Annotated in this window: 60 protein-coding genes (1 of these 60 only partly in view); 52 read left to right on the forward strand and 8 right to left on the reverse strand. The window is 40.8% G+C overall.

What is annotated here, in order from left to right; all coding sequences use genetic code 11:
• Positions 1 to 472: the 5' portion of a peptidyl-prolyl cis-trans isomerase gene (locus ACDZ29_RS18275; RefSeq protein WP_289324300.1), read on the reverse strand. It extends 32 nt beyond the left edge of the window; the window shows 472 of its 504 coding nt (coding positions 1–472); the start codon lies at positions 470 to 472; the stop codon falls past the left edge of the window.
• Positions 473 to 692: 220 nt separating this feature from the next.
• Between ACDZ29_RS18275 and ACDZ29_RS18280 the strand changes: the two genes are divergently transcribed.
• Together ACDZ29_RS18280 and pyc are read left to right on the forward strand one after the other, a co-directional pair.
• The gene (locus ACDZ29_RS18280) at positions 693 to 974 is read left to right on the forward strand and encodes a YlaN family protein (RefSeq protein WP_034313996.1); all 282 of its coding nucleotides are present in this window, start codon (positions 693 to 695) and stop codon (positions 972 to 974) included.
• Positions 975 to 1,578: 604 nt separating this feature from the next.
• Positions 1,579 to 5,016 carry a pyruvate carboxylase gene (gene pyc / locus ACDZ29_RS18285; protein WP_375088319.1) on the forward strand — a complete coding sequence of 1,146 codons (3,438 nt, stop codon included), beginning with the start codon at positions 1,579 to 1,581 and terminating at the stop codon, positions 5,014 to 5,016.
• Positions 5,017 to 5,207: 191 nt separating this feature from the next.
• On the opposite strand, the gene ACDZ29_RS18290 is transcribed toward pyc, so the two are convergent.
• Entirely contained in the window at positions 5,208 to 6,194 is a 987-nt protein-coding gene (locus ACDZ29_RS18290) for a heme A synthase (protein ID WP_370014352.1), read from the reverse strand.
• Positions 6,195 to 6,801: 607 nt separating this feature from the next.
• Between ACDZ29_RS18290 and cyoE the strand changes: the two genes are divergently transcribed.
• From cyoE to ACDZ29_RS18325, 7 genes are all read left to right on the forward strand, one after another.
• On the forward strand, positions 6,802 to 7,740 hold the full coding sequence (cyoE, locus tag ACDZ29_RS18295) for a heme o synthase (protein ID WP_289324303.1): 939 nt from the start codon (positions 6,802 to 6,804) through the stop codon (positions 7,738 to 7,740).
• Positions 7,741 to 8,000: 260 nt separating this feature from the next.
• On the forward strand, positions 8,001 to 9,083 hold the full coding sequence (gene coxB, locus ACDZ29_RS18300; RefSeq protein WP_289324304.1) for a cytochrome c oxidase subunit II: 1,083 nt from the start codon (positions 8,001 to 8,003) through the stop codon (positions 9,081 to 9,083).
• Between the two features lie 24 nt (positions 9,084 to 9,107).
• A complete protein-coding gene (ctaD, locus tag ACDZ29_RS18305; protein ID WP_289324305.1) occupies positions 9,108 to 10,979 on the forward strand; it encodes a cytochrome c oxidase subunit I in 1,872 nt (623 codons plus the stop codon).
• Positions 10,979 to 11,608 (forward strand): cytochrome (ubi)quinol oxidase subunit III, encoded by a 630-nt coding sequence (locus ACDZ29_RS18310; RefSeq protein WP_289317258.1) that lies wholly within the window; start codon positions 10,979 to 10,981, stop codon positions 11,606 to 11,608. Before ctaD ends, ACDZ29_RS18310 begins: the two co-directional genes overlap by 1 nt.
• Before the next feature lie 3 nt (positions 11,609 to 11,611).
• On the forward strand, positions 11,612 to 11,947 hold the full coding sequence (ctaF, locus tag ACDZ29_RS18315; protein ID WP_289317257.1) for a cytochrome c oxidase subunit IVB: 336 nt from the start codon (positions 11,612 to 11,614) through the stop codon (positions 11,945 to 11,947).
• A 138-nt stretch (positions 11,948 to 12,085) separates the two neighbouring features.
• Positions 12,086 to 12,988 (forward strand): cytochrome c oxidase assembly factor CtaG, encoded by a 903-nt coding sequence (gene ctaG / locus ACDZ29_RS18320; protein WP_370014353.1) that lies wholly within the window; start codon positions 12,086 to 12,088, stop codon positions 12,986 to 12,988.
• A gap of 225 nt (positions 12,989 to 13,213) precedes the next feature.
• Positions 13,214 to 13,675 (forward strand): DUF420 domain-containing protein, encoded by a 462-nt coding sequence (locus ACDZ29_RS18325; protein WP_289317255.1) that lies wholly within the window; start codon positions 13,214 to 13,216, stop codon positions 13,673 to 13,675.
• A gap of 110 nt (positions 13,676 to 13,785) precedes the next feature.
• On the opposite strand, the gene ACDZ29_RS18330 is transcribed toward ACDZ29_RS18325, so the two are convergent.
• A complete protein-coding gene (locus ACDZ29_RS18330; protein ID WP_289317254.1) occupies positions 13,786 to 14,148 on the reverse strand; it encodes a YugN family protein in 363 nt (120 codons plus the stop codon).
• A gap of 345 nt (positions 14,149 to 14,493) precedes the next feature.
• On the opposite strand from ACDZ29_RS18330, the gene ACDZ29_RS18335 reads away from it, so the two are divergent.
• The 5 genes from ACDZ29_RS18335 to ACDZ29_RS18355 all read left to right on the forward strand — a co-directional run bounded on the left by ACDZ29_RS18335 (position 14,494) and on the right by ACDZ29_RS18355 (position 17,472).
• The gene (locus ACDZ29_RS18335; protein WP_289317253.1) at positions 14,494 to 15,528 is read left to right on the forward strand and encodes a CAP domain-containing protein; all 1,035 of its coding nucleotides are present in this window, start codon (positions 14,494 to 14,496) and stop codon (positions 15,526 to 15,528) included.
• 261 nt (positions 15,529 to 15,789) lie between these two features.
• Entirely contained in the window at positions 15,790 to 16,221 is a 432-nt protein-coding gene (locus ACDZ29_RS18340; RefSeq protein WP_289324307.1) for a YlbD family protein, read from the forward strand.
• Between the two features lie 12 nt (positions 16,222 to 16,233).
• Positions 16,234 to 16,476: a YlbE-like family protein gene (locus ACDZ29_RS18345; protein ID WP_370014355.1), complete on the forward strand. Its 243-nt coding sequence runs from the start codon at positions 16,234 to 16,236 to the stop codon at positions 16,474 to 16,476.
• Positions 16,477 to 16,536: 60 nt separating this feature from the next.
• Complete coding sequence (locus ACDZ29_RS18350; RefSeq protein WP_289324309.1) at positions 16,537 to 16,962, forward strand: hypothetical protein; 426 nt, start codon at positions 16,537 to 16,539, stop codon at positions 16,960 to 16,962.
• A 60-nt stretch (positions 16,963 to 17,022) separates the two neighbouring features.
• Positions 17,023 to 17,472, forward strand: coding sequence for a YlbF family regulator (locus tag ACDZ29_RS18355; protein ID WP_289318441.1), 450 nt, complete (start codon positions 17,023 to 17,025; stop codon positions 17,470 to 17,472).
• 206 nt (positions 17,473 to 17,678) lie between these two features.
• Here the strand turns inward: ACDZ29_RS18355 and ACDZ29_RS18360 are convergent, their stop codons facing one another.
• Positions 17,679 to 18,038 carry a hypothetical protein gene (locus ACDZ29_RS18360; RefSeq protein WP_289324310.1) on the reverse strand — a complete coding sequence of 120 codons (360 nt, stop codon included), beginning with the start codon at positions 18,036 to 18,038 and terminating at the stop codon, positions 17,679 to 17,681.
• A gap of 101 nt (positions 18,039 to 18,139) precedes the next feature.
• On the opposite strand from ACDZ29_RS18360, the gene ACDZ29_RS18365 reads away from it, so the two are divergent.
• A complete protein-coding gene (locus ACDZ29_RS18365) occupies positions 18,140 to 18,415 on the forward strand; it encodes a YlbG family protein (protein ID WP_048684554.1) in 276 nt (91 codons plus the stop codon).
• Between the two features lie 52 nt (positions 18,416 to 18,467).
• Here ACDZ29_RS18365 and ACDZ29_RS18370 read toward each other — a convergent pair whose 3' ends face one another.
• Positions 18,468 to 18,857 (reverse strand): methylthioribose kinase, encoded by a 390-nt coding sequence (locus ACDZ29_RS18370; protein ID WP_370014358.1) that lies wholly within the window; start codon positions 18,855 to 18,857, stop codon positions 18,468 to 18,470.
• A 457-nt stretch (positions 18,858 to 19,314) separates the two neighbouring features.
• On the opposite strand from ACDZ29_RS18370, the gene rsmD reads away from it, so the two are divergent.
• Both rsmD and coaD read left to right on the forward strand, forming a co-directional pair.
• Positions 19,315 to 19,890, forward strand: coding sequence for a 16S rRNA (guanine(966)-N(2))-methyltransferase RsmD (gene rsmD, locus ACDZ29_RS18375; RefSeq protein ID WP_289317247.1), 576 nt, complete (start codon positions 19,315 to 19,317; stop codon positions 19,888 to 19,890).
• Positions 19,891 to 20,382 (forward strand): pantetheine-phosphate adenylyltransferase, encoded by a 492-nt coding sequence (coaD, locus tag ACDZ29_RS18380; protein WP_289324312.1) that lies wholly within the window; start codon positions 19,891 to 19,893, stop codon positions 20,380 to 20,382.
• 42 nt (positions 20,383 to 20,424) lie between these two features.
• On the opposite strand, the gene ylbJ is transcribed toward coaD, so the two are convergent.
• Positions 20,425 to 21,642 (reverse strand): sporulation integral membrane protein YlbJ, encoded by a 1,218-nt coding sequence (ylbJ, locus tag ACDZ29_RS18385; protein ID WP_375088320.1) that lies wholly within the window; start codon positions 21,640 to 21,642, stop codon positions 20,425 to 20,427.
• A 311-nt stretch (positions 21,643 to 21,953) separates the two neighbouring features.
• Between ylbJ and ACDZ29_RS18390 the strand changes: the two genes are divergently transcribed.
• Complete coding sequence (locus ACDZ29_RS18390) at positions 21,954 to 22,751, forward strand: patatin-like phospholipase family protein (protein ID WP_137018809.1); 798 nt, start codon at positions 21,954 to 21,956, stop codon at positions 22,749 to 22,751.
• On the forward strand, positions 22,741 to 23,766 hold the full coding sequence (locus ACDZ29_RS18395; RefSeq protein ID WP_375088321.1) for a SepM family pheromone-processing serine protease: 1,026 nt from the start codon (positions 22,741 to 22,743) through the stop codon (positions 23,764 to 23,766). The genes ACDZ29_RS18390 and ACDZ29_RS18395 overlap by 11 nt, the downstream gene beginning before the upstream one ends.
• 91 nt (positions 23,767 to 23,857) lie before the next feature.
• Here ACDZ29_RS18395 and ACDZ29_RS18400 read toward each other — a convergent pair whose 3' ends face one another.
• Positions 23,858 to 25,063, reverse strand: a complete 1,206-nt coding sequence (locus ACDZ29_RS18400; RefSeq protein ID WP_375088322.1) for a nucleotidyltransferase — start codon at positions 25,061 to 25,063, stop codon at positions 23,858 to 23,860.
• 218 nt (positions 25,064 to 25,281) lie between these two features.
• Here ACDZ29_RS18400 and ACDZ29_RS18405 point away from each other — a divergent pair, with 218 nt between their 5' ends.
• From ACDZ29_RS18405 to ACDZ29_RS18420, 4 genes are all read left to right on the forward strand, one after another.
• A complete protein-coding gene (locus tag ACDZ29_RS18405; protein ID WP_375088323.1) occupies positions 25,282 to 25,803 on the forward strand; it encodes a DUF177 domain-containing protein in 522 nt (173 codons plus the stop codon).
• Between the two features lie 65 nt (positions 25,804 to 25,868).
• Entirely contained in the window at positions 25,869 to 26,042 is a 174-nt protein-coding gene (rpmF, locus tag ACDZ29_RS18410) for a 50S ribosomal protein L32 (RefSeq protein ID WP_034313929.1), read from the forward strand.
• A gap of 116 nt (positions 26,043 to 26,158) precedes the next feature.
• Positions 26,159 to 26,956: an enoyl-CoA hydratase/isomerase family protein gene (locus ACDZ29_RS18415; RefSeq protein ID WP_289324317.1), complete on the forward strand. Its 798-nt coding sequence runs from the start codon at positions 26,159 to 26,161 to the stop codon at positions 26,954 to 26,956.
• 78 nt (positions 26,957 to 27,034) lie between these two features.
• Positions 27,035 to 27,655, forward strand: coding sequence for an RsfA family transcriptional regulator (locus tag ACDZ29_RS18420; protein WP_375088324.1), 621 nt, complete (start codon positions 27,035 to 27,037; stop codon positions 27,653 to 27,655).
• Positions 27,656 to 27,697: 42 nt separating this feature from the next.
• Here ACDZ29_RS18420 and ACDZ29_RS18425 read toward each other — a convergent pair whose 3' ends face one another.
• A complete protein-coding gene (locus tag ACDZ29_RS18425; RefSeq protein ID WP_370014362.1) occupies positions 27,698 to 28,186 on the reverse strand; it encodes an N-acetyltransferase in 489 nt (162 codons plus the stop codon).
• Positions 28,187 to 28,644: 458 nt separating this feature from the next.
• On the opposite strand from ACDZ29_RS18425, the gene ACDZ29_RS18430 reads away from it, so the two are divergent.
• From ACDZ29_RS18430 to ACDZ29_RS18570, 29 genes are all read left to right on the forward strand, one after another.
• Positions 28,645 to 29,529 carry a 2-dehydropantoate 2-reductase gene (locus tag ACDZ29_RS18430; protein WP_375088325.1) on the forward strand — a complete coding sequence of 295 codons (885 nt, stop codon included), beginning with the start codon at positions 28,645 to 28,647 and terminating at the stop codon, positions 29,527 to 29,529.
• A gap of 4 nt (positions 29,530 to 29,533) precedes the next feature.
• Positions 29,534 to 29,926, forward strand: coding sequence for a DUF3397 domain-containing protein (locus ACDZ29_RS18435; protein WP_289324321.1), 393 nt, complete (start codon positions 29,534 to 29,536; stop codon positions 29,924 to 29,926).
• A gap of 110 nt (positions 29,927 to 30,036) precedes the next feature.
• The gene (gene bshC / locus ACDZ29_RS18440) at positions 30,037 to 31,665 is read left to right on the forward strand and encodes a bacillithiol biosynthesis cysteine-adding enzyme BshC (RefSeq protein WP_375088326.1); all 1,629 of its coding nucleotides are present in this window, start codon (positions 30,037 to 30,039) and stop codon (positions 31,663 to 31,665) included.
• 342 nt (positions 31,666 to 32,007) lie between these two features.
• Positions 32,008 to 32,439, forward strand: coding sequence for a division/cell wall cluster transcriptional repressor MraZ (gene mraZ / locus ACDZ29_RS18445; protein WP_053345229.1), 432 nt, complete (start codon positions 32,008 to 32,010; stop codon positions 32,437 to 32,439).
• Positions 32,440 to 32,491: 52 nt separating this feature from the next.
• On the forward strand, positions 32,492 to 33,424 hold the full coding sequence (gene rsmH / locus ACDZ29_RS18450) for a 16S rRNA (cytosine(1402)-N(4))-methyltransferase RsmH (protein ID WP_289324323.1): 933 nt from the start codon (positions 32,492 to 32,494) through the stop codon (positions 33,422 to 33,424).
• Between the two features lie 32 nt (positions 33,425 to 33,456).
• Positions 33,457 to 33,813 carry a cell division protein FtsL gene (gene ftsL, locus ACDZ29_RS18455; RefSeq protein ID WP_289324324.1) on the forward strand — a complete coding sequence of 119 codons (357 nt, stop codon included), beginning with the start codon at positions 33,457 to 33,459 and terminating at the stop codon, positions 33,811 to 33,813.
• 2 nt (positions 33,814 to 33,815) lie between these two features.
• Positions 33,816 to 35,972: a penicillin-binding protein gene (locus tag ACDZ29_RS18460; RefSeq protein ID WP_375088327.1), complete on the forward strand. Its 2,157-nt coding sequence runs from the start codon at positions 33,816 to 33,818 to the stop codon at positions 35,970 to 35,972.
• A gap of 115 nt (positions 35,973 to 36,087) precedes the next feature.
• Positions 36,088 to 38,010, forward strand: coding sequence for a stage V sporulation protein D (locus ACDZ29_RS18465; RefSeq protein WP_289324326.1), 1,923 nt, complete (start codon positions 36,088 to 36,090; stop codon positions 38,008 to 38,010).
• 158 nt (positions 38,011 to 38,168) lie between these two features.
• On the forward strand, positions 38,169 to 39,641 hold the full coding sequence (locus ACDZ29_RS18470) for a UDP-N-acetylmuramoyl-L-alanyl-D-glutamate--2,6-diaminopimelate ligase (protein WP_375088328.1): 1,473 nt from the start codon (positions 38,169 to 38,171) through the stop codon (positions 39,639 to 39,641).
• 93 nt (positions 39,642 to 39,734) lie between these two features.
• A complete protein-coding gene (gene mraY, locus ACDZ29_RS18475; RefSeq protein ID WP_289324328.1) occupies positions 39,735 to 40,712 on the forward strand; it encodes a phospho-N-acetylmuramoyl-pentapeptide-transferase in 978 nt (325 codons plus the stop codon).
• Positions 40,713 to 42,065 (forward strand): UDP-N-acetylmuramoyl-L-alanine--D-glutamate ligase, encoded by a 1,353-nt coding sequence (gene murD / locus ACDZ29_RS18480; RefSeq protein WP_289317230.1) that lies wholly within the window; start codon positions 40,713 to 40,715, stop codon positions 42,063 to 42,065.
• Between the two features lie 155 nt (positions 42,066 to 42,220).
• Positions 42,221 to 43,327, forward strand: coding sequence for a stage V sporulation protein E (gene spoVE / locus ACDZ29_RS18485; protein ID WP_034313896.1), 1,107 nt, complete (start codon positions 42,221 to 42,223; stop codon positions 43,325 to 43,327).
• A gap of 354 nt (positions 43,328 to 43,681) precedes the next feature.
• Entirely contained in the window at positions 43,682 to 44,590 is a 909-nt protein-coding gene (murB, locus tag ACDZ29_RS18490) for a UDP-N-acetylmuramate dehydrogenase (protein WP_289324330.1), read from the forward strand.
• Between the two features lie 138 nt (positions 44,591 to 44,728).
• Positions 44,729 to 45,511 carry a cell division protein FtsQ/DivIB gene (locus tag ACDZ29_RS18495; protein ID WP_289324331.1) on the forward strand — a complete coding sequence of 261 codons (783 nt, stop codon included), beginning with the start codon at positions 44,729 to 44,731 and terminating at the stop codon, positions 45,509 to 45,511.
• Positions 45,498 to 46,190, forward strand: a complete 693-nt coding sequence (locus tag ACDZ29_RS18500) for a DUF881 domain-containing protein (RefSeq protein WP_289324332.1) — start codon at positions 45,498 to 45,500, stop codon at positions 46,188 to 46,190. The genes ACDZ29_RS18495 and ACDZ29_RS18500 overlap by 14 nt, the downstream gene beginning before the upstream one ends.
• A gap of 42 nt (positions 46,191 to 46,232) precedes the next feature.
• The gene (locus tag ACDZ29_RS18505; protein ID WP_289324333.1) at positions 46,233 to 46,943 is read left to right on the forward strand and encodes a DUF881 domain-containing protein; all 711 of its coding nucleotides are present in this window, start codon (positions 46,233 to 46,235) and stop codon (positions 46,941 to 46,943) included.
• Positions 46,943 to 47,308 carry a small basic family protein gene (locus ACDZ29_RS18510; RefSeq protein ID WP_289317225.1) on the forward strand — a complete coding sequence of 122 codons (366 nt, stop codon included), beginning with the start codon at positions 46,943 to 46,945 and terminating at the stop codon, positions 47,306 to 47,308. The genes ACDZ29_RS18505 and ACDZ29_RS18510 overlap by 1 nt, the downstream gene beginning before the upstream one ends.
• A 252-nt stretch (positions 47,309 to 47,560) precedes the next feature.
• Positions 47,561 to 48,859 carry a cell division protein FtsA gene (gene ftsA / locus ACDZ29_RS18515; protein ID WP_289324334.1) on the forward strand — a complete coding sequence of 433 codons (1,299 nt, stop codon included), beginning with the start codon at positions 47,561 to 47,563 and terminating at the stop codon, positions 48,857 to 48,859.
• A 44-nt stretch (positions 48,860 to 48,903) separates the two neighbouring features.
• A complete protein-coding gene (ftsZ, locus tag ACDZ29_RS18520) occupies positions 48,904 to 50,061 on the forward strand; it encodes a cell division protein FtsZ (RefSeq protein WP_289317223.1) in 1,158 nt (385 codons plus the stop codon).
• A 524-nt stretch (positions 50,062 to 50,585) separates the two neighbouring features.
• Positions 50,586 to 51,512 (forward strand): sigma-E processing peptidase SpoIIGA, encoded by a 927-nt coding sequence (gene spoIIGA / locus ACDZ29_RS18525; protein WP_375088329.1) that lies wholly within the window; start codon positions 50,586 to 50,588, stop codon positions 51,510 to 51,512.
• A 58-nt stretch (positions 51,513 to 51,570) separates the two neighbouring features.
• Positions 51,571 to 52,290, forward strand: coding sequence for an RNA polymerase sporulation sigma factor SigE (gene sigE / locus ACDZ29_RS18530; RefSeq protein ID WP_053345247.1), 720 nt, complete (start codon positions 51,571 to 51,573; stop codon positions 52,288 to 52,290).
• Between the two features lie 150 nt (positions 52,291 to 52,440).
• A complete protein-coding gene (sigG, locus tag ACDZ29_RS18535) occupies positions 52,441 to 53,220 on the forward strand; it encodes an RNA polymerase sporulation sigma factor SigG (protein WP_034313871.1) in 780 nt (259 codons plus the stop codon).
• Positions 53,221 to 53,451: 231 nt separating this feature from the next.
• Positions 53,452 to 53,721 (forward strand): YlmC/YmxH family sporulation protein, encoded by a 270-nt coding sequence (locus tag ACDZ29_RS18540; protein WP_053345249.1) that lies wholly within the window; start codon positions 53,452 to 53,454, stop codon positions 53,719 to 53,721.
• Positions 53,722 to 53,776: 55 nt separating this feature from the next.
• Positions 53,777 to 54,604: a peptidoglycan editing factor PgeF gene (gene pgeF / locus ACDZ29_RS18545; RefSeq protein ID WP_289324336.1), complete on the forward strand. Its 828-nt coding sequence runs from the start codon at positions 53,777 to 53,779 to the stop codon at positions 54,602 to 54,604.
• Positions 54,605 to 55,276, forward strand: a complete 672-nt coding sequence (locus tag ACDZ29_RS18550) for a YggS family pyridoxal phosphate-dependent enzyme (RefSeq protein ID WP_289324337.1) — start codon at positions 54,605 to 54,607, stop codon at positions 55,274 to 55,276.
• A 21-nt stretch (positions 55,277 to 55,297) separates the two neighbouring features.
• Positions 55,298 to 55,762 carry a cell division protein SepF gene (locus tag ACDZ29_RS18555; RefSeq protein ID WP_375088330.1) on the forward strand — a complete coding sequence of 155 codons (465 nt, stop codon included), beginning with the start codon at positions 55,298 to 55,300 and terminating at the stop codon, positions 55,760 to 55,762.
• Positions 55,763 to 55,768: 6 nt separating this feature from the next.
• Positions 55,769 to 56,035, forward strand: a complete 267-nt coding sequence (locus tag ACDZ29_RS18560; RefSeq protein WP_289324339.1) for a YggT family protein — start codon at positions 55,769 to 55,771, stop codon at positions 56,033 to 56,035.
• A 138-nt stretch (positions 56,036 to 56,173) separates the two neighbouring features.
• Complete coding sequence (locus ACDZ29_RS18565; RefSeq protein WP_375088331.1) at positions 56,174 to 56,947, forward strand: RNA-binding protein; 774 nt, start codon at positions 56,174 to 56,176, stop codon at positions 56,945 to 56,947.
• Between the two features lie 85 nt (positions 56,948 to 57,032).
• A complete protein-coding gene (locus ACDZ29_RS18570) occupies positions 57,033 to 57,548 on the forward strand; it encodes a DivIVA domain-containing protein (protein WP_057913479.1) in 516 nt (171 codons plus the stop codon).
• The last annotated feature ends 123 nt before the right edge of the window (positions 57,549 to 57,671 follow it).

The raw sequence follows: 57,671 nt of genomic DNA on the forward strand, positions 1-57,671 counted from the left end.
TCGGATCATTGATGTTGGAAGCATCACCGAAGTAAATTTCCATGGGGCCGCCCTCGGATACTTTAAGCGGCTTTCCATCCTTGGAAAAGCCCAGGAAAAATTCAAGTGCCGCTTCCAACGGGAATGTAAGTTCCTTATCATCGGTTGTGACGATCACTTCCGTTACCCCGCTTTCAGGTTCGGCATTTCTTAAAAAAGGTTCAAAAGGAATGCCGAAAGTCCCTTCGAGCAATCTTTGCTTCTCGAACTTTCGTTCCGTTTTTAATGTGGGTGGCATGGTTGCGCCTTCCTGTATTTCTTTTTGCCAATGTTTGGAGGCGGCAATCGTATATTCTTCTAATTCATTGACTTGGACTCTTTCAGCGTGGAAATATGTATCGATTTCAACTTTACGGTCATCAAAAATCCATACTCCAGGATCTAGTGTAATTGGATATTTCACTTTTCCGTTAATAAATACGATGGGTTCCAAATATCTCATTCCTTTCTGTTGCTCTTTAATAATTATAATCAATTATAATTGAAATGTCACATCTTCAAGAAGGTGAACAATTTTAATGGCTGGTATAATCAGTAGAGAGGTGATTGTGTTATCTCAAGGGCAAATTGTTTGTCAATGTCCTTGCTTTTTCACAAAACAAAAGGTAGAATTTAAAGATAAGATTTAATCGCTCTGAGCGGGGGGATTTAACATGGCATCTGATATGCTTGTCAATCATCGAGAAAAAGCTTATGCTTTATTAAAAGCAGATGCTGACAAGATTCTAAAACTGATAAAAGTTCAAATGGAAAATCTCACTATGCCTCAATGTCCTTTATATGAAGAGGTACTTGATACACAAATGTTCGGCCTATCACGAGAAATTGATTTTGCCGTACGCTTGGGCTTGGTAGAGGAAACCGAGGGCAAATCCCTTTTGGAAACCCTTGAACAGGAATTGTCAGTTTTGCATGAAGCATCATTAAAAAAATAATAAATAAAACATACTAACTCAAACAAATCTCGATGATTGTTTGAGTTTTTTATTTATATAAATCATTTGTCAATAGTGTTATACTATATTCGAATGTGACATACTATTTGAACGTGCAGAAGCTCAATGGAGTTTTTTTATTTTCGAATTTTCAATGGAAAATCCCTTCAAATCTAGCATTTTAAGGACTGGTGGGAAATATGCCTTGCTGAATTAACATTGGATTCGTTAGGCAGAAAAAAGTGCGAATTCCTTGTTTTTACATGGGAATATACTTAATTTTTTATTTTTTTATTGTATTCAGTTTATTTTAGTATTATGGTTATATTAAATGTATGTTAAATCCAACTGTTTACTTTTTGATAATATATTATAATAACTAAATTTTCTTTTGCTAATGGTAAGGATTCTTTTTTTGTATTTATGGTAGGTAAAAAACGAAAACATGAAAATATATCGAAATAATTACATCAGCAATAAAAAGAGCCTTATCAGGTCGGTCTCCTTATTCTGGGGAAATAAACTTATGAATAAAAAGTGGTGAATCTATCACGCTTTTTTTCTATATATTCAATAAAAATACATATTGATTAGGGTGGTAGCAATGGGGAAACGTATAGAAAAAGTACTTGCGGCAAATCGTGGAGAAATAGCGATACGGATTTTTCGGGCATGCACGGAATTAGATATTCATACAGTTGCAATCTATTCAAAGGAAGATTATGGTTCTTATCACCGATATAAAGCGGATGAGGCATATTTGGTCGGGGAAGGCAAAAAACCGATTGATGCATACCTGGATATTGAAGGCATAATAGCGATTGCCAAAATGAGCGGAGTCGATGCGATTCATCCCGGTTATGGTTTCCTTTCTGAAAATATTGATTTTGCGAAACGTTGTGAGGAAGAAGGAATCATCTTCATCGGACCAGAATCCAGACACCTAGATATGTTTGGTGACAAAGTGAAAGCTAGAACCCAAGCTGAACTAGCTAATATCCCGGTCATCCCTGGTAGCGAGGGACCGGTGACCAGTGTTGAAGAAGTCAGGGAATTTGGTGAAAAATACGGTTTTCCAATTATTATAAAAGCATCTTTAGGCGGCGGCGGCCGTGGAATGCGAATTGTCGGAAAAACCGAAGAAGTTGAAGAGGCTTATGATCGCGCAAAATCAGAAGCTAAAGCGGCTTTTGGCAATGATGAAGTATATGTGGAGAGATTCATACAAAATCCAAAGCATATCGAAGTTCAGATATTGGCTGATACTCATGGGAATATCGTCCATCTATACGAACGTGACTGTTCCGTTCAGAGACGGCATCAAAAAGTTGTGGAAGTGGCACCTTCCGTTTCCCTTTCAGAAGATTTAAGGGAAAGAATTTGTGAGGCAGCAGTCAAGTTGGCGAAAAATATTGATTATGTAAATGCTGGAACGGTCGAGTTCCTGGTGGCAAATGGAGAATTTTACTTTATTGAAGTCAATCCACGGGTGCAGGTTGAGCATACCATTACTGAAATGATTACAGGCATTGATATCGTTCAATCTCAAATCATGATAGCCGAAGGGCATGAGCTACATGGCAAAAAGATCGGGATTCCCGAACAAGCAGGAATTAAGACGCATGGATATGCGATTCAATCACGGGTGACGACTGAGGACCCATTGAATAATTTCATGCCTGATACCGGGAAAATGATGGTATACCGTTCCGGTGGAGGATTTGGTGTCCGTCTGGACGCTGGGAATGGGTTCCAAGGTGCGGTTATCACACCGTATTATGATTCCCTTCTCGTTAAACTTTCTACTCATGCGCTTTCATTTGAGCAGGCAGCTTCTAAAATGGTTCGTAACCTTAAGGAATTCAGGATTCGAGGAATTAAAACAAATATCCCCTTCCTTGAAAATGTTGTTAAACATGAGAATTTCATAAATGGGGAATACGATACATCATTCATTGATTCAACACCGGAATTATTTAGCTTCCCAATCAGAAAAGACCGTGGGACAAAAATGCTTTCATATATCGGAAATGTAACCGTGAATGGTTTCCCGGGAGTCGAGAAAAAGAAAAAACCTGTTTTCGATCCAGCTCCAATTCCTAAAGTTGGTGGCCTGCCGCTTATCTCGGGTACAAAAAATATACTTGAACAGCAAGGTGCAGAAGGACTGGTCAATTGGATTAAAGAACAGAAAGAAGTATTGATCACAGATACGACTTTCCGTGATGCACATCAATCTTTACTTGCGACGAGAATTAGATCGAAAGATATCCTTGATATCGCTGAACCTACAGCAAAACTCCTTCCTGATTTATTTTCAATGGAAATGTGGGGCGGGGCAACTTTCGATGTGGCTTATCGTTTCTTGAAAGAAGATCCATGGGACAGGCTGTTAAGTTTCAGGAAAAAAGCACCGAATGTCCTTTTACAAATGCTATTAAGGGCTTCAAATGCAGTTGGTTATAAAAATTACCCTGATAATGTCATTCGTGAATTCGTAGAAAAATCAGCGGATGCCGGCATTGATGTTTTCCGGATCTTCGATAGTTTAAACTGGGTTAAAGGGATGGAAGTGGCTATAGATTCAGTCCGTCAATCCGGGAAAATTGCGGAAGCGGCCATTTGTTATACCGGGGATTTGAATGATCCGTCACGCAGCAAATATAATATCGAATACTATAAAAAAATGGCGGTGGAATTAGAACATGCCGGTGCCCATATTTTAGCGATCAAGGATATGGCTGGCCTCTTGAAACCGGATGCTGCTTACCGTCTTGTGTCAGAACTGAAAGCAACGACGTCCCTTCCGATCCATCTCCATACTCATGATACAAGTGGAAATGGGATTTACATGTATTCAAAAGCGATTGAAGCTGGTGTGGATATCGTTGATACGGCGATTGGGTCTTTAGCTGGCCTGACTTCACAGCCAAGTGTACAAACACTTCATTATGCACTGGAGGGGTCAAGCAGACAACCTAAATTGGAAGTCGATTCACTAGAGCGTTTAGGAGAATACTGGGGAGAGGTCAGGAAATTCTATCATGACTTCGAAAGTGGCATGAATGCTCCTCATACCGAAGTTTACAAACACGAGATGCCTGGCGGTCAATATAGTAATCTACAGCAGCAAGCTAAAGCTGTGGGGCTGGGAGACCGCTGGCATGAAGTGAAAGAAATGTACCAGCGCGTCAATGCGATGTTCGGTGATATCGTAAAAGTGACGCCTTCATCCAAAGTCGTTGGGGACATGGCTTTATTCATGGTGCAAAATAACCTGTCTGAAGAAGATGTCCTGACAAAAGGAAAAACCATCGATTTTCCTGATTCAGTCATAGAGTTATTCGAAGGCTATCTGGGTCAGCCAGTTGGTGGATTCCCGAAAGAGCTTCAGGAAGTTATTCTGAAAGGGAAAAAACCTATAACGGTAAGACCGGGTGAATTATTGGAAGAAGTGGACTTTGCTGCTCTTAAAGAAGAATTATTCAAGGAATTGGGACGGCCTGTCACTGATTTCGATGTGCTTGCATATGCCCTATATCCAAAAGTATTCTTGGATTACAATAAAACAATTGAGCTGTTTGGAGATGTTTCCAACCTTGATACCGCGACTTTCTTATATGGCATGAGGCTAGGTGAAGAAATCGAAGTTGAAATTGAAAAGGGAAAAACGCTCATCGTTAAACTAGTTTCAATCGGCCAACCTTTGGCTGATGGAACACGGGTTGTGTATTTTGAGTTGAATGGTCAATCACGTGAAGTGATCATCAAGGATGAAAACATTAAATCTTCCGTTATATCAAAAATGAAAGCTGATCCTAAAAATAAAGAACAAATCGGTGCGACAATGCCAGGTACGGTTATTCGTGTAGTCGTCGAGAAAGGCGATCAGGTCAAACAGGGTGATCACCTGATCATAACGGAAGCGATGAAAATGGAAACTACCGTACAAGCGCCATTCTCCGGGACCATTAAAGACATCTATGTAAATGATGGAGAAGCGATCAGTACTGGTGATTTATTGATTGAAATAACTAAGTAATATCGCTGACTGTGGCCTTGTGAACGATTTGGGGTATGTTGGGTATGCTTGAGGTTTCAAGCTGCCCTGTAGCCTCTTTTAGGCGATGTACGGTCATTGAATTTCTCCTTAAGGTAAAACAAAAACCACCATTCTCCAGAATGGTGGTTTTTGTTTTACCTTATTATCTTATTTGCTTGAACAATCAGACATTAACGGGCGGGTATCGTTGGTGTTATATCATGTTCATCCTGTCCTTTGACTGTGTGGGCAGAGTTCCCTTTTTGCTTGGCTAGGGCATTTTTTTTACTTCTTGATGTCAGTAGCATCAAATAACTCAGTACACCAAAAAAGCAGGCAATGAATAAAGCGTGTGCCAATGCGATATACAAGTTCTGCCTAGAGAAAATTATAAAGGCTCCAGCGATAACCTGTAAAAAAACGAGAATGAATGCAGCAATCCAACCGCCATATAACACTTTTTGATTCTTGTAATATTTTTTTGCAATATAAGCAACGTATGATACCCAAATGAAAATAGCGCCAGCCATTGCACGGTGCCCCATCTGCACCCATTCATAAAGGTTGGAGGGAAGCGCAAGGCTATCATTTACACATAAAGGCCAATCCTTACAGATTAGACTGGATTCTGTATGCCTTACAAGAGCACCCGTATATACGACTACCAGACAAAAAATCAATACGCCAATAATATGGAATTTCATTCGTTTGTCAACTATGAGTTTCTCGGCTTCGAACTTCTTGTCGACTTCAAAAATCAATAGTGTCAGTAAAAAGACGGAAGCAAAGGAAATGAGTGATATCCCAAAATGAAGGGCCAGGACGAAATCGGATTGTGACCAAAGAACGGCAGCGGCTCCAATCAACCCCTGTAGTAACAGAAAACCAAAAGAAAGGACGGATAAGAAACGTGCTTCACGGATATGGCCGATTTTTCGCCAAGACATATACGATAAAATTAAAACCAAGAATCCTCCAGCACCTGAAACGAGTCGATGGGAAAGCTCAATGACCAATTCAAACGTGATTTTGTCCGGAATCAATTGGCCGTTGCATAATGGCCAGGACCTTCCGCATCCCATGCCGGAATCCGTCTTCGTGACTAAAGCTCCACCCAGTAAGATGAAAAGCATTACAATCGTAGTTAAAACAGCAAACCATTTAAGAGACGATTTCACTAGTAGTCCCACCTTTTTCTCTGTAGCAAATTAGGGTTGTTCCATAAAATTAATAATAGCATAGGATTTTTCATAAATATTTGTCGAACTTCCTCGATATTACACAAAATAGAATGATTTTACAAGTTCAGTTAATATTATAGCTATTAATTAAAATGCCTGAAATAGTTGAAAGTTACAAGAGACTTTGATAGAAATAAAGGGAGTGTAAACCTTCAAGTAGGAGCAAAATAGAGATAGAGCCTGGGGGATGATGATAAAAGCTTACTATTCATGTTCTTGATGGACATCCATCTTACAACTGCAGTGAAATTTTTGAGACACAAATTGGTCAAAAATATCCGAAAAATTTTCACAAAAGCTTCCAAAAATGTGTTTTAATATATTGAAGAAATGATTTTACTAAATTTTACTGTTATTAAGCATGATATTAAGAATGATAGCTCTTTATGGATTCCATTGGCCACGGTCATTGGTAAATAATTTACTTTTTGTTTACGCTTCCTTGGTTACAAATATCAAAAAGTATGAAATAATGTTCTATAGCATTTGTAAGTATTTTTTCTGCATTTGCGTCTGTGCTGAATGATTTAAAGGAGGAAAACAAATGTCAGAAACAAGGGGTTTGTCAGAAGCTGTCATGAAGGACAGTAAAGCCGCCCTTCAATCAGATATACCGGAAACAACAGCTTGGAAGGATTTTCTCGCACTTATAAAAGTGGGGATTGTCAATTCAAATATAATTACAGCTTTTACCGGCGTATGGTTAGCCCTTCATTTTTCGGGGCTTAGCTTCTTAAGTAATCTTGATGTAGTGTTTTATACACTTGCAGGTTCGGCGCTCATCATGGCGGGATCTTGCAGTTTCAATAATTATTATGATCGTGACATCGATCATTTAATGGAAAGAACGAAAAATCGTCCAACGGTAACTGGGAAAGTACAGCCTTCAAAGGTATTGGCGTTAAGTTTTGGCTTAATTGCTGCAGGGCTGATTTTACTTGCGTTGACTAATATGACAACGGCCATACTTGGTGCATTTGGCGTCTTCGCCTATGTTGTTTTATATACCATGGTTTTTAAACGGAGATTTGTCTCGAATACGATTATAGGCAGTATATCCGGAGCGGTACCTCCACTTATCGGGTGGGCTGCCGTCGACCCGGGCCTAGATAAGATTGCTTGGGTCCTGTTCGCGATCATGTTCTTATGGCAGCCTCCTCATTTTTATGCACTTGCAATGAGGCGTGTCGAAGAATATCGTGCAGCGGGTGTACCCATGCTTCCGGTTGTAAAAGGGTTCAAGGCTGCAAAAAGATCGATTATGTTATGGATCGTCTGTTTAATGTTCGTTCCTTTCTTTTTAACTCCATTAGGAACTCCGCTGGTTATTCTTGCTGCATTATTGAGCACAGGTTGGCTTATTTTAGGAATAAATGGGTATAAAAAGAAAGATGATGTTAAATGGGCAACATCCATGTTTGTATATTCTTTAAATTATATGACCATTTTATTTGTAGCGATGGTTATTGTCACACTCATCTAGTTTTGGTTAATATAAGCTGGCGGCCTGTTCGTTTTACAGGCTCCAGCTTACAAATAAATAATGCACTGACCGCCATTCATACATATTAACGGAAAACTCCTCAACAGGGTCATTCATAAGAGCGGTTACATGAATCATCTTAATAATTCCTTAGATTAGGGATTCTTTCTTTTTAGAAATTGACATAGAGAGAATATTCGCAATTGCGCCCATTTTTATTTTTGTGAGAAAATTTTGACGAAAGAGGGGTTTCTGAAGCTATGAAAAAAAGGCTGCACAAATGGCGCCTAATTGCTCTGCTGGGTATTGTAGGACTTGTCCTTTCGGGCTGCGGCGAACCATTTCTATCCGCGCTGAAGCCAGCTGGCGATGTTGCGCAATCTCAGTATGACTTACTGATATTGAGTACACTGATCATGGTACTGGTTATTATTGTTGTGATTATTTTGTTCGTTGTAGTTTTACTACGCTTCCGTCGGAAGAAAGGCGACGAAACAATACCGAAACAAATTGAAGGAAGTCATAAACTCGAAATTATCTGGACTGTTATTCCTATCCTTCTTTTAATTGTTCTGGCTGTTCCAACCGTCGTCACGACTTTCGACTTAGCTGACACAAAGGCAATGGATAAGAAAGATAAGGATGGAAAAACGAAGGATGCACTTGTCGTGAATGTTAGGGCGAACCTTTATTGGTGGGAGTTTGAATATCCGGACCTTGGCGTTGTCACAAGTCAGGATTTGGTTGTGCCGACCGATCAAAAAGTGTATTTCAATCTAACTGCTTCAGATGTTAAGCATTCATTCTGGATACCGTCTGCCGGTGGAAAGATGGATACAAATACAGAAGGGGTCAATCAGTTTTTCTTAGAATTCGACAGTGAAAAGGCGGAAGATTCGAACAACTTATTCTACGGGAAATGTGCTGAACTTTGCGGTCCTTCCCATGCCTTGATGGATTTTAAGGTCGTAACGAAGTCTAAAAGCGACTTTGAAGCTTGGACTAAAGATATGAAAGCGGCGAAAGAACCTGTCGTGGAAGGTGATCTAGCCAAACAGGGTGAAGATGTCTTTAATCAAAGTTGTATAGGTTGTCATGCGGTGACACCAAATGACAGCAGGCCTGAGGCTGCTCGTCAGGCACCGAATCTGGCTACATTCGGTGAACGTCAAAAAATAGCTGGCGTTTTGGAACATACGGAAGAAAATGTGAAAAATTGGATCAAGGATCCTGAGAAGTATAAACCGGGTAACACGATGACCGGTACTTACGGAGAACTTTCAGATTCAGATATTAATGCACTGGCAGCTTATCTTTTAGAGCTTAAGGTGGAAGAAAAATAGAACATTGATTAAGGAGGTTAAATCGTGAGTACGTACGCTAATAAAAAAGGATTTGGCGCTACGATTTGGGATTATCTGACGACGGTAGACCATAAGAAAATCGCCATTTTATATCTTATCTCTGGCGGGTTATTCTTTGTAATCGGCGGTTTGGAAGCGATGTTTATCCGTATCCAGCTTGCAATCCCAAATAATGACTTCGTAAGTGCCGGATTTTATAATGAAATTTTGACCATGCACGGTACGACAATGATATTTCTGGCCGCCATGCCATTAGTATTTGCTGTAATGAATGCTGTTGTACCCTTACAGATAGGGGCTCGTGATGTTGCGTTCCCATTTTTGAACTCGTTAGGTTTTTGGTTATTTTTCTTTGGAGGAATCTTTTTGAATCTTTCATGGTTTTTAGGGGGGGCTCCCGATGCAGGCTGGACATCATATGCATCACTTTCCCTTCACTCCGAAGGCCATGGCATTGATTTTTACGTCCTCGGACTACAGATATCAGGTTTGGGAACATTAATTGCAGGGATCAATTTCCTTGTAACGATTATTAATATGCGTACGCCTGGAATGACTTATATGCGTATGCCGCTGTTTACATGGTCAACTTTCGTTGTTTCCGCATTGATATTATTCGCTTTTCCTCCGCTTACCGTGGGATTGGTGTTAATGATGTTCGATCGGATGTTTGGCTCGAATTTCTTTGATGTAGCAGCTGGGGGGAATACGATTATTTGGGAGCATTTATTCTGGATATTCGGTCACCCGGAAGTTTATATCCTGATTCTTCCTGCATTCGGTATTTTTTCGGAAATTTTCGCTACATTTTCCAGAAAAAGATTATTTGGTTATTCATCGATGGTATTTGCAACCGTTTTAATCGGGTTCTTGGGTTTCATGGTTTGGGCCCATCATATGTTTACCACTGGCCTGGGGCCAATCGCAAATGCAATCTTTGCTGTGGCTACCATGGCAATCGCAGTACCAACAGGTATTAAGATATTCAACTGGATTTTTACGATGTGGGGAGGAAGCGTCAAGTTCACGGTTCCGATGCTTTATGCAGTTGCCTTCATACCTACATTTACCATGGGGGGCGTAACAGGTATCATGCTCGCATCAGCACCTGCTGATTATCAATACCATGATAGTTATTTCGTTGTTGCCCATTTCCACTATGTAATTGTCGGTGGGGTTGTATTAGGTTTACTGGCTGGAATCAATTTCTATTGGCCGAAGATGTTTGGAACTATGTTAAGTGAAAAATTGGGACAAATCACATTTTGGACGTTCCTTATTGGTTTCCATTTAACATTTTTCATTCAACATTTCTTAGGGTTAATGGGGATGCCTCGTCGCGTATTTACATTCTTGGACGATCAAGGACTCAATACAGGTAATATGATTAGTACAGTTGGAGCCTTCTTAATGGCATTTGGGGTCTTGGTTATGGTCATCAATATAATCATTACATCCGTGAAAAATGAAAAAGTCGGCAATGATCCATGGGGAGATGGACGTACGCTGGAATGGGCCATTCCATCACCACCGCCGTTTTATAATTTCAAACAACTTCCGCTTGTCCGTGGATTAGATCCTTACTGGGTTGAAAAAATGGAAGGGAAAACGGAAATGACTCCTGCAGAACCACTAGGGGATATCCATATGCCAAATTCATCTATACTTCCTTTAACGATTGCTCTCGGTTTATTTGTAGCCGCATTCGGTGCTTTATATAATATGGATGATAAGACATGGACCCTGCCTATAATAATTGTTGGACTTTTGATAACGTTCGGTTCAATGTTTATCCGTTCCGTCAAAGACGATCATGGATTCCATATTCATAAAGAAGACCTTATGGACGATAAAGACAAGGGAGGTAAGGCATAATGCAATCAGATGAAAGATTCACGGATGCCACTTGGCCTGCTTCTCCCGAGAAAGCGACTTTAGAAGGTAAGAATAAGTATTTGGGATTCTGGTTGTTTCTTGGTGGAGAGACGGTATTATTCGCCTCACTATTTGCAACATACCTTGCATTGAAGGATAAGGTTCCAAATGGTGATGCAGCCCTGGCAAAAGATTTATTCGAATTACCACTTACTTTTGTAGCAACCATGCTGTTATTGACCAGTTCATTGACTAGTGTGTATGCAATGTATCATATGAAAAATAACCACTTTAAACAAATGCAGGCTTGGCTTGTGATTACGGTGGCACTTGGTTTTGCTTTTCTAGGTCTCGAGATTTATGAATTTAATCACTATGTTCATGAATTCCACCATACATTTACGAGTAGTGCCTTCGGCTCCGCATTTTATACCTTAGTTGGTTTTCACGGAGGGCACGTTGCTTTCGGTTTGGTTTGGATCATATCTCTTATGGTTCGTAATGCAAGAAGGGGCTTGAATTTATATAACGCTCCTAAATTTTATGTCGCGAGTCTTTATTGGCATTTCATTGACGTAGTCTGGGTGTTTATCTTTACAGTCGTATACTTAATGGGAATGGTGGGATAACTGATGGCGAATGAACAATCAAATTCAGCGAACCCGAATGTCGATTTAAAATATCGCCGCAAGAAGAATGCTGAAGAGATGAAACATCAAGTGATAACATTTACGCTTATGATTTTCTTTACATTGCTTGCTTTTGCTGCAGTAGGAATTGAAGGGTTTTCACATTGGTTCATTAAACCAGTCATTTTGCTACTGGCTGTTATACAAGTAATTTTCCAATTGTATTATTTTATGCATATGAAGCACAAAGGGCATGGTACCATTGCATTGTTTTTATTTTCTGGCCTTGCAGTCGGCTTAATAACTGTCCTTGTTTTCACAACGATCGTTTGGTTATAAACCATAAAGAAAATCGGCTATTGAATGATAGCCGGTTTTCTTTATGTGCTAGAAAAAGAATCCAGGTTTATCTATATTTGTTACCATGTTTCATTTTAGGTATAATGAAAGTAAAAAGTTCATGAACGAGGTGATTTTTTGTCTATTGATATTTTCGGATTTCGCGCCTTATGGAGTCCTTATTATTTTGCCGCCCTCGTACTTATAACCCTTGGATATTTTTGGCTGGTGACAAAAAAAAGGGAGAAGTTTTCCGGCAGTTCATCGCTTTCCGTTAAACAGATAACTTATTTTTTAATAGCCATGATCCTTCTTTATGTGGTAAAAGGATCGCCGCTGGATTTACTGAGCCATATCATGTTCAGTGCCCACATGTTTCAAATGGCATTGCTCTATCTTGTGATTCCGCCTTTATTCATCATTGCGATTCCAGATTGGCTTTTGAGAACGTTCATTAATTCAAAGGGAGTGAAGGCGTTATTTCAATTTTTCACGAGACCTCTTGTCGCCCTTTTACTATTTAATGTTCTTTTCTCGTTGTACCATATTCCGTTAGTGTTCGACTTTATCAAAACGGGGATGTGGATTCATGCCGGATACACGGTCCTTTTGTTTGCGACTGCAGTATTGATGTGGTTCCCACTTGTAAATCGACTGCCTGAACGTGAAAGTCTATCAGGTGTAAAAAAAGTAGCTTATATTTTCGGCAGTGGCATTTTAATGACTCCAGCTTGTGCTTTAATCATTTTTGCTAATGATCCGATGTATGATACGTTTACCAATGCGGAATCTTGGGCAAGTGCCATGGAACTTTGCGTTCCGGCTTCAGCACTGTCGAGTTTAACTCTCAGTGGTCCAGAAATGTTCAATGGGCTGCCATTGCTGGAAGATCAACAGCTTGGTGGGGTTTTGATGAAGGTGATTCAAGAAATCGTATTAGGCTATGTATTAGGTGTCATTTTCTTTGCTTGGTTCAAAAAGGAGAATGGCGGGCAAAATGATATCGATCCGATACCTTCGGATTTTCAGACTGTAGAATAGTTGTACGAAAAGACTTGTCTAGGGGCGGACAAGTCTTTTATATGTCATAGCCTGATAGCTGCCAGGTTCATGGTTAACGGATTTCCGACCAAATAGCTAGTGATTTGACTTGGCTATTCCATAAAAGTGAGCATTCTGTTAATAAAACTTGATTTTATTGAATTTTATGAGTGCCTCTTATAAAATGGTAGTTGATTAATAAATATAGAGAGGACTACAATACATATGTCTTTACCAATCCTTCCAACAATAAGTACTGCCTTCATTGTATTAAGTGCCATCACTGTTGCAATAGGCTGGTATCAAATTAAACAACGCAAAATCGAGACCCATAAAAAAACCATGATGGTAGCTGCGGTTTTTGCGGTAATCTTTTTCACTATATATCTTTCTCGGACGGTCTTCATTGGGAGTACGTCATTTGGCGGACCCGATGACATTAAAATTTATTATACGATTTTTTTGATCTTCCATATAACACTTGCCACAACTGGTGCGGTTTTGGGGATCATCATGCTTACCACTGGGTTTAAAGGCAAATTCGCCATTCATAAAAAAATCGGCCCTGCGACAAGCATCATTTGGTTTTTCACTGGGATAACTGGAGTAGCCGTTTACATCCTGCTTTATGTCATTTATCATGGCGGCGAGACAACATCTTTAATAAAGGCGATCCTAGGATTTTAAAATAATGAAAAAGCCTGATGCAAAAAAAGCATCAGGCTTTTGTAATGGATAAAAAAAGAGAGCATCAGTTATGATCCTCTCTCTTTTACCGAACTTTTTACTAACGGCTTTTATAGACCGTTGAATTCTGAAAGCTCTTCTTTGATCTGAGCGAGGATTTTTTCACATTGTTTAACAAGTGATGCAGGGAAGTCCTCCCCTTCGCCATATTCAACTCCGTGTGGATAATAGTGTTTTCCTAATAGGGGAACCATTAGTTTGATGACGGCCCTGTGAGCGCCTACATCGCCTTCTGTAGCATAGCCTAGTATTCGCAGGTAAAACGTGCCTTCTTTTACTTCGAACTTACGATCATAACTGACTCTTTCGTAATCCCATTGTTCTGCACGTATTAAACCATATTGCGGCATTAGGTCATCTAATCGGTTTAAGTCGGCTGTGATGTTTTCAATTCCAAAGCTTTCAAATTTCACGAGTACTACCTCCTATGTTTACTATTGAGAATTAAAATGACATACCGGGAAAATATTATGTACATGAATATATTAAAAATCTCCAAGTATGTTTATAATATACCATTTTATCCTATATTTTATAATAGTACGAAATGGTGGAAGTTGCAATGAACTCAACTAGGGTATTTTGATCATTCATAAAAGTTCCGCTTTTAAATAAATTTAATGAAGGGGCAGTCTATCGTAAATTAGAAAATTATGATTGAACAGTGATATAATCAGGAAAGAAAGTTTTTTTGCATTGGATACATAAATTAGATAGAGAGAGGGAGTGTTCCTCTGCGAAGTTTTGGTAAGGTGTTGGTGTTAATCATTATTTTTTTCGTAATCGGTATTTATCTTAATATCGGCGATGAAGATGAAGGAAACCCTCTTATTGATGGTAACAAAGGTGTTAACCCCAATGGACATATAAATGAAAAAAGTACTTCTTCCGAAAAAGAAGGGGTTACTAAAGTGACTGAAGGTTTGGCAGTAACAATTGGGAAAAATGCAAAAGAGATAGAAAAGGAATACGGTAAGCCAGATCGAATTGATATGTCCGCATATGGATATGATTGGTGGGTTTATAAAAAGGACTATAACGATTATTTCCAATTAGCCGTTGAAAATGAAAAAGTGGTATCTGCTTATGGAATCGGTGATGATGTCAATGTCGCCCCTTTTAAAATAGGACAATCGATTGATGCCATCTATTCAAGCTTATATGTAGAACCTACTGTTGATATTGAGGTTGGCGACAGTTCCTATCGTTTTGAATTGTCGGAGGAAGATATGAACATGAGGCCATTGATTGAACTAGGGAACATACATGTTCAGCTTTATTTGGATAAATTCACAGGGACTGTTTCAAGCATCCGATTTTTGAATGATTCCGCGCTTTTAAAGCAAAAGCCATATGAGTTGACCTATAATGGTAAACTTGTGACCGTTAAGGACCTTTCTAAAGAAGAATTGGAGAAAGTGGAAGATGGCAATGAGCAGCAAATTTTTGATATTACGAATATAATGCGCAGCAGGTTTGATTTGAAGCCTTTAGAATGGGATGGTCCGACTGCGGAGGTTGCTTACCTTCATAGCCGGGAAATGAGGGACACTCCTGAAGGAACCCATGTTTCTGAAACAAAAGGGGACTTGGAAAAACGTCTCGATGCTGGTCATGTTAAATACAGGGCAGCAGGTGAAAATATTGCGGCTCATTATGTGGACGCAGCTGCAGTCATGGAAGGCTGGTTGAATAGTAAAGGGCATCGGGATGCGATGCTGAACGAGGAATTTACAGGTCTGGGTGTTGGGGTTTATAAAAAGTATTACACTCAGAATTTCATAAAAAAATAAAAAGACGGATCCGATTTGGGTCCGTTTTTTTGTTCTGGATTATTTTTTTATAATAAAAAAGTTCCCTGTCGATATAGGGCAAAGTTCCCCATCATCAGGGTGGACCTTCCCCTCGATGATGATCGTTTGTCTATGTATTAATTCGCACGTTAATCGATCGCCATGGGAAATCCAATTGCATTTGAAAAGGAATGGTATGCACTTTTTATTTACCTTTAGCATATGGTGCAATAGGCGATGTCTAAGTGTGAGGTGAGAGTAATGGCAAAAAGAAAGCGGCCCTCCGTGGATGGATTTCGGGAGTTTGTCAAGAAACATCCTTATTTAGTGAATGAAGTGAGAAACAAGCAAGCAACATGGCAGGAACTTTTTGAAGAATGGTATTTACTCGGAGAAGATCATCCACGCTGGCAGGCTGACGGCGGGGTTGATGAGTCCAAAGTAAATGCAGAATCCACATCACGGCCGGTAGAAAAGGGCGACCAAAGTACAGAGTTAATCGGTTCGTTAATGAGTGCAGTTAAAAATATGGATATGGGCCAGATACAACAATATATTACAAATGCCAATCAGGCCATCGGTGCAATCCAAGGAGTGCTATCTGTTTTCCAAGGGAATAAATCAGGTGATACCAGTCCTCCCCCAAAAGAAAAAGAGCAGAGAGCTAACCCTTTTTTATTCACCAAAGATTAAGGAGGGTTTTTCATGCGTCAGAATATATATGAATTCATTCAAACAAACGAAGATATGCGAAATTACTTGAGGGTTAACCCTGCATGGTACAAAAGGTTAATGCGTAATCCCCATGAAGTGGATGTATTTGAAACCGAAGCGAAATTTTATTTTGAGAAGTCGATTCCACATCGGGTTTCTAAATTTTCGGAAAGCGTTCAAGTGGCTTCCATGATGCTTCATATGTTTCAAGCAATGAATGCTCCAAGTGAATGAAGAAAATAAGAGTAAATTACTCCTTTTGGCGAACAATAAAGGCAAAAGGGGGACGATGGCATGAGAAAGTTGATTTTGGTTTTAACAGTGTTGATGGCAGCGTCGGGGTGTGGAAAGAAAATACCGGAACCTGAAAATTCAGAAGTAGCCATACAAGATGTAACTGCCCATAAAGCTGCCACCACTGTATCGAGCATCCGAAATTCAGATGAGGACTTTCGGGTAAAAACTTTTGTGAAAGGCAACTCTGTTTATGTAGAGTGCTACTTGAAAAACTATGGTTTTTCTGAAGCGAATTCTGAACAATTGGCAACTGTGTCCGTATTTATTGATAATCAGAAGAAAGTCGATAAGAGGACGGCGGCATTTATCTTAAAGGATGTCCCGAATGGCATGCATAAAATTAAGCTGGAGATTTTGAATGGTTCAGGTGAAAAAACAGGGCTGCAAAAAGAGTTTGAGGTACATATCACTTCCTCGATTTAATCAAACCATTAGCTTCTGAAAGGGAGAAATGGTAAAATGGTTGTGGAGGTGAGCTTGTTAATGCTTGCTACTATGGAAATCATCGACATTTTACAACAGGCTGATGGATTGGCAGAAATGATCCTTCATTCTGAAATAGGGGAAGACTATCTCCTTAGTTTATATAAATTACAGAGCGACAAAGAGGCTCAGAGGAAAATTTCCAAGTTTACTTCATTAAAGGATCTATTTGAAGATGTTCAAAGGTTCGGTAAATATCATCCGGATTATAAACGCATCAATTTGGAAACCAGGGAAGCTAAACGAGACATGGATATGCATCCAACGGTTGCGGAGTTTAAGCGGGCGGAGACTGAATTGCAATCGGTTCTTGATGAAATAAGCGGAAGAATAGGCCGTGCTGTTTCTGAACAGGTCAAAACCCCAGCGGGAAATCCATTTTTTGTATCATCTGGGGGATGTTCAACGGGAAGTTGCGGAACCGGCGGAAGTTGTGGATGCTCTGCTTAATGAAATAGCCGGATCATAGCAATTGATTGTTTGGCCGGCATTTCAATAAGCCATCGAAATTCGATATAACTTCGGAGTTCGGTGGCTGTGTCATGTATGGAACCATCGTCCTGGATAGTGAGGGATAATGAATCAATGCAAGTATTAAATATCCTTCCTGAACCTCATTTCATTTTTTCGTACTTCTGGATAAGTTCCAAATGCGATTAACTGCGATATAGGATACAATCTGGACAAAGGTTGCCGCAGCAAAACATCTTTTGCTGCGGCACATAAAAACGATGACGGAATACATATAAATGATCTTCCTGCCGTACAAAAATGGTTTCACAATGAAGCTGCTTGCCACGCATTGAAAGGCTAGCAGCTTTTTTTATTATGAAGGAAAGCTTACTATTATCATTTTGTGCCGGATGAAAATGGATATATATAAATGGTATACCTGTGAATTTTTTTATTGATGCTTGGGTAATTTCATCATTATCCAATAGATGATCTATAAATTGATCCCAAATTTGGTTTAAATCCATCGTTGTTTCTGCTCCCTTCACAGTATGTATATTCATAATAGTAAGAGAATTTCGTTTATAATCTTTTTTCTTGGTTGAAAGTAAAGATTCTGCTATGCTACACTTAGTTAAAACCTTTATAAAAGGGAGTTATTGATATGCTTGGAGCGAGACAGGGAATCATCGTCTATTTACATACATTAAAACAAGCCAAAATGCTTAGGAAGTTTGGAAATATCCATTATGTTTCAAAAAAGTTGAAATATGTAGTCCTTTATACGAATATGGATGAAGTGGAACCACTGGTGGAAAAACTGAATAATTATTCGTTCGTAAAAAAAGTGGACCTTTCTTACAAGCCTTTTTTGAAGGTGGAATTCGAAAACTCCAAACCGGATAAAGCGAAAGAATATGATTATAAAATGGGAATTTGAAAAAAGCTGACTCATGCGGAGTCAGCCTTTTTCAATTCAGGCATCAAATCTTTTAGCCTAATGGGGGCAGATATCTATTCATTCGCAAAATGCCGATTAAGTGTTGGTAGTACAACTCGATTTCTGCAAAAAGCGCCGAAGATTTCACATCGATTTCAATAATGGGTTTATCCAGTTCCTCCGCCAAGCTCTCAAAAAGCTCATAGCGTTTGTTTTTGGTGGCATGAGGGTTAGGTATGCCTTCACGGCAAATATAAAGCGGCTGGAATTTCCCTGGATCTGTAGGCTGCATGACAATGACCAATGACGTTACCTTTTTATCATTTATTGTAGTATGCAGGGACAAAAGCCTTGCAACCCGATGTTTCTGATTGCGTCCTACTTCCAGTAACTCATATATATCGGAATACCCTTGTCCAAGTTCAATAAAACGTTGAATCACTTAAACCTCTCCTAACTAACTTATTATTCATTACTTTATCATTATCACTCATAAAAGAGAAGGACAACTTCAATGACGAATCATGATAAAGAAACTTTGATATCATAAAAAAAAGCCCTGCAAAAATTTGCAGGGTCCTTCTATGTCTAACTAAGGACCAGAAGGCAAAGGGAGAGGAGAAACCGGAGGAAGAACTTATGGGGAAACGTAAGCCTTCTCCGCGGTTGGCAACAACACCTAAAAAGGAATGTTGTTATTCACATTATTGCCAAAAACCACTTTATTATTCAAAATGTAAAAGATTTATAAAAAGAATGGATATATCCATCCCGATACGAAGTGATAAGTTGATTTCCTTTTAGGAAATGCAGGAAATGGCTTTTATTATTGGCTAGCTTTTTCTAATATGTTAGGATAGGAAAGTAACAGAAATTTGTCATAAAATGTGGTGAGAATGATGAGGGTCGTTTCCGGAACTTGTAAAGGAAGACCACTTAAGGCTGTACCGGGTACAGGAACCCGGCCGACTACTGATAAAGTCAAGGAATCCATTTTCAATATGATTGGTCCCTATTTCGAAGGAGGGCTGGTCCTTGACTTGTTCGCCGGGAGCGGTGGACTGGGAATTGAAGCGTTAAGCAGAGGCATGGATAAAGCCATATTTGTAGACCGGGATTTTAAAGCAAATCAAACGGTTAAGGCCAATTTGGAACTATGTAAGTTTTCAGAGCGTGCAGAAGTTTATAAAAATGATTCAGAGCGTGCATTGAAAGCTTTGGTGAAAAGGGAAATGATTTTTGAATTAATTTTTCTTGATCCACCTTATAAGAAACAAAAGCTAGTTGAGATTCTTGAAGAAATACATAAATACCGATTGCTGAGCGATATGGGATACATTGTTTGTGAGCATGGTCATGATGTTACATTGCCAGAAAGAGTTGGTGACTTTACCGTTAAGAGAAAAGAGGTTTATGGTGTCATTGCCGTTACGATTTATCAATGGGGAAACGTACACGAACAGGGGGAACTATGAATGTCCAAAATAGCGATTTGTCCAGGGAGTTTTGATCCAATAACATTTGGTCATCTTGATATCATTCAAAGGGGAGCTAATGTTTTTGATGAGGTATATGTGGTCATCGTGAACAATTCAGCCAAAAATTCACTGTTTACAGTGGAGGAGCGACTGGAATTGATTACTGAAGCGACTGCCCATATGCCAAATGTTAAAGTGGATTTCTATCAAGGATTGACGGTCGACTATGCTGAAAGCGTTTCCGCAAATGCCATTATCAGGGGATTGAGGGCGACCTCCGACTTTGAATATGAAATGCAGGGAACTTCAATGAACCGATTCCTTAACAGTAACATAGAGTCATTCTTTATCATGACGAAAAATCAATATTCTTTCTTGAGCTCAAGTATCGTAAAAGAGGTTGCGAAGTATGGCGGGGATATCTCTGAACTAGTGCCACCCGTTGTCCAGAAAGCTCTGGCCAAAAAATACGAGGAACAGAAAGAATAGAAAAAAGAGCATTGCCAATGCGCAATGCTCTTTTTTTTCGGTTTAAGAAAGGCCTTTGAATAGCCTTTTGGTATATATGATGATGTATAGGATCAAAAAGGCGAGGGTCAGAATTGGTCCGAAATCAAGCATATTTTGATAAAGGGAACTTGCATGTTCTCCTGATCCACTGACCGGGAAGGAGGGTATCGGGCTGCCACTGAACCTATTGCCTTTATAGAATGGTTCCCAAAGCAGGACTGTAATTGTGGATGCCAGAAGGCCATGTGCTATCCTAGCCAGAAAAAAGGGAGCAAAACGAATGTCTGTTGTGGCTATGATGCTGGCAACTTGCGCCTGAATGCTGAACCCGTTGAAAGCTAAGATGAAACTTGTCATAACAGTTTGCTGAAAGAGACTCGCATTTTCGACCGTACTGGTTAATTTTGAACCAAGAGTCATTTCAAACATGCCTGATATGAACGGTAGGCTTAAGGAATCCGGGAAATTAAAAATATGTAAAATCCCACTGACCCACGATGCGAGCAATCCGGTAATGTTCATATGAAATAAAAGCTTATTGACCACCGAAAAGAGAATGATGAACCCTCCGATCATCAATAAAGTTTGAATAGATGAGAGTACCGCATCTCCAAGCAAACTGCCAAAGGGTCTTGTTTCTTTTATTCTGGTTCGATGCATCTGGCCAAAGGCTTGTCTAATGGAGGGGAGCTTGGTCATTACTTTTGTATGGGATTGTTCTTCTTTCCAACGGTAAAAACGCATGATGATGCCTACACAAAAATTTCCTAGGTAGTGGGAAAGTGCAAGGATGATCCCTAAATGAGGATTGTGGAAAAACCCAACGGCAACTGCAACGAACAGGAACAATGGATTGGAAGAATTGGTGAAACAAACGAGTCTTTCAGCTTCAATGCGTGTTAATTGTCCTTCCTGACGAAGCCTTACAGTGTATTTCGCCCCAGCCGGAAACCCTGATGCAAGTCCCATCGCCCAAACAAACCCGCCCACTCCCGGTACACGGAATAAGGGACGCATAAATGGTTCGAGCATGACGCCGATGAACCTGACAACCCCAAAACTGATTAATAACTCCGAGAAAATCAAGAAAGGTAGTAGCGAAGGGAAAACAATTTTCCACCACATATTCAGCCCGCCTTTGGAAGCTTCAAATGATTCTTGGGGGAAGATGATCAAGCCAACTGCCATCATCGTGACGGAGGTAGCTAGCAGTACTGTTTTAGATTTTGATTTTAGCAAAATTCAGCCTCCTCTTGAAGGTTACTAAATAAGGGCAGTTCGTTTCGTATATAATAAAATATGAACATCCTTTTCGCGAAAAAGTAAGGTGCATGAATAATGTGGATTGTACCGACATGTATAAATGAGGATAATCCGCACAATGGAAAATTCAATGTAGCCTTTCATTTACATGGCTGCATAGTTTTTTTCTGCCATGCTTGTTTCACTGTCAATATAAATAATATGCTTCTATAAATCCGTTTAAGACCATAACTTTGAATGAGTGTTATTTCAATATTTTGAACTAGTAATAGGCGGGGGGGGTATCTTTGTCGAAACCAAAGGTCGGGCTTGCACTTGGGTCGGGAGGAGCTAGGGGTTTTGCACATATTGGCGTGATAAAGGTATTACAGCAAGAAGGCATTCCAATAGATATGATTGCTGGAAGCAGCATGGGAGCCATGGTTGCTGCCTTTTATGGAGCGGGTTCAGATATCGAGAGGCTGTATAAGTTGTCCCGTGCATTTAAGCGAAAGTATTATTTGGACTTCACCATACCTAAAATGGGCTTCATTTCAGGTAAACGGACAAAGGATTTAATCAGGGTATTTACATATGGTAAGAAATTTGAAGAACTCGATATTCCTGTGGCAGTGGTCGCCACTGATATAAAAACGGGGGAAAAGGTCATTTTTCAGGAAGGTCCCATCGCTCCAGCTGTTAGGGCAAGCATTTCCATCCCTGGCATTTTCATTCCCGAAAAAATTGGAAATCGACTGCTTGTTGATGGAGGTGTTGTTGACAGGGTTCCTGTTTCAGTCGTGAAGGATATGGGAGCGGACATCATAATTGGAGTTGATGTAGCCCACGTGAAACAGGATATGGAGATAAACTCCATCTATGATGTAATCATGCAAAGCCTCGATATCCTGCAAATGGAGCTGGTTAAAAGCAGGGAGTTTGCTTCAGACGTGATGATACGCCCCAGGGTTGAGAAATACAGCTCGAAATCATTTACAAACGTACAGGAAATAATTAGTATTGGAGAAGAAGCTGCAAGAGGAAAGATAGATCAAATTAAGCAAAGCATTGTTACTTGGAAGGAGTCCTTTGAAGATGAGCCGTAAAATGTATGTACGCACTTTCCTGGTGGTGGCTATACTTCTCATAGCATCAGCCCTTTATTCCCTACCTTTTTATGTATCAAAACCAGGAATGGCTAAAGAATTAGAGCCGATCATAGAGGTTTCCGGAGGAGATGAAGCGAAAGGCAGCTTTATGTTAACCACTGTAAGGATGGGCCGGGCGAATATATATTCCTATATGCTGGCGAAGTGGAGCAAATATCAGGAGCTTTATCCAGAGACCTCCATTCGGAGTGAAGATGAAACAGATGAAGAATATAATGTTAGGCAGCTGCACTTAATGGATGGTTCTAAAAATAATGCCATTCAGATAGCATATGAAAAAGCAGGGAAAGAAGTCGATTACGAGTACCTGGGTGTATATGTTTTGGACGTGCTTAAAGGAATGCCGGCAGCTAAAGAACTGAAAGCGGGCGATCAAATCATTCAGGTCGATGATGTTAAATTCAATTCTGCACAGGAATTCATGGACTACATTAACGGAAAAAAAGCTGGAGATGAGGTTAAAATAGTGTATAAGCGGGAGGAAACGGAGAAAACGGCCTTTCTTTCATTGCAGCCTTTTAAAGATGACCCAAATAGGGTTGGAATAGGCATTTCGCTTGATGATAACCGAAAAGTGATCACAAAACCAGCTATAGCCATAGATTCAGAACAAATAGGCGGTCCGTCTGCTGGTTTAATGTTTTCTTTGGAAATTTATAATCAATTAACAAAGGGCGATCTTACAAATGGATATGATATAGCGGGGACAGGAACGATGTCGGATGATGGGACAGTCGGTCCAATCGGCGGGATTCAACAGAAAATAGTGGCAGCCGATAAATCTGGAGCCGAAATATTCTTTGCCCCAAATGAAAACGGGGTAGCAGGTTCGAATTATGAAGATGCACTCATTGCAGCAAAGGACATAGACACGGAGATGAAGATCGTGCCGGTTGACAACTTTGAGGATGCAATAGCCTATTTAACGAAACTAAAAGGAAAAGAAAAATGAAAAAAAGCGCAGGCAGTCATCTACTGTTTGCGCTTTTTTGATGATTAGATTTTTACTCTTAAGGATGGACGGGCCAGGCTTAAACCATTCTTTATTTGAAAATGATGGGGGATTCATATTCCCTTTTCATCAAGGCAGCCTGATGCGGTTCGGACAAGCCCAGTGCATACACCTGTGCCGCTCGCAAATCCGTATCGATGTCCTGCTTCTGATAGGACGAAAGTTTAGAGATGAGCGGGAGCGGTAAGCCTTTTTTTACAGTGCGAAGATATTCTTGTCCCCGGCCATTCATGCCAAGAAGTCTGATATAGGCTGGTTGGTCATTGTGAATCACCTGTTCCTTTAATGTATGGGTCAATATATGGACACACATCCGCTGTAGTCGTGTCCATGTGTAGCGTTTTGTCTTCAGAGCGGCCATGAATTCAGAAAACCTCGAAGATTGTTTGGCCATTTCTTTTATTCGGTGTTCTATGCCTTCCTCAATTTCGTAAATCCCGGCCAATTCGGTTAAAGTTGAAGACAGGATTCTGTATTTTAACATGGGCCAATACATTTCCCAGTCATGTAAGGCATGGTAGTGCAATAAATATTGCTCAAGACCTCTCATTGTCGGTTGAGGAATATAACTGGATACAGGATCCAATTTCTGGTGTTCATGGATGGCTTTACGTATCCCCGTTGCGCTGGCAATAGGGTCTTGGGACAACTTTGTTTCATGGTATCCGGCAGCAACCCTTTGAATCGTATAAGGGCGAATGGAGTAGCCGTTTGAAAGGGCAGCACTTACATATTCCTTTCCAAGAATATTATTTGGCATCGTCAAATCCAATGCAGCATCACCATTGATGATCGATCGATAAGCCTGGGCAGCACTGGCCGGATAACTATTACCGGCATCCATAGCAGATTTAATGGCAGCATCGAATGCAGCGGAATTATCCGAAAGGATTCTGTGGGCGGTGATGAATGGTTCAATTCTGCCATCCTCGCTTCCGAAGCAAAAGGAGTCACAGCCAAGGGATTCCAAAAGAGAGATAGATCCTTTTGCAAATATCTCCGCCTTCTGTGTCGCGAAAGCATAGGGAAGTTCGATGACAAGATCTATGCCGCCATTCAAAGCCATTTCGGCACGTGTCCACTTGCTGACGATAGCAGGCTCGCCACGCTGTAAAAAGGGCCCGCTCATAACTGCCACCACAACATCTGCCCCTGTTTTTTCTCTACTTTCTCTTGCATGTAAAACATGTCCATTGTGAAAAGGGTTATATTCGACAACTAAACCGCAAGCTTTCATTCGTTCACCTCAGAGAAAAACTTTGTATTTTTTAAACTTAGTGCTAAAATAGTATTTCAAGTAAAATTACTATAAGTAATCGTCTTGATTTTTTGTTTGAAATGATTCTTAAACTTGGACAATCAGTTAGGATGACTACATTATAGTGTAAAGAAAAAATATTGACAAACTTATAATTGAAAGCTATAATTATTTTTGTTGCCTTGAGGTGATTTCATTTGAAATGGACGATTAGTCAACTTCAAAAAATTCGGGACAAAGATTTACGGTTTGATGAACTGGTGGATGTCTTAGACATTAGAGAAAGAGACCCGCAAATTCGCGATGTCTCTCCGATTAGAGTAGCAGGAAGAGCTGATATCAGCTCGACCGAGATTACTTTTCACTTGCATCTTTCAGGTGAATTAACATTACCTTGCTCCCGAACACTGGTAGACGTTAAATATCCGATTGATATTGATACAAAAGAAACCTTTCTTTTAAAGGCAGATGACACTGATTTCTACGGAGATGATGTCACTGTTGTGGAAGGTGACGTTGTAGACCTAATACCGGTAATTAAAGAAAATTTATTGCTAGAAATTCCGATGCAGGTTTTTTGTGAGGATGTCGATTCGAACGAAGCTGCTCCTCAATCTGGGAAAGACTGGGCTGTTATTTCTCAAGAAGAAAATGAGCATAAGGTTGATCCGAGATTTGCAAAGCTTGCCGACTTTTTTGACAACAATAAAGAATCTTGATTGGAACGAAAAATCGTTAATCCGATTTTTCCAGCTTTTTTATATTTTTTAAGGAGGTGGGAATAATGGCTGTACCTTTTAGAAGAACGTCGAAAACTGTAAAAAGAAAACGTCGTACGCACTTCAAGCTTCAAGTACCTGGTATGGTAGAATGCCCGAGCTGTGGTGGAATGACTCTTTCACATCACGTTTGTAAAGAATGTGGAACATATAAAGGAAAAGAAGTTGTCGCAAAATAATTTCTTGACCTACTTGAGAGCTTTGCTTTCTTGATGCAACACGCTAATCAAAGCGCAGAGATTTTTCTCTGTGCTTTTTTTACAAATATATTTGGCAGAATATTTGGAATTCATCGATGTTTGATGATAATTTTGGAGAAGGTGTTTACGTGAATCAGGTGATTAAGGTTGAAAAGGATAAACGCGGTTTCATGAAGGTCCTATTTAATAGACCGGAGAAAAGGAATGCCGTGAATTATCAATTTATGAACGAACTTGAGTCGATATTGTCAGAAGCGGCACACGATGACGAAATTAAGTTGCTGGTCCTTACAGGGGTGGGCTCTGAGGCTTTCTGTTCAGGTGGGGATCTAAGTGAATTCCAAGATTTGCATACAGAAGCAGAAGCCTTTACTATGTTATCGAAAATGGGTGAAATTCTTTATAAACTAGCAGTATTCCCAAAACCAACATTAGCGCTCATCAATGGAAGTGCTGTCGGCGGGGGATGCGAAATAGCGACAGCATGTGATTTTAGATTGGCAAAGAGCGGAGTCAAGCTCGGGTTTGTACAGGGAACTCTAGGAATCACGACAGGATGGGGCGGAGCTTCACTTTTACTTGAAAAAATACCAGAGCAAAAAGCGCTAAAGCTATTATTGGATGCAAAAATACATAAAGCTGAGGAAGCGAAGGAATTTGGTTTCGTAGATGAGATAGTCGGAGAAAGTATGGATGGATGGGAAAGTTTCGCAGAAGATTTTCTTCGCCATGAAACTGGGGTATTGATGGCTTATAAAAGATTGTTGGTCCATAAATGGCAAGGTAGTGGACTTAAAGGAAGAATGGATGCGGAAATCCGGGAATGTTCTAAACTGTGGGCGAGTGATGAGCACCATGCTGCAGTCGATCGTTTTTTAAAAAAGAAAAAATAAATATTACACGCTCTATATATCTTCTATCTTTCCTAGCATGTGCATATTATGAATTAAAACTTGCTGGGAGGTAGAGAGATGTCGATTGCGAGACAAGATGCATGGACTCACGATGAGGATCTTTTGTTGGCTGAAGTGGTGCTAAGGCATATACGAGAAGGCAGTACACAATTAAAGGCGTTTGAAGAAGTGGGGAAACAGTTATCGAGGACATCGGCTGCATGTGGATTCCGTTGGAATTCATTTGTAAGGAAGCAATATAAGTCAGGGATAGAGCTGGCGAAGAAACAAAGGAAAGAACAGGTAGTCATTGATCCTGATGTGGAAAGGGCTTCCAGTGCAGTGGTGGAAAATAACACTATTGAACAAAAGACGCCACAGCAGGAAGAAAATGAATCTATTACCCTCCAGGAAGTTATATTATATTTAACCAAAATGGATGAATTCTTTCAGCTTGATAATAAGGAAAAAGAACGGATTTCTGAGCGGTCCCTATTCCTTGAACGGGAAAATGTCCGATTAAAGGAAGAAAATGCCCTGCTTAAAGATAACCTGAAAGCGGTAGAGGAAGATTATCGTGCCTTGATGCAGATAATGGAGCGTGCAAGAAAGCTAAGTGTACAAGAGGACGAAAAGACGAATCCTAAGGTGAGTTTTCAAATGGATAAAAATGGTAATTTAGAGAGGGTCAATAAATAAAAAATGCGGGTGGGAAAATCCGCCCGCATTTTCTTCATTTCCTTATTCTTGTGTATCCATTTCTTTATTTTCTTGTTCTGTAAATGGGCTCCAAATCAGCGGGTTTTCTCCAAGGTCCCTGTCCATATCATAGGAAACTGCAGAAAAGCCCATCTTTTTCCAAAAGTCCTGTGAATGAACTCGTGGGTTGGTTTTGATAGGCATGTTCAGGCTTTTGGCGAATTCGACTAAAGCTCTTCCATATCCTTTTTTCTGATAGTTAGGCAGGACTTCAAGTTTCCAAAGAACAAGGAAGTCCCTTGAATTGTCAAAATACTGGTCAAATTTAGCACTTCTTTTATACAGGCTCATCCGGGCTACAAGTTTGTCGCCATAAAAGATTCCGTAAAAAGGTGATTGGCTGTCATTTTCAATGATGTTACCCTCTAAATCATCTAGCATTGACAGTTCCTGTATCCCGTATTCTTTGAATTTTTTGAATTCCTCAAGCGTTTTAAAATTTACAAGTAATCGTTCCACCTTGTATTCCATAAAAAAGCTCCCCCTTAATTCTGATAAACCTCTTCCGATAATACCCATTGAAAGTCATCCCACTGATCTTTACCCTGTGGAATTCCAGCTTAGGCTAAATCTAGAATGTCATCGACCGATTTATCCTTGCTGACTAAATGCTTACAGCCTTTTATCCCCCGCCCTATTCCCTTCGATTTCTCGTCGGTTGAGATTGGAGGTATCTTTTGTTCCTATAAAGTCTAAAGATTGGCTAAGCTTTTCGTATCTAATATACCATTAAATTACCGCTTTAAGAAGAAAATATATCTTCATTGGCGCATTAATGGGATTTTATTGCGAGCGTGTTGATGGGCAGGCTAGATCATTCAATCTGATTACCGGCGTTTTCTATAGTTATTGATGTGAAAATTGATGCAAGATAAAAAAGATAATGTGATAAAATAGTAAATATATTTAAAAAAGTAAGGAAGGGTATTATGAGAATTGGAATCGTTGGTGGAGGGGCTATCGGGCTTCTGTTTGCGTCTCATTTGAGTGAAAAACATAGAGTGACTCTCTATACCCATACTGAGGAACAGGCCTCGATCATCAATCGTGATGGTATCCGTCTTATTGAGGGTGGTGAAAGCCGGCTGCTGACAGGCATCATTTCGAAGGGCTTGGATGAGGGGATATACGATGAGGATCTACTTATAGTGGCCGTCAAGCAATATCACCTGCCGCAAATACTGCCTAGGATCAATGGTATTCAGGTTCCCTTGCTATTCTTGCAGAATGGCTATGGGCATATTTCTTATTTAAAGAGGCTTCAATCCCCAGCCATCTATTTGGGGGTAGTTGAGCATGGGGCAATGAAACATGATGGGAACACCGTGGAGCATACAGGGCTCGGCATTACAAGGATCGCTTCCTTTAAAGGGGAACTTGAACAACTCTCCTTAGTGAATGGAAGGATCGATCATTTTCCCTTTAAAAAGAGTGAGGACTATCACTCGATGCTGATGGATAAGCTTGTCGTCAATGCGGTGATAAATCCATTAACAGCGATACTTGAAGTTGAAAATGGTGGTTTGATCACAAATGCTTTTTACTATCAATTGTTTCAAGACCTTTTTGAAGAAATTTCCGATATTTTGGAAGTGCGAAATAAAACAGAGTCATTTGAACATGTGAAATCGGTTTGTATGGCGACAGCGGAAAATCGATCATCGATGCTAAAAGATTTAGAAAATGGCCGTAGAACGGAAATTGATGCTATTTTGGGTCATGTCCTCTCGGAGGCAAAGAGTAAAGGGAAAAGTGATTGCCTGACGTCTTCTCTATATAGGATGGTCAAAGGAAAAGAGTCTCAGGGGGGATGAGGGTGTGCCGAACGTAGTTTCGAGCCTTGCCGCGATATTTATTACCCTGCCATTCGTAGGGTATATACTTTTTTTTATAAGTGCCAAACAATTCACTGGTAACCATAGGCGCTCCGTTCAATTTGCAATGGACATGAGTACGTTGCTGTTCGTAATATCCGTCCATTATTTGATCATTACAATTTGGGATAAGCAAATTCTTTGGGTGATCATGCTCATCATGCTCATCAACGCATTCGCGGTGGTCCTTGTCCATTACAAGGTGAAAGAAGAAATCATCTTCCATAAGGTATTAAAGGGTTTTTGGAGAGTGAATTTCGCCTTCTTTTTCTTGGCGTACCTTCTATTATTTTCCATTGGTGTTATTACAAGTATTACTAAGATATTGACTACATAACATAGTACAACGCATCAATTTTCTGCTGCTGGGCAACTTCTTTTGTTTTCTTAAACGGGAATGTTATACTCTAAAAAGAATTGTAGTTGGCAGAGAAAGGGAGAACAGAAATGGAGATGAAAGATCTCGCGTTACCATCTTTAAACCGTTTTGCATCGGACTATTTACAAAACCGTCTTGAAACAGAGGATTATTTTCACTATGACTTGTCTAAGCCTGACATTTATCGCAATAGATATGATGAATTGATGAACCGCTCTTTTTTACGTGATGAATTGTCGGATTACATAAAACAATACATGTCTCGTTTTTCATGCAATGATGCCGTTAAGGGAAATATTGAAAGGTTGCGCAGGGGTGATTCCGTGGTTGTGATTGGAGGGCAGCAGGCTGGGTTATTATCCGGTCCGCTGTATACCATTCATAAAGTGATTTCGATCATTAAGCTTGCGGAAGAACAGGAAAAAGAACTGGGGCAGCCGGTCATTCCAGTTTTTTGGATAGCTGGAGAAGATCATGATTTGGCTGAAGTCAATCATGTTCATGTTATGAAAAACGGAAAACCCTACAAAAAAACCTATCCTTCCTATCAGCCGTATAAAACAATGGTTTCTGATGTGGAACTGGAAACGGAAAAGGCAGAGAAGTGGTTCGAAGAAATCATTGAAACATATGGTGAAACTTCCTTTACGAATAAACTCCTGTTTGATATGAAGGAAACCATTAGGCAATCGAAGACCTTCGTCGACTTCTTCGCCAGGTTGATACATGAGTGGTTCAAAGAATATGGCCTTTTACTAGTTGATGCTGGAGATCCGGAATTAAGGCAAATCGAGAAGGACTACTTTGAATCGATGGTTAATAAAAGTGAACGGATTGCTAAATTGGTCGAGGAACAACAATCATTCATGCATGCAAAAGGGTATGCAAAAATGATAGAAATGGATAGACAGGCAGCGAACTTATTTTATTATGATCCAGAAAAAAAAGATCGATGTTTACTCGAACGTGTGGACGGCGGCTTCAGCGGGAAAAATGGTGAGGTATCATTTACCGGGCAGGAACTTCTGCAGATAGCCAAAAATCATCCAGAACGATTAAGCAACAATGTCATTACACGTCCGCTTATGCAAGAAATGCTTTTCCCTGTATTGGCTTTCGTTTCTGGTCCAGGGGAAATAGCCTATTGGGCAGAATTAAAACAGGCATTTGAGTTGTTTTCCATGAAGATGCCACCAATCATTCCTAGGTTAAACATCACGCTTGTAGAGCGTAGTGTCCATACGGATCTTGAGGAAATGGGACTCAGTTTGGAAACTGTTCTGACAGAAGGAACCGCTAATGCTGTAAAAAGTTACCTCGATTCCGTGAAAGATGAGACGATTGACAGCCTGTTCGGGACGCTGAAATCACAGCTTGAAGAGAACCATGAAAAGCTTTTTGTCCACGCTGTCTCTTTAGATAGAGGACTTGAACCGATGTTGAACAAAAACATTGAATTTATCCAAAAGCAATTGGATTTCATGTATGGGAAAATCGGTGACCGAACAAAGGAACGTCATTCGGTGATATTGAAGAAATATGAACGGATAGCAAATTCGCTGTATCCCCTTGGATCACCCCAGGAGAGGATTTGGAATGTTTTTTATTACCTGAATCAATATGGGCCAGAGTTCATTCAGGATATCATGAAACTGGAATACCGGTTCAATAATCAGCATAAATTGATTTTCATGTAGAAAAACCATCCGTTTGGGGAAAAGTGGTGGACCAAACATATTGAATAAGGGTTCCCACTTTCCTATCCTGACGGAGGGGTTGAAAAGTGGAAAAAAGACAGGTGCTAAAGCCTGTCTTTTTTTCTGGTTACAGGCATTTGACAGGTAGTGCTTCGACAGTAATAGTGGGACTGCGTCGTAGTCTGAGTCCATTCGAGCGAAATGCAGATTTCTTTAAATAAATTGGCTAAATAAACTTAAGTAGAAAAGAAGGGAATTTTTACTTGGAAGGAGAAAGTAAAAACAAGTGGAGAAAGGTGGGGGATTGTGGTACATTGAGATTAGAATGTGGGGGTAATGGGTATGTTCATGGGAGAGTACCATCATAACATCGATATAAAGGGCCGTTTGATAGTCCCAGTGAAATTCAGGGACAATCTAGGGGAGCAATTTGTTCTTACCCGCGGACTCGATCAATGTTTATTTGGTTACCCTATGGAAGAGTGGAAGCTGCTTGAAGAAAAGCTGAAAGCCCTGCCTTTAACAAAAAAAGATGCCCGAGCCTTTACCCGTTTTTTCTTTTCTGCAGCTACAGAATGCGAAATTGATAAACAAGGGCGAATTAATATCCCCACGCCGCTTACTTCATATGGCCAATTGGAAAAAGAATGTGTAATTCTTGGTGTTACCAATCGTATTGAGATTTGGAGCAAATCCCTTTGGGAAAACTATTTTTCAGCTTCGGAGGATTCTTTCGCTGAGATAGCAGAAAATATGATTGGCTTTGATATTTAAGGCTGCCCTCAGAAATAGAGTCACTCAATAACCGATTGGAAGGATGTCTAGCATGTTTCAACATACAACAGTGTTATTAAAAGAGACGGTTGATGGATTGAACATCAAACCTGATGGAATTTATGTGGATTGTACTTTAGGAGGAGCCGGTCACAGCGAATACTTACTTTCACAGCTCTCTGACAAGGGCAGGCTTTATGCTTTTGATCAGGACGAAACGGCGATTCGGAATGCTAAGGAAAAATTGGAAAGCTATGGCGATCGTATTGTTCTTGTTCCTAATAATTTTAAATACTTAAAAGAAGAGTTGAATGCCCGGGGAATCGAAAAAGTGGACGGGATTCTTTATGATTTAGGTGTATCATCCCCGCAATTGGACACACCGGAGCGCGGTTTCAGTTATAACCATGATGCCCCTTTGGATATGAGGATGGACCAAAGTGCTGCAATTTCTGCCTATGATGTCGTGAATAACTGGTCATTCCATGATTTGCTGAGAATTTTCTTTCAATATGGAGAAGAAAAGTTTTCGAAGCAAATCGCCAGGAAAATTGAAGCGGCACGTGAAATAAAACCGATTGAAACGACGTTTGAGCTTGTTGAGTTGATTAAGGATGGGATACCTGCCCCGGCAAGACGTAAAGGCGGACATCCTGCGAAAAGAGTATTCCAAGCAATAAGAATCGCTGTGAATGATGAACTTGGTGTCTTTGAAGATTCGTTAGAGCAAGCTATATCGCTATTGGATAAAGAAGGAAGAATATCTGTCATTACATTCCATTCGCTTGAAGATAGAATTTGTAAAACGGTATTTAAAAAAGCGAGTGCCCTTCCAGACCTTCCGCCTGGACTTCCAATTATCCCGGATGAATTCAAACCAACCATGAAAATAATAACGAGAAAACCGATATTACCTTCAGAAGAAGAATTGGAAGGGAATAATCGTTCCCGATCGGCTAAACTAAGAATCGCCGAAAAGCAATAATTACAGAAAAAAATCAGTAAGGGGGAACATGAATGAGTTCCATAGCCAAAAAAATGCAAGAACAGCAATATGAAGACCAACAACAGCAACAGACACATCAAACAGTGGTCATCCGTAAAGCGAAGATATCCATTGGTGAAGTTTTCTTACTATGTGCCCTTGCTATAATGGTTACCTTTATGGGAGTGAAAATAGTCTCTAATCAAGCGGCAATTTATGAAACGAATAAAGAAATCCAGCTAGTGGAAACTTCAATTGAAGAACAGGGTAAAGTGAATGATGATTTGAAAGTGCAGGTTGCTGAACTTAGTACATACGAAAGAATTTGGAAAAAAGCTGCAGCGCTAGGGTTCAAGTTAAATGAGAATAATGTGAAGGGTGTGCAGTGATAATGCAGAAACAAAAAAATATGAAGCATGGGGCAGCCGGATTATTCTTCTTATTCGGCCTGCTCTTTTTTGTATTAGTCTGCCGCTTTTTGTATATTCAGGTGACAGGTACAGCAGGCGGGGAGGTACTTGCTTCGAAAATCGACAAGAAATATGAAAAGAAACAGGTCATAGAAGCAAAAAGGGGAAGCATACTCGATACAAAAGGTGATGTCATCGCCGAGGATACTTCCTCCTATATTTTAAGGGCTATACTCAGTGAAAAGGAACCAGAGCATGTCAAAGATCCTGAGATGACCGCGAACAAGCTTGCAAAATATATCGACATGGATGAACAGGACATCTATGAAAGACTTACAAAAAAAGAGGCATACCAGGTAGAGTTTGGCAGTGCCGGTAAGGATTTGACTCAGGTCGTCAAGCAGAATATAGAAAAACTGGAACTGCCGGGAATTACATTTGGAAGAACCAATAAACGTTTTTATCCTAATGGGATTTTCGCATCCCATCTGATTGGTTATGTAGAAAAAGATGAAGAAACGGGAGAAATGGCCGGTAAGTTCGGCATTGAAAAGTACCTCAATAAAGAATTGCAGGAAACGGACGGGAAGCTTACATATGACAGTGACTCATGGGGACTGCTTTTACCGGATTCAAAGGAAAAGGTGGTTGCTCCGGATAATGGCAGTGATGTCATGCTTACCATCGATAAGAAAATACAAACGTTCCTGGAAGATTCGCTGAGTAAAGTGCAAGCAAAATACGATCCCGAGCAAATCATAGCGATTGTGTCCAATCCCAAAACGGGGGAGATTGTCGCGATGGGGCAAAGGCCTACCTTCCATCCGACAACGAAAGTCGGGCTTACGGATACATGGCGTAACCTGGCTATTGAAGAAAGCTTCGAACCGGGATCAACCATGAAAACATTCACCCTTGCCGCGGCTGTTGAGGAAGGGGTCTTTAATCCAAACGAAAGTTTTGTCGCGGGAACCTATAAAGCCGGATCGGGCAAAATCGGTGATCATAGCGGAATCGAAAGAGGGAAGAGCATGACCTTTCTGGAAGGGGTTCAACGTTCTTCAAACGTCGCATTTGCCACTCTTGCAATGGATAAGATCGGAGCGGATACTTTTCGTGAATATTTGACTAAGTTCGGTTTCGATAAAAAAACGGGAATTGACCTGCCGAACGAGATAACCGGTAAAATTCAATACAAGTATAAGCTTGAAAAAGTTACTACTTCCTTTGGACAAGGTTCGACCGTTACGCCGATTCAACAGATCCAAGCTGCATCCGCAATAGCCAATGACGGAAAAATGATGCGGCCGTACGTGATAAAAAGCATTTCCGATCAGGATACCGGAAAAGTTTTGAAAACGACAAAGCCGAAAGTGACAGGGGAACCGATTTCGGCAGAAACTGCAAAACAAGTCCGTGATTATTTGGAAACGGTGATTTCCGCGAAAAAAGGAACAGGGAAAAAATATGCCATTGATGGATATGAAGTAGCGGGGAAAACCGGTACTGCACAAATTGCGGGCCCGACAGGTAGATATTTAGAAGGAAAAAATAACTATGTATTCTCCTTTTTAGGTATGGCTCCAAAAGATGATCCGCAGTTGGTCATTTATGTGGCGGTCAAGCAGCCGAAGTTAGGTGTATCTTATGTTGGGGCTGATCCATTATCAGAGATATTTAATCCTGTCATGCAAAATAGCCTGCAATATCTAAACATCAAACCTTCTGATGTTAAAAAACAAAAAGCAAATAAAATCGTTGACTATACGAACCAGACCGAGAGTTCGGCGGTCGCAGAACTGAAGGAACTTGGCTATGATGTAAGTACGATCGGGAGTGGACGTAAAGTGCTCGATCAATCCCCAAAAGCCGGGAGTATACTCTTACAGGGTGAAAAAATAATCCTGAGGACCGAAGGCGAAATGAAAGTTCCGGAGATGAAGGGATGGTCTTTGCGCGATGTCATGAAATTAGCTAAGGTTGCAAAACTGGATCTAAAAACTAAAGGAACTGGTTATGTGAGTAAACAGAGTCTCGGGGCCGGAAAAAGGGTGAAGGAAGGAGAAACCTTCAATATTGAATTATCCCAGCCTGAAGGGGCTGCTGAAGATATACAGACTAATGAGAAAACAGAGTGAAAATAACGATGGGGGTCCATTTGGCCCCCCATCGTTATTTTTTTGAATGTTTCTTAGTCTAGCAACGAGTAGACAAGCATATATTGAAGCATGTATGAAATGGAGGTGCCTGTTTTTGCGTGTTTCGAATGTTACTGTCCGAAAACGGCTGGCAATCGCATTGGCAGTAGGTATCGTTGTTTTTTTTATCATTGATATCCGTTTGGGAATTGTGCAGTTTTATCTAGGGGATAAGTTGACGGGGCTAGCTAAAGATTCCTGGAGCAGGAATATTCCTTTTGAAGCCAAACGAGGAGAAATTCTGGATCGGAATGGTGTCGAGCTGGCAACGAATATATCCGCGCCAACAGTCTATGTCATCCCAAGACAGATTGAGAACCCTGGGGAGACGGCGGAACAGCTTGCTTCAATATTGGATATGACAAAGGAAAAGGCTTATCAATGGTTAACGAAACAGGCGATGAGCGTCAGAATCCCGGAAGGCAGAAAGATATCTCATGAAAAGGCGAAGGAAATTAAAGCATTAGGGATAAAGGGCGTTTATATCGCTGAAGATTCAAAGCGCCATTACCCCTTTGGTGAATATCTTTCGCATGTTCTTGGCTTTACGGGATCTGATAATCAAGGGCTGATGGGTATTGAATTGTCATATGATAAGGAACTGAGTGGGGAAAGAGGATTTGTTAAATTTTATTCTGATGCGAAAGGGAAAAGGCTTGAGAATATGGCAGATGACTATAAGCCTCCTGTTGACGGTGATAACCTGAAGCTTACGATCGATAGCAAAATCCAGACAATCGTGGAGAGGGAGCTCGATAATGCGGAGGCCACATATAATCCCGATGGTATTATTGCCATTGCCATGGACCCGAACACAGGGGAAATATTGGCAATGTCGAGCAGGCCAACTTTTGATCCAGCCAATTTTCAAAATGTACCGTCAGAAGTGTATAATCGCAATTTACCAGTTTGGAGTATATATGAACCAGGTTCGACCTTTAAGATCATCACGCTTGCTGCAGCGCTGGAGGAAGGGAAGGTCGACTTACAAAAGGAACATTTTTATGACTCAGGACATGTGGAAGTGTCAGGGTCTACACTGCATTGCTGGAAAAGCGGAGGACATGGGGACCAAACTTTTCTTGAAGTCGTCGAGAACTCATGTAACCCTGGTTTTGTAGAATTAGGGAACCGGCTTGGTAAAGACAAGCTGTTTAAATATATAAATGATTTCGGTTTTGGGCAAAAGACGGGGATTGATTTAACCGGAGAAGGAAAAGGAATCATGTTCAACATGGATCGAGTGGGTCCGGTTGAGCAGGCAACCACTGCGTTTGGACAAGGTGTTGCCGTAACGCCCATTCAGCAGGTGACAGCGGTGTCGGCGGCCGTGAATGGTGGGACTTTGTATACACCTTATATCGCAAAGGAACTGGTGAATCCAAAAAATGGGGAAGTGCTGATGCGAAAGACCCCACAGGCGAAGAAAAAGGTGATTTCAGAAGCAACCTCAAAGAAAGTCCGTGAAGCACTTGAATCCGTTGTTGCTCAAGGGAGCGGTAAAGGAGCATTCGTGGAGTCGTACCGAGTTGGCGGGAAGACGGGTACAGCCCAAAAAGCTGAAAATGGCCGATACCTTGAAAATAATTATATTCTCTCATTCATTGGTGTCGCTCCAGCGGATGATCCGCAAATCGTCGTCTATATAGCTGTGGATAATCCGAAAGGAACGGTACAATTCGGCGGTGTCGTTGCAGCACCGATCGTTGGGAATATCATGGAGGATTCACTTAGGGCAATGGACGTCAAGCCAAGAAAAAACCAGATTGAGAAGGAAACGGTCTGGACGGATCCCGTCATGGTCGAGGTACCTGACGTTGTTGGACTTAGTAAAAAAGAGTTGCAAACACAGCTCATCGATCTTAAGCTGGATATTGCCGGTAATGGGGAAAAAGTCATAAATCAAGCACCGGATCCAGGTGTTAAAGTAAAACAAGGCTCTACAATAAGAATTTATCTTGGCGAAAATACAGAATAAGTATAATATAATAGATGAATAGTTAAAGCGGCTGAAGAATCATCAGCCGCTTTGTTTACGGAGTCGTGAAAACCCCGTATAATTGAAATTGGTTTCTCGACAAGCCAAGGCTAATCACATATAATGAATCCTCAAATTAAGTTGAGAGGGATGGAAAAATGAAGCTTCACAAATTACTATCTTATTTAAACTCCTTATTTACGTATGAAGGAGAAAATCCTGAAATCACCTCCATAGAAAATGATAACCGTAAAGTCATAGACGGAAGTTTATTTGTTTGTATAAAAGGTTATACAGTCGATGGTCATGATTTTGCCCAACTCGCTGTAGAACATGGAGCTGCAGCAGTCATTGCGGAAAGGCCGCTTGAACTCGATGTTCCCGTGATCGTTGTCAGGGATTCAAGCAGGGCGATGGCCGTGCTTGCCGATGCATTTTATGGACATCCGACTCAAAAGATGCGTTTGATTGGAATTACAGGAACGAATGGAAAAACGACGACCAGTCACTTATTGGAAAAGATTTTCGAGGATCGACATGAAAAAACAGGACTGATTGGCACGATGTATACAAAAATTGCCGATACGGTATATGAAACCAAGAACACGACGCCAGATAGCGTTACGCTCCAGAAGGCATTTCATGAAATGGCCGAAGCGTCTGTCTCCACGGCCATTATGGAAGTTTCTTCGCATGCACTTGAACTTGGGCGCGTCCATGGCTGTGATTATGATATTGCCGTTTTTACGAATCTCACACAGGATCATTTGGACTTCCATAAAACCATGGACAGATACAGGCAGGCAAAATCCTTATTTTTCTCACAGCTCGGCAATGCTTACATAGAGAATCGTCCTAAATATGCTGTGCTTAATGCTGATGATGAGGCAACAGCTGATTTCATTAAAGCGACAGCTGCTACAGTCGTTACTTACGGCATCGACAAAGAAGCGGATATCAGGGCGAAGGATATAAAAATTGACGCAAAAGGAACATCGTTCACCTTGACAGCAGGTAAAGAAGAGCGTTACATTCAGCTGAAGCTAATTGGTAAATTCAGTGTTTACAATGTACTCTCAGCCATCTCTGCTGCTCTGTGCGCCGGTAACGATCTAGATGAGACCATTAAATCCATCGAGGAAATAAATGGTGTTGCAGGCCGTTTTGAACTCATTACAGCGAATCAGGCCTTCCCGGTCATAGTTGACTATGCCCATACCCCGGACAGTTTAGAAAATGTTTTAAGAACTGTTGGTGAGTTTGCTCAAAAGAAAATCTTTGTGATAGTGGGCTGCGGTGGGGACCGAGACAAGACAAAACGTCCTATCATGGCCGAAATTGCATGCAGCTTGGCGACTGACGCGATTTTCACATCGGATAATCCACGCAGTGAAGATGCTGCCCAGATCCTGCGGGATATGGAAACTGGCGTAGCAGGCAAAGAATATACGGTAATTGAAGACCGTAGGCAGGCGATTGCTTATGCTGTTTCCAAGGCGGAAGAGGGAGACGTTATTTTAATAGCTGGAAAAGGTCATGAAACATATCAATTGGTCGGTGACGAAGTGCTTCACTTCGATGACCGTGAAGAAGCAAAAAAGGCGATTCAAAGTCGTTTGGATTCAGTTTGAACAATCGGTGAATGAATTTGCCCTGCTGCAAATAAGAACAGACAACAAGCAGAATTTTATATTTGAATTGTGTTAGGAATGAGGGAGTAAGGAATGTTGGAACAAGTAATTTTTTATACGATTTTGGTGGCGTTTTTAGTAACCGTTCTTCTTTCGCCGATTTTTATCCCGTTTTTAAGAAGATTGAAATTCGGGCAAAGTATCAGGGAAGAAGGTCCACAATCGCATCTGAAGAAAACGGGAACACCCACCATGGGCGGTTTGGTCATATTATTATCTGTTACCATCGCTACACTGGTCATGACTTTGAAATTTTCGGTACCTTCGACCGAAACGTATTTATTATTATTCGTTACTTTAGGATTTGGTTTATTAGGTTTCTTGGACGATTTCATCAAAGTGGTCATGAAGCGAAACCTGGGACTGACTTCTAAGCAAAAATTGCTTGGGCAAATTGTGATTTCGGTGATCTTTTACTTCGTCTTTAAACAGACAGACCGTTTTAATCCTGAATTGACGATTCCAGGCACTGACTTTGCCGTTGATTTTGGCTGGTTTTATCTCTTTATCGTTATTTTCTGGCTGGTAGGTTTTTCGAATGCCGTCAATTTGACGGATGGACTTGATGGACTTGTCTCAGGAACATCAGCCATTGCTTTTGGTGCTTTTGCCATATTGGCCTGGAGTCAGTCACAATACGATGTCGCTATTTTTTCGGTGGCGGTTGTCGGTGCGGTGCTCGGATTTTTGGTATTCAATGCACATCCTGCAAAGGTATTCATGGGGGATACGGGTTCCTTGGCCCTTGGAGGAGCGATCGCTACCATCGCCCTGTTAACGAAGCTTGAAATCCTCCTGGTAATCATTGGCGGAGTCTTCGTCATTGAGACGCTCTCAGTCATCCTACAGGTAGGATCTTTTAAAACGACTGGAAAACGTATTTTTAAAATGAGTCCGCTTCATCATCATTATGAGCTTTCCGGCTGGTCGGAATGGCGCGTCGTCGTGACTTTCTGGACAGTGGGGCTGCTGTGTGCGGTACTCGGAATCTATTTAGAGGTGTGGATATAATTGAAAGAGACTGCAAAGTATTCAGAGAAAAAGATATTGGTATTGGGATTGGCAAAAAGCGGAGTGACGGCAGCTTCGCTTCTACATAAATTAGGAGCTTTCGTAACGGTGAATGACATGAAGCCATTATCGGAAAATCCTGAGGCTCAAGGACTTCTTGAACAAGGAATTAAAGTCATCTGCGGTAGTCATCCGATCGAGCTTCTTGATGAGGGTTTCGAGTTGATCGTGAAAAACCCGGGAATCCCTTATCGGAACCCTATCGTAAAAGGGGCATTGGAAAAAGGGATTCCGGTTATTACGGAAGTTGAATTGGCCTATCAAATCAGTGAGGCCCCTTTCATAGGCATCACTGGTACAAATGGGAAAACGACTACGACAACATTAATATTCGAAATGTTGAAGACCGGTGAAAAGTCCCCACTTATTGCTGGGAATATCGGGACAGTGGCTTCGGGGGTTGCTGAAAAGGCAAAATCAGATGACTCGATCGTCATTGAATTATCATCGTTTCAGTTAATGGGAATAGAGGAATTTCGTCCTGAAATCTCAGTCTTGACAAATTTGTATGATGCGCATTTGGATTATCATAGTTCCAAACAGGAATATGCCGAAGCAAAAGCTGCGATTGCGAAAAATCAAATAGGTTCAGATTTCATGATTTATAATGCAGATCAAGATCCCGTTGTATCCATGGCGAAAAAGACCAAGGCTGAACTTGTACCTTTTTCAACTGAAGTGAAACATGAGAATGGAGCCTATGTAGAAGAAGGTGCCGCATACTTCAGAGGAGAAAAAATCATTGATGTTTCAGAGATAGCGCTTCCTGGAAAACATAATTTGGAAAATGTGCTCGCGGCCATATCAGCGGCGAAACTGAAGGGTGTTGCCAACGAAGCCATTCAGACTGTATTGAAAACATTTTATGGTGTGGAGCACCGTTTGCAGTTTGTTGCAACGATCGAAAACCGTAAATTTTATAATGATTCGAAAGCGACGAACATTCTAGCGGCGTCCAAAGCATTAACATCCTTTACGGAACCTGTCATCTTATTGGCAGGCGGGTTGGATCGCGGGAATGAATTCGATGAGTTGAAACCGGCTATGAAAAATGTCAAAGCCTTGATAACTTTTGGCGAAACCGCAGAAAAAATTGAGCGGGTAGCAAAAGAAATAGGAATAGCGAATATAAAACGTGTCGATAATGTAGAAAAGGCCGTACCGGCTGCATTTGAATTATCAAATGAAGGCGACTGCATTCTTCTCTCCCCGGCTTGTGCAAGCTGGGATCAATATAAAACTTTTGAGCAAAGAGGAGACATGTTTATGGAGGCCGTGCATAAACTTAAGTAAGAGCTTTCGCAGAGAGAAGTGAACTTGCTTCTACGTTGACACCTTGGAAAAAAGCGATAATGAGCCGTTATCGCTTTTTTTTTGACTAAAGTGCTGACAAGCAATCAGCAATGATGTTTTTATTCGTACAGGCTCGAAAAACTTCCTAGAGGTGGATGTCCGTGCCATTAAAAAAATCGAATCCTGATCTCATTCTCATTATCGTCACCTTAAGTCTTTTGACCGTTGGATTAATCATGGTTTACAGCGCGAGTGCCATTTGGGCAACATATAAATTTGATGATTCCTTTTATTTTGCTAAAAGACAGTTGCTGTTTGCCTGCGTTGGTGTCATAGCCATGTTTTTCATCATGAATGTGGATTACTGGACGTGGCGGACTTGGGCCAAGATTTTGATCATCATTTGTTTCATTATGTTACTGGCTGTGCTGGTGCCGGGTATAGGGATGGCGAGAAATGGTTCGAGGAGCTGGATTGGTGTAGGTGCCTTTTCGGTCCAACCTTCTGAGTTCATGAAGCTAGCGATGATCGCTTTTTTAGCTAAGTTTTTATCCGAACGGCAAAAGCTGATCACCTCCTTCAAAAAAGGTATGCTTCCATCCTTGGGTTTAGTGTTTTTGGCATTTGGATTGATCATGTTACAGCCCGACCTTGGAACGGGAACGGTAATGGTAGGAACCTGCATCGTCATGATCTTTATTTCCGGGGCAAGAATCAGCCATTTTGTCGGCTTGGGTCTTATCGGGGTGGCTGGTTTTATCGGTCTGATTTTGTCAGCGCCTTACCGGATAAAAAGGATCACATCTTTTCTAGATCCTTGGGAAGATCCTTTGGGTAGTGGATTTCAGATGATTCAATCGTTCTATGCAATTGGGCCCGGGGGATTATTCGGGCTGGGACTCGGGCAAAGCCGCCAAAAGTTTTTCTATTTACCAGAACCTCAGACTGATTTCATTTTTGCCATACTCTCCGAGGAACTTGGCTTCATCGGAGGCTCTCTGGTCATTTTGTTATTTGCGCTTATGCTTTGGCGGGGCATACGGATCGCACTTGGTGCCCCTGATTTATATGGGAGCCTTGTAGCGGTGGGAATCATTGCAATGGTCGCCATTCAAGTGATGATCAATATAGGGGTGGTAACGGGATTGATGCCGGTTACGGGTATCACCTTGCCCCTCTTGAGTTATGGTGGTTCATCTCTGACACTAATGTTGATGGCGATCGGAGTGCTCCTGAATATAAGTCGTTATTCAAGATTCTGACATCAGGAAAATATATGATATGAGAAAAGGGAAGTCCTGTTAAATGCAGGGCTCCCTTTTTTTACGTTGAAAGCCCTTGCAGGAAAAAGATTTTGGAGGGGACCTTGCCGGAATTTAGAAATAATTGAAATGTCGCTTAAATATTACCATGTATGAATGTTGGGGAATCCACAATAAATATTGGCAATACGGCTTTGTTTAGACTATAGTATAAGAGGGTTAGGCCGTACTGGGGCTTGCTTCTGTTTATTTTTCTGCTTAAAAGGTGTTATTAATCTTCTAAAATAAGTGACCTCATGGAAGAGGAATTGAAAATCGTAACTTGGAATTTTTGGAACAACAAGGAGGTTTATCATGGATAAAGTGATAAAGCAATTAACTGAAATGAAAATCGGCAAAGTTCTAGAACAGGAACCGCTTGCGAATCATACAACTATGAAAATTGGGGGGCCGGCTGATTTATTCATCGTGCCATCTTCCATTGAAAATATAGAAAAAACGATGCAGGTCATTAAAGAACATGGGATACCATGGAGGGCGATTGGCAGGGGCTCGAACCTACTTGTAAGTGATGGCGGAATTGAAGGTGCCGTGCTTAAATTGGGTAGAGGACTTGATCATCTTGAGATAAATGGCGCCGAGATTAAAGCAGGGGCTGGGGTATCACTTGTCAGCCTGTCCGTACAAATCAGTAAAAAAGGGTATGCAGGATTGGAATTTGCCAGTGGAATCCCTGGTTCGGTCGGCGGAGCTGTCTATATGAACGCTGGTGCGCACGGTTCCGATATGAGTGAAATTCTCAAGGCGGCACATGTCCTTTTTGAAGATGGAACCCTAGCTTGGCTTTCTAAGGAAGAAATGGATTTTTCTTATCGTACTTCCCTACTTCAGAAGAAAAGACCTGGAATCGTACTTGAAGCAATTTTTCAATTGACTGAGGGTGATAAAACCGAAATCGTTGAAAGAATGCAGAATAACAAAAATTACCGAAAAGAGACGCAGCCGTATAATCTTCCATGTGCCGGGAGCATATTTAGGAATCCTCTTCCGCATCATGCAGGTAAACTGGTGGAGAATGCAGGCCTGAAGGGACACTCGATTGGCGGAGCTCAGATTTCACCGATGCATGGGAACTTTATCGTTAACACAGGTAATGGAAGTGCAGCGGATGTTCAAGCCTTGATACAGCATGTGAAGGATACTGTGTATGATATGTTTGAAATTGAAATGGAAACAGAAGTGGAAATTATCGGCCGGAAATAATAATGGAGTTATTTTTTATATCCAAATTTTGTGATATAATGTGTTACCTTTTAAAGTTTATTTATAACCGAATTTTGAGTTTGATTGATTTCGTACTGTGTCAAAAACCATCCATTTTTTCAGGAAGAGGTGAAAGGGATGGAAAAGGGAAAAATCGTTTCCATTGAGGACCGCATCCCGAAATTAAAACAATTAAGAAAAAGTAAAGCAAACAGGCGACTTGTTCTTTTGCTTTCCCTTTTCTTCATTCTGGTTGCTTGTGTGCTATATTTTTTATCCCCTTTGAGCTATGTGAAATCCGTGCAGGTGGAGGGTAATCGTTATATTACTTCCAAGCAGATCATTAAATTGAGTAAGGTGAAGAAGGATCGAAGCATCTGGAAGGTTGATACAGGGGTAACCGCGGCTAATATCAAAAAGAATCAGGAAATAAAAAGCGTTAAGGTAACACCTGTATTTCCTAATGCCATTAAAATTACGGTTTCGGAACATAATAGGATGGCATACCTGTCCAATAATGGGAAGTTTGCCCCTATTTTGGAAAATGGGACCGTTTTGGAGGAGCTAGCAACAGGAGAAATTCCAGTATTTGCCCCGGTTTTAATTGGTTTCAAAGAGGGTAAAGCATTAAAGTTGCTTTTAGAAGAATTGGACAAGCTTCCTGTCGAGATTCAGAATGCCATTTCCGAAATTCATTATGCTCCAACCAAAACAGATGCCTATCATATCGTCATGTTTATGAACGATGGGTTTGAGGTAAGTGCGACAAGCCGGACTTTATACGAAAAAATGATTCACTATCCATCGATTGTCAGCCAGTTGGATCCTGATGTAAAGGGTGTCATTGATCTGGAAGTGGGTTCTTATTTTAAAGCATATGAAGACGCTGAACAAAAGGAAGACACTAATGAGGAAAATTAATGGCAAACGGGTGGTTTTGCCCCTAGTTTGCGTAGTTCTCGGATTTATGATTGCCTTCTCTTACAATCTGACCAAAGATGGTAAAGGAGTAGGGAAGGACAAAGCCTGGGATCAGGAATATGAACTCAGGCAACAATTGATCGAACAAGAGAAACAGAACCGGGACCTTCAGAAGGAACTCCTTCAAAAGCAAGAAAATGTATCCAAAATAGAAAAGGACCTAGCACAGGAAAAGCAGCTTTTTTTCAATTTGGCAAAGGATACGGAGAAATACCGGATGTTTCTCGGAAAAGTGAAAGTGAAAGGCACAGGCCTTCAGGTGACTCTTGAAGATGGTACAGATATGGACTCAAAAGCCAATGTCAATAACTACCTGGTCCACGAACAGCATGTCTTCAAGGTCGTCAATGAACTATACATATCAGGTGCAGAGGCTGTTGCGATTAACGGTCAAAGGTTAAATCATAATTCGTACATAATCTGTAATGGGCCAGTGATCACAATCGATGGCCATCAGCATCCTGCTCCATTTACCATTTCTGCGATTGGGGACCCTGATGTCCTGGGTGCTTCCCTGGACTTACCAGGTGGCATTAAGGAACAGCTGGTTAATGAGAATATTATCTTTACAGTGGAAAAACAAAAGAATATCATTTTTGATCCAATTATTGGAGGGTGATTAGATCGCCGGATTCGATGAAAGATTGGTGAGAAACTGGAAATGAAAAAAAAGCTTTCTTTTAGTTTGGTTACGTTGATTGCTGGCTTCATGCTCGCTATTCAATTCAATTTGGTGAATCAGCCTGTCATTTCCGATACAAGGGATATGTGGGAGCTGAAAAATGATTTATTGAAAGAACAGCAGACCCAGGTGGAATTAATTGAGGATATCAGTAAGCTTGAGGGGAAAATTGCCTCCTATGAAACAAAGAAAAATGAGAGTAAAGAAGAAGTATTGCGTGACACCCTGACCGAATTAAAGACTGACGCAGGGTTGACCGAAATAAAAGGTAATGGGGTAATCGTGTCTATACAGCCTATCAAAGAAGATATCCTACTTGGTGAGAGAATCGAGTATATTTCACCTGTGCTGATAATTCGGCTCATTAATGAAATGTATAGGTTTGGAGCTGACGAAATTTCCATTTCAGGGCAAAGGTATATATCGACATCGGTTATTCGTGATATTAATGGACAGCCGAAAATGGACGGATATCCCCTAGTCAATTACCCTGTCGAAATGCAGGCAATAACCGTTAATCCAAAGAAACTTAAGCAGCGCATTGAAGGTTCTGAACTTATGGATGATTTCTTTATAGATAATTTTGAAGTGCAGATTAAGGTGCCGACTGGTGAATTAACATTGCCGGCATACCAAAATGCTATTAATGTGGAACACATGGAACCCATTATGGATGGGGGGGAATCGTGATGTGGTTGCCAGTTTTTGGACTCTTAATTGGGATCACCCTTGGTTTTTTGGTGGATTTTGATATTCCCCAAGAATATTCAAATTATCTCTCCATTGCCGTGCTTGCTGCTTTTGATACCTTGTTTGGAGGCATACGGGCGCATCTGCAAAATCTTTATGATGAAGTAGTATTTGTAACAGGATTCTTCTTTAATATTGTTTTGGCCGCAGGTTTGGCTTTTCTAGGTGTACATCTTGGTGTAGACTTATATTTAGCCGCAATCTTCGTGTTCGGCGTAAGGCTCTTTCAAAATATCGCCCTGATTAGAAGGATCCTAATTGAAAAATGGTCCATTTCCCGGAAAAAGCAGAAAAAAAATCTATAATTTTAAAGGGAATTAAGTTATAAATGACGAATAGTTTATGGCAGTATCTAGTTTAGTAATATATCAGTTAAGTTGAGAAGCGAACAATTAGAATCTTAAAGTGAGGAATCTACGAGTTCTGTTTGGGAAATACAAATGAACTGCTTAGTATGACTGTTGTAATCAGTTCTGTTATTCTATAATGAATAAGTCTTTCGATATAAAAATGTTATTCTACTAATACATGTATAAAACTGAAGGAGGTGCCATGGAATGAACAGCAATGAAATATACGTAAGTCTTGACATCGGTACATCCAGTGTAAAAGTTATCATTGGGGAAATGGTCAATGACACATTAAATATAATCGGCGTGGGAAATGTTAAATCAGAGGGGCTCAAAAAGGGTTCGATCGTCGGTATAGATGAAACCGTCCAATCCATTCAAAAGGCTGTAGAGCAAGCAGAACGGATGATAGGGATGGAGATAAAAAAGGTAATCGTCGGTATAAGTGGAAATCACGTGACGCTTCAGCCCTGTCATGGGGTAGTAGCGGTATCCAGTGAAAATAAAGAGATTACTGAGCATGACGTTTTCCGTGTTAGGGAAGCAGCGGAGTTAATAACGATACCATCCGACAGGGAAATAATCGACGTGGTGCCGATTCATTACAAAGTTGATGAACTTGATGAAATAAGTGATCCAAGGGGCATGATAGGTGTGCGGTTGGAAATGAGAGGGATTTTAATCACAGGTCTTCGGACAATTTTACATAATACGCTGCGTTGTGTGGAAAGGGCAGGGTTAGAAATAACAGATATCGCTCTTCAGCCATTAGCCGCAGGTTCCCTTGTTTTATCCAAGGATGAAAAAGAACTTGGTGTTGCACTTGTCGATATTGGCGGAGGTTCCACGACTCTGGCAATTTTCGAACAAGGCTATTTACAATATACGTCTGTGATACCTATAGGCGGTGAAACACTTACGAAGGACCTTTCCATCGTTCTAAGGACAACGATGGAAGAAGCTGAGAAAATAAAAGTAAAGCATGGACATGCCTTTTATGATGATGCGTCTGAAGATGAAGTATTTCAAATACCTATCATCGGCAGCGACCAGCAGCAGACCTGCAACCAGCTAATGCTTTCGGATATCATTGAAGCGCGGGTGACCGAAATATTCGAGTTGATTCAAGATGATTTGAGGAGACTTGGCTTCCAGGATATACCGGGTGGTTTCGTGTTGACCGGAGGCGTCGTCAAGATGCCGGGAGTCCTGGAGCTTGCTCAATATGTGTTCCAAAATCGCGTCAGGACAGCTGAGCCGAATTACATCGGAGTAAGGGAACCCCAATATACGACAGCTGTTGGTCTGATTAAACATGCATGCAAGAAAGAGAGAATGCAAAAAAACACCGCTAATAAAACCCCTGTAGCAGCTGGACAAGCACATGAAGATAACGACCAGCGCAGCCAGAAGGTTTCTCAGAAAAGCAAAGAGAACACGGCTAAAAAACAAGGTGAAAAAGGTGAATCTAAATTCAAAAAAATCCTGGGTTACTTTTTTGAATAACAATCATAAAGAATCGGGAATTTCGTCAAAATAGGAGGATTGTCATGTTGGAGTTTGATTCTAATTTAGAACAATTAGCAACGATAAAAGTAATAGGTGTTGGCGGCGGCGGAAACAATGCGGTAAACAGAATGATCGAGCATGGTGTACAGGGTGTTGAGTTTATTTCTGTCAATACTGACGCACAGGCTCTTAATCTATCAAAAGCAGAAATTAAAATGCAAATCGGTGGGAAGCTTACACGCGGTTTGGGTGCAGGTGCCAATCCGGAGGTAGGAAAAAAAGCTGCAGAAGAAAGCAAAGAGCAGATTGAAGAAGCGCTAAAAGGTGCCGATATGGTATTCGTAACGGCTGGAATGGGCGGCGGTACGGGAACGGGGGCTGCTCCTGTCATCGCTGGCATTGCTAAAGATTTAGGGGCGCTTACAGTCGGTGTAGTTACTCGCCCATTTACTTTCGAAGGCCGAAAACGTGCAACACAGGCACAAGGCGGCATTTCATCCATGAAGGAATCGGTTGACACACTGATCGTCATTCCGAATGACCGTCTCCTTGAAATCGTCGATAAAAGCACACCAATGCTTGAAGCATTCCGTGAAGCCGATAATGTACTTCGTCAAGGTGTACAAGGGATCTCAGATTTAATCGCTGTTCCAGGTCTTATAAACTTGGACTTTGCCGATGTTAAGACCATCATGTCCAACAAAGGTTCCGCACTAATGGGAATCGGGATTTCCTCAGGGGAAAACCGTGCAGCAGAAGCGGCGAAAAAAGCCATCTCCAGTCCGCTGCTTGAAACATCGATTGATGGTGCCCAAGGCGTGCTGATGAATATTACCGGTGGTACGAACCTAAGTCTTTTTGAAGTCCAGGAAGCGGCCGATATCGTGGCTACTGCATCCGATCAAGACGTAAACATGATTTTTGGTTCGGTTATCAATGAAAACCTTAAAGATGAAATCGTCGTTACAGTAATTGCAACAGGCTTTAACGAGGTTGAAGCTTCAATAAGGCCTACAGGACGTCCGACACTCGGACAACAGCAGCAATCAAGACCTCAGACACAACAAACGCCACAGTCAAACGTGAAGCGTGAAGTGAAGAGAGAAGAAGTCAATGAACAGCCTGCACGTAATGCCAATCAAGGTGAAGAGGCCTTGGATATTCCAACCTTCCTCCGTAACCGTAATAGACGCCGTTAATATCGACGTCATATGCCGTTCCCATTTGGGGACGGTTTTTTGTCGTCTGAAAAATGAATTCATAAAAATGCAATTGTGTCCATTGACCTTAATGATGATGGGGCTTTCTCGGGCATTGTCACTCTGATCGAATGGCTAATCGAAATCTGGAAAATTGCACCCTTGATCGGTGTCTGAATGCTCCGGTTCGGTGGAAGGCCCGATTCCGCTTCTTGATGGAGTTCCTGGTCATGCACCTTCGTTTACGGTTACCGGGTCGGGCCATTTATATTTGGTAAATATAACAAGATAAGAGAGTCAATAAATTATTAAACTTTTATAACATAAATCGACAGTAGTAAAAGGGAGCAGGATAGTCTCTAAGACAGTATTGAAAATATCAATAGCTGTTTTTCTACAAAAAGGGTAAAAATGACTGAAAAAATCTTAAGTTTTTCAGTACAAAAAGTGACACACTTTCTAAGGGCAGGTACGCTATACTTTTTGCTAGTGGAAGGTTAGTTCATAAAAGGAGGGGAGGGTGTTTGACCTTATATTTAGATGTGATCTGGTTATTGAATTGGTTATTTGACTGCCTCCTTTTATATTGGACCGCCATCATTCTCAAACGTAGGGTAGCTCTTTGGCGGGTATGCATCGGCGGGCTGATCGGTTCCTTCATTATCGTATTGGTGTTCACTCCTTTTTATGCAATTGCCGACCGAGCGTACATGAAGATTTTTGTATCCCTGGTCATGGTGCTGGCAACCTTTGGGTTCAATAGGTTAAAACTTTTTATGAAATCGGTGGCCACTTTATATTTTGTGACGTTTTTATCGGGAGGTATCCTGCTGGGACTTCACTACCTATTTGAATTTCAAATCGTTTCCAAGGACCCTGGTCAATATGCAGGAATCAATCGTTTTGGTGACCCTGTCAGCTGGATATTTGTAATGATTGGGTTCCCGCTCGCTTGGCAATTTTCCAAGCGAACACTTGAAGGGATGGAGATGACAAAGCTAACACATGAACAAATGGTTTCGGTCTCGGTTAAAATTTCTGAATTTGAAGGTACGTTTCTTGGTTTGGTGGATAGCGGCAATCAATTATATGATCCGATTACACGTTCCCCAGTGATGATCATCTCTCTTTCAGGCGGAGAAGCAGGAATTCCAAACGACATGCTAGAGCTCTTTAAAAACCCTGATAACCTGATTAAGCAGGAAGTACAGCCCGAATATTCATGGACCGGAAGAATGCGTGTCATCCCTTATAAAGTCGTGGGTCATGAACATCAGCTGTTAACCGCAATCAAGCCGGATTACATTAAAATCGTTCAAGGGGAAAAAGAATATCATGTCAAGCAGGGTCTCGTTTCGTTTACCTTTCAGCAACTCTCTCCCGACAATAGCTATCAATCTATCGTTCACCCGAAAATGTTAACCGGAATACCGGTGCAAAATGCCTCCTGATTCATTGATTCATTCTTAAATTTGAACCATAATCCGTTTATTAGAAGGGAGAATTATTTTGAAGAAATTCATTCTTCGGCTCACTTATTTTTGGTACAAACTATTGTTCAAGCTCGGATTGAAAACGGACGAAATATTTTATATAGGAGGGAGTGAGGCACTGCCGCCGCCCCTTTCAAAGGAAGAAGAGGCAATACTGATCAATAAATTACCCAAGGGCGATGAAGCTGCACGATCGATCTTAATTGAACGGAATTTAAGGCTGGTGGTTTATATTGCCAGGAAATTTGAAAATACGGGAATCAATATTGAAGATTTAATCAGCATTGGTACCATAGGTTTGATCAAAGCTGTGAATACATTCAATCCTGAGAAGAAAATTAAACTGGCTACATATGCTTCGAGATGCATCGAGAATGAAATATTAATGTATTTACGCAGAAATAACAAAATCCGTTCTGAAGTTTCTTTTGATGAACCTCTGAATATCGATTGGGATGGAAATGAACTACTGTTATCCGATGTCCTTGGAACTGACGATGACATCATCACGAAGGACCTCGAGGCAAACGTTGACCGCAAGCTGCTGACAAAAGCACTTACGCAGTTATCCGAACGTGAAAAACAGATAATGGAACTCCGTTTTGGACTTGCAGGTGGGGAAGAAAAAACACAAAAGGATGTTGCCGATATGCTGGGGATTTCCCAATCCTACATTTCACGTTTGGAAAAAAGGATTATTAAGAGGCTTCGAAAAGAATTTAATAAAATGGTGTAAAAAAATAAAGAGCTTAAATGCCAATTAAATCAATACTTTGTTAGCTATTTTGAAAAATAATGATGATTTTCCGTTCTAGCCATGTGCATATTTTTTCCTCCCGCGGAAATACTGTTTTTTGTACAGCGCTCCTGTGAGGAGGGAATAATTTTGTCTCGTAATAAGGTTGAAATCTGCGGTGTGGATACATCAAAATTACCGGTTTTAAAGAATGAAGAAATGAGAAAACTCTTTAAAGAACTGCAAGATGGCGATATTTCAGCAAGAGAGAAACTGGTAAACGGGAATCTTCGACTCGTTCTAAGCGTCATTCAGCGCTTCAACAATCGGGGAGAGTATGTAGATGATCTATTTCAGGTAGGCTGTATAGGGTTAATGAAGTCGATAGATAACTTTGACCTAGGTCAAAATGTTAAGTTTTCAACGTATGCTGTACCGATGATTATTGGAGAAATCAGAAGATATCTTCGTGACAATAATCCGATTCGGGTATCCCGTTCTTTAAGAGACATCGCTTACAAAGCTTTGCAGGTAAAAGAAAAGCTCATAAGTCAGACCCTTCGTGAGCCGACAGCTGAAGAAATCGCCAAGGTGTTGGAAGTACCTCATGAAGAAATTGTTTTTGCACTAGATGCTATACAAGATCCAGTTTCACTTTTTGAACCGATTTATAATGATGGCGGGGATCCGATTTATGTACTCGACCAACTGAGTGACGAAAAAAATAAAGATAGTACCTGGATTGATGAAATAGCTATAAATGAAGGCATGAGACGGTTGAATGACCGGGAAAAAATGATCCTTCGCAAACGGTTTTTCCAAGGGAAGACGCAAATGGAGGTAGCCGAGGAAATTGGCATTTCACAAGCGCAAGTATCCCGATTGGAAAAAGCGGCAATCAAGCAAATGAATAAAAATATCCAACAGTAGAAGCTGAGCATGAGAAAAAGTTAGCTGAAGCGGGTAGGGCAAAAATGTCGATTACCCGCTTATCAGCAACTTATCCATAGCGGCTTTTTTATTTTGTGAAAATCCCTTCCAGAAGGGAATCGGAAACTGTATGTACGTTTATTTATCGTATTCTTCATCCTTGAGTGAATCATGTCATATACATAGGAATAGGACCTTCATATATGATGAAATTTTGAGGAGTTGAGTGATATGACCAGGATTTCCGAATTTCAAATTAAGGATATCGTCAATATAGCCGATGGAAAGAAATTAGGTAATATGTCAGATCTTGAAATCAATACGGCCACAGGGAAAATAGAGGCCATCATCGTTTCAAATGGAACAAGGCTAATGGGTTTCTTCGGGAGGGAACAGGATATTGTGATTCCCTGGCGCAAAATAAAAAAAATCGGTGCAGATGTCATTCTTGTTGAACATCAGACGGTATTTCAAGCAGAGCTGAAAGATGAACGGTTTTAAAGGTACATGGCGTAAATATATGATACACTAGACTAAAACTAAAGAGGTTTATAGCATGAAAGAGCCATTTGTTTTAGTAAAAGACCAATATATGCTCATTGACAGCTGGAGACAACAAAATCTCCAGCTCGTAGCGGGCTTCACCACAAAAAATGGGGGAGTCAGTTCAGGGGATTTTCAAACATTGAATACCGGTTTTCATGTCGGGGATAAGCTTGAAGATGTCCAGGGAAACCGCAGGATTTTAGCCGATAAGCTGTTGTTTCCGCTTAATGAATGGATAGGCGCCGAGCAGACACATGAAACGAATATCCATCAAGTTACCAGCCGCGATGGCGGAAGAGGTGCAATGGATTATGATTCTGCCTTTAAAGCAACTGACGGATTTTATACAAAGGATCAAAATGTTTTACTGACCCTTTGCTATGCGGACTGCGTGCCCTTATACTTTCTTGCTCCGGCACATGGTATGATTGGGGTGGCACATGCTGGCTGGAAGGGTACCGTTAATGGAATTGCCCGAAAAATGGTTGAGGCATGGCTAGATAAGGGTATAAAGGCAACGGAGATATTTGCTGTTATTGGACCTTCGATTTGTTCGAAGTGCTATGTAGTGGATGATCATGTTATGGATTTAGTGCAGAATTTGCTGGTAGATAATGACGAAAAGCCATATAATTTAATCAGTGAAGGTCAATATCAGTTAGATCTTAAGCAACTTAATGCATTGATTCTTCAAAAATCAGGAATTCCAAAAAGTCAGATCGACGTTACATCATACTGTACAAGCTGTGATCATGAATTGTTTTTTTCGCATCGCCGTGATAACGGGAAGACAGGTAGATTGATGAGTTTTATCGGTTGGAAGGAGGATTTAGGGTAAGTGAAAGTAGTGGACAATTTAAAAAACATCGAAGAAAAAATAAATATAGCATGTGAAAATAGTGGAAGGGACCGTAAAGATATAAGGTTAATCGCAGTGACGAAATATGTTTCGGTCGAGAGGGCAAATGAAGCATTGGAAGCGGGAATTATTGATTTGGGTGAAAACCGTGACGAAGGGCTTTTGAATAAATATGAAGTGCTGAAGGACAAGCCCCACTGGCATTATATTGGTTCAATGCAAACACGAAAAGTAAAGAATGTCATCGATAAAATTTCTTATATCCATTCGCTGGATCGCATTTCTTTGGCGGAAGAAATTCAAAAACGCGCAAATGAGCCGATAAACTGTTTAGTGCAGGTGAACGTTTCAGGTGAGGAATCGAAACATGGCCTGAATTCTGAGGCGACAATGGATTTCATAAAAGGGTTAGCTGTTTTTGATAAGGTGAATGTTGCAGGATTGATGACGATGGCTCCTTTGACGGATGATGAACAGGTTTTGCGGAAATGCTTCCGGAAACTGAAGGGCATCCAGGTGGAAATACAAAATGCCGGGTTGAAGCATGCCCCCTGCACTGAATTGTCCATGGGGATGTCCAATGATTTCATGATTGCCATTGAAGAAGGCGCAACAATGATTAGGATTGGTACTGCACTTGTAGGCGAATAATTTTAAGGAGGTACGCTATAGATGTCGTTCGTATCAAAATTTAAATCTTATTTCGCTCTGGATGATGAGTATGAGTACAAGGATGAAGTGATGGAAGAAGAGGAGGCTGAACCAAAAGTCGTGAAGTCAGGTAAACAGCAGCAGCCCTCTTCTGCAGGGAATAATACCAATCAGAATATCGTAAGTTTGCAAAGCGTACAGAAATCTTCTAAAGTAGTATTATTGGAGCCTCGTGCTTATGCAGAAGCCCAGGAAGTAGCTGATCATTTAAAAAACAGACGTGCTGTTGTTGTGAACCTTCAACGAATCCAGCATGATCAAGGAAAACGAATCATCGATTTTCTAAGTGGGACTGTCTATGCAATCAGCGGGGATATCCAAAAAATCGGAACAGATATATTCTTATGTACCCCGGACAACGTCGATGTTTCCGGTAATATTACCGGCTTTGCGGCCGAAGAGGAGTACGAAGAAGCGAGGTGGTAATGGTTAATGGGTTTAGTGCTTCAGGGTTTATATTATTTAATAGAAATTTATTCAATGGCATTAATCGGTTACATATTGATGTCATGGTTCCCAAATGCAAGGGAGACATCGATTGGTAAATTCCTTGAAAAGATTTGCGAACCGTATTTAGAACCGTTCAGAAAGTTCATACCGTCACTTGGGATGATCGATCTTTCACCTCTTGTGGCCTTGCTGGTGCTTAATTTTGCCAGCGGTTACGGAATCAATTACTTACAGACTTTAATAGGATGACCAACAATTAACCTGACATGCATCATTACTACACAGTCGGAAGAATTTCCGCTGTGTAGTAGCAAGCAACGAAGAACCAGTTTATCAATTCCTTATGATCGACCATTAACTTGATAGCTAAGGAGCATTTATTCAATCATGAGTATTTATCAGCATTTCAGGCCGGAGGAAAAAGAATTTATTGACCAGGCAATGAATTGGATTGATCAGGTTAAAAATTCCTACGCTCCGAAACTATCTGATTTCCTTGATCCGCGTCAGCAGGAAATTCTTACATCCTTATTAGGGAATGATCCGGATGCGAAACTGCAATTTAATGGCGGGAGCGATTACGTTGAGCGAAAACGTGTGCTCATTTACCCTGATTATTACTCTCCTGAACCATCGGATTTCAATATCTCCTTATACGATATCTCCTATCCAAAAAAGTTTGTTACGCTTGAACATAGGCAAATACTTGGAACCTTGATGTCACTTGGGGTAAAACGTGAAAAATTTGGTGATATAATAGTGACTGAGGAGCATATTCAATTTATAGCTGCCGAGGAGATGGATTTATATCTCACAGGAAACCTGGAGAAAATAGGTAACGCTTCCGTTACCATCAAACGGATTCCAATCGGGAATATCATCCAAGTTAACGAAAAATGGGAAGAGCAAGTATCCACCGTCAGTTCTCTTAGGCTTGACAGTGTGCTATCGTCTGTCCTGAATATGTCCCGTCAAAAAACGCAAGCCTTGATAACGTCAGGAAAAGTAAAGGTGAATTTCAAGCAAACGGAAAACGTCTCGGAAGAATGCCGTGAGGGTGATACACTTTCCATCAGAGGTTTTGGCAGATGTAAAATAGCTTCAATTGATGGGAAAACCAAGAAGGATAAGTGGAGAATCTCGTTAGGCAGACAAAAATAATTCAATATCAAGCAGGATTCATACATTTATTGTCGAATATAGAGTTTTAACATACTAGAGTAGAAACCGTTCTGGAGGTGCCGTAATGCCCTTAACCCCGATAGATATACATAACAAGGAATTTAACAAAGTATTTCGTGGGTATGATGAAGATGAAGTAAATGAATTTCTCGACCAGGTCATTAAAGATTATGAACTGATTTTGAGGGAGAAGAAAGAAATTGAAGATAAACTAAACGAGACATATGATCGTTTGGGACATTTTACGACAATTGAGGGTACACTTAATAAGTCGATTATTGTCGCACAAGAAGCAGCCGAAGAATTAAGGCGCAATGCCCAAAAAGAAGCGAAACTGATCATAAAGGAAGCAGAGAAAAATGCTGACCGGATCGTCAATGAGTCACTTGTGAAAGCAAGGAAAATTGCTATGGATATCGAAGATTTGAAAAAGCAATCCAAAGTATTCCGGACGCGTTTCAAAATGCTTGTCGGTGCACAGCTGGATTTGCTGGACAATGACGATTGGGATCATCTTCTGGATTATGAAGTAGATGCGACTGAAATTGAATTAAATGAGAGAGTGGAAGAGGAAATTTAAACGATTCCTTGACTTTGAACACTTTTTTCGCATATAATTTTTTAACAATACTATTCATTATGACATTAGGCGATGACAGGGAAAGTAAATTCTTCACACACTTATTTTTAGCGAACCGGGGAT

The sequence above is a fragment of the Peribacillus sp. RS7 genome (assembly GCF_041956845.1).
GTDB lineage: Bacteria > Bacillota > Bacilli > Bacillales > DSM-1321 > Peribacillus.

Bases quoted from the DNA above. Each gene is read 5' to 3' on its own strand.
- ftsA (WP_289324334.1), top strand. From the start codon at position 47,561: ATGAACAGCAATGAAATATACGTAAGTCTTGACATCGGTACATCCAGT.
- ACDZ29_RS18430 (WP_375088325.1), top strand. From the start codon at position 28,645: ATGAGAATTGGAATCGTTGGTGGAGGGGCTATCGGGCTTCTGTTTGCG.
- ACDZ29_RS18325 (WP_289317255.1), top strand. From the start codon at position 13,214: ATGTCTTTACCAATCCTTCCAACAATAAGTACTGCCTTCATTGTATTA.
- ACDZ29_RS18510 (WP_289317225.1), top strand. From the start codon at position 46,943: ATGTGGTTGCCAGTTTTTGGACTCTTAATTGGGATCACCCTTGGTTTT.
- rpmF (WP_034313929.1), top strand. From the start codon at position 25,869: ATGGCTGTACCTTTTAGAAGAACGTCGAAAACTGTAAAAAGAAAACGT.
- cyoE (WP_289324303.1), top strand. From the start codon at position 6,802: ATGTCAGAAACAAGGGGTTTGTCAGAAGCTGTCATGAAGGACAGTAAA.
- ACDZ29_RS18310 (WP_289317258.1), top strand. From the start codon at position 10,979: ATGCAATCAGATGAAAGATTCACGGATGCCACTTGGCCTGCTTCTCCC.
- ACDZ29_RS18460 (WP_375088327.1), top strand. From the start codon at position 33,816: ATGCAGAAACAAAAAAATATGAAGCATGGGGCAGCCGGATTATTCTTC.
- ACDZ29_RS18495 (WP_289324331.1), top strand. From the start codon at position 44,729: ATGGAAAAGGGAAAAATCGTTTCCATTGAGGACCGCATCCCGAAATTA.
- rsmD (WP_289317247.1), top strand. From the start codon at position 19,315: ATGAGGGTCGTTTCCGGAACTTGTAAAGGAAGACCACTTAAGGCTGTA.
- mraY (WP_289324328.1), top strand. From the start codon at position 39,735: ATGTTGGAACAAGTAATTTTTTATACGATTTTGGTGGCGTTTTTAGTA.
- ACDZ29_RS18395 (WP_375088321.1), top strand. From the start codon at position 22,741: ATGAGCCGTAAAATGTATGTACGCACTTTCCTGGTGGTGGCTATACTT.
- ACDZ29_RS18425 (WP_370014362.1), bottom strand. From the start codon at position 28,186: ATGGAATACAAGGTGGAACGATTACTTGTAAATTTTAAAACGCTTGAG.
- rsmH (WP_289324323.1), top strand. From the start codon at position 32,492: ATGTTTCAACATACAACAGTGTTATTAAAAGAGACGGTTGATGGATTG.
- coxB (WP_289324304.1), top strand. From the start codon at position 8,001: ATGAAAAAAAGGCTGCACAAATGGCGCCTAATTGCTCTGCTGGGTATT.
- ACDZ29_RS18400 (WP_375088322.1), bottom strand. From the start codon at position 25,063: ATGAAAGCTTGCGGTTTAGTTGTCGAATATAACCCTTTTCACAATGGA.
- ACDZ29_RS18350 (WP_289324309.1), top strand. From the start codon at position 16,537: ATGAGAAAGTTGATTTTGGTTTTAACAGTGTTGATGGCAGCGTCGGGG.
- ACDZ29_RS18355 (WP_289318441.1), top strand. From the start codon at position 17,023: ATGCTTGCTACTATGGAAATCATCGACATTTTACAACAGGCTGATGGA.
- ACDZ29_RS18560 (WP_289324339.1), top strand. From the start codon at position 55,769: ATGGGTTTAGTGCTTCAGGGTTTATATTATTTAATAGAAATTTATTCA.
- ACDZ29_RS18360 (WP_289324310.1), bottom strand. From the start codon at position 18,038: ATGAATATACATACTGTGAAGGGAGCAGAAACAACGATGGATTTAAAC.
- ACDZ29_RS18340 (WP_289324307.1), top strand. From the start codon at position 15,790: ATGGCAAAAAGAAAGCGGCCCTCCGTGGATGGATTTCGGGAGTTTGTC.
- coaD (WP_289324312.1), top strand. From the start codon at position 19,891: ATGTCCAAAATAGCGATTTGTCCAGGGAGTTTTGATCCAATAACATTT.
- mraZ (WP_053345229.1), top strand. From the start codon at position 32,008: ATGTTCATGGGAGAGTACCATCATAACATCGATATAAAGGGCCGTTTG.
- ACDZ29_RS18420 (WP_375088324.1), top strand. From the start codon at position 27,035: ATGTCGATTGCGAGACAAGATGCATGGACTCACGATGAGGATCTTTTG.
- ACDZ29_RS18540 (WP_053345249.1), top strand. From the start codon at position 53,452: ATGACCAGGATTTCCGAATTTCAAATTAAGGATATCGTCAATATAGCC.
- ACDZ29_RS18570 (WP_057913479.1), top strand. From the start codon at position 57,033: ATGCCCTTAACCCCGATAGATATACATAACAAGGAATTTAACAAAGTA.
- ACDZ29_RS18280 (WP_034313996.1), top strand. From the start codon at position 693: ATGGCATCTGATATGCTTGTCAATCATCGAGAAAAAGCTTATGCTTTA.
- ctaF (WP_289317257.1), top strand. From the start codon at position 11,612: ATGGCGAATGAACAATCAAATTCAGCGAACCCGAATGTCGATTTAAAA.
- ACDZ29_RS18365 (WP_048684554.1), top strand. From the start codon at position 18,140: ATGCTTGGAGCGAGACAGGGAATCATCGTCTATTTACATACATTAAAA.
- pgeF (WP_289324336.1), top strand. From the start codon at position 53,777: ATGAAAGAGCCATTTGTTTTAGTAAAAGACCAATATATGCTCATTGAC.
- ftsZ (WP_289317223.1), top strand. From the start codon at position 48,904: ATGTTGGAGTTTGATTCTAATTTAGAACAATTAGCAACGATAAAAGTA.
- ACDZ29_RS18555 (WP_375088330.1), top strand. From the start codon at position 55,298: ATGTCGTTCGTATCAAAATTTAAATCTTATTTCGCTCTGGATGATGAG.
- spoVE (WP_034313896.1), top strand. From the start codon at position 42,221: ATGTCCGTGCCATTAAAAAAATCGAATCCTGATCTCATTCTCATTATC.
- pyc (WP_375088319.1), top strand. From the start codon at position 1,579: ATGGGGAAACGTATAGAAAAAGTACTTGCGGCAAATCGTGGAGAAATA.
- ACDZ29_RS18345 (WP_370014355.1), top strand. From the start codon at position 16,234: ATGCGTCAGAATATATATGAATTCATTCAAACAAACGAAGATATGCGA.
- ACDZ29_RS18500 (WP_289324332.1), top strand. From the start codon at position 45,498: ATGAGGAAAATTAATGGCAAACGGGTGGTTTTGCCCCTAGTTTGCGTA.
- murB (WP_289324330.1), top strand. From the start codon at position 43,682: ATGGATAAAGTGATAAAGCAATTAACTGAAATGAAAATCGGCAAAGTT.
- ftsL (WP_289324324.1), top strand. From the start codon at position 33,457: ATGAGTTCCATAGCCAAAAAAATGCAAGAACAGCAATATGAAGACCAA.
- ACDZ29_RS18470 (WP_375088328.1), top strand. From the start codon at position 38,169: ATGAAGCTTCACAAATTACTATCTTATTTAAACTCCTTATTTACGTAT.
- ACDZ29_RS18415 (WP_289324317.1), top strand. From the start codon at position 26,159: ATGTTTGATGATAATTTTGGAGAAGGTGTTTACGTGAATCAGGTGATT.
- bshC (WP_375088326.1), top strand. From the start codon at position 30,037: ATGGAGATGAAAGATCTCGCGTTACCATCTTTAAACCGTTTTGCATCG.
- ACDZ29_RS18505 (WP_289324333.1), top strand. From the start codon at position 46,233: ATGAAAAAAAAGCTTTCTTTTAGTTTGGTTACGTTGATTGCTGGCTTC.
- ACDZ29_RS18565 (WP_375088331.1), top strand. From the start codon at position 56,174: ATGAGTATTTATCAGCATTTCAGGCCGGAGGAAAAAGAATTTATTGAC.